The sequence below is a fragment of the Halorussus sp. AFM4 genome, from assembly GCF_051194995.1.
Classification (GTDB): domain Archaea; phylum Halobacteriota; class Halobacteria; order Halobacteriales; family Haladaptataceae; genus Halorussus.
Genome location: NZ_JBNTJT010000003.1, coordinates 217401 through 272956, shown reverse-complemented (window position 1 = coordinate 272956; position 55556 = coordinate 217401). Strand labels below are relative to the sequence as shown.

51 protein-coding genes (2 of these 51 cut by a window edge) are annotated in these 55556 nt (G+C 70.4%); 23 read left to right on the top strand and 28 right to left on the bottom strand.

The window, feature by feature from the left end; genetic code table 11:
* The 3 genes from ACQUQF_RS14445 to ACQUQF_RS14435 all read right to left on the bottom strand — a co-directional run.
* Positions 1-1218: the 5' portion of a chemotaxis protein CheC gene (locus ACQUQF_RS14445; RefSeq protein ID WP_435179802.1), read on the bottom strand. It extends 165 nt beyond the left edge of the window; 1218 of the gene's 1383 nt are visible here — the first part of the coding sequence; the start codon lies at positions 1216-1218; its stop codon lies beyond the left edge, outside the window.
* Entirely contained in the window at positions 1215-4535 is a 3321-nt protein-coding gene (locus tag ACQUQF_RS14440) for an ATP-binding protein (protein ID WP_435179801.1), read from the bottom strand. The genes ACQUQF_RS14445 and ACQUQF_RS14440 overlap by 4 nt, the downstream gene beginning before the upstream one ends.
* Before the next feature lie 63 nt (positions 4536-4598).
* On the bottom strand, positions 4599-4970 hold the full coding sequence (locus ACQUQF_RS14435) for a response regulator (RefSeq protein ID WP_435179800.1): 372 nt from the start codon (positions 4968-4970) through the stop codon (positions 4599-4601).
* Positions 4971-5149: 179 nt separating this feature from the next.
* On the opposite strand from ACQUQF_RS14435, the gene ACQUQF_RS14430 reads away from it, so the two are divergent.
* Positions 5150-5509, top strand: coding sequence for a group I truncated hemoglobin (locus tag ACQUQF_RS14430; protein ID WP_435179799.1), 360 nt, complete (start codon positions 5150-5152; stop codon positions 5507-5509).
* Positions 5510-5512: 3 nt separating this feature from the next.
* Here the strand turns inward: ACQUQF_RS14430 and ACQUQF_RS14425 are convergent, their stop codons facing one another.
* From ACQUQF_RS14425 to ACQUQF_RS14410, 4 genes are all read right to left on the bottom strand, one after another.
* Positions 5513-6691 carry an MFS transporter gene (locus ACQUQF_RS14425; RefSeq protein WP_435179798.1) on the bottom strand — a complete coding sequence of 393 codons (1179 nt, stop codon included), beginning with the start codon at positions 6689-6691 and terminating at the stop codon, positions 5513-5515.
* A 120-nt stretch (positions 6692-6811) separates the two neighbouring features.
* Positions 6812-8050, bottom strand: coding sequence for a mandelate racemase/muconate lactonizing enzyme family protein (locus ACQUQF_RS14420; protein WP_435179797.1), 1239 nt, complete (start codon positions 8048-8050; stop codon positions 6812-6814).
* 9 nt (positions 8051-8059) lie between these two features.
* The gene (locus ACQUQF_RS14415; RefSeq protein ID WP_435179796.1) at positions 8060-8296 is read right to left on the bottom strand and encodes a hypothetical protein; all 237 of its coding nucleotides are present in this window, start codon (positions 8294-8296) and stop codon (positions 8060-8062) included.
* 150 nt (positions 8297-8446) lie between these two features.
* On the bottom strand, positions 8447-9367 hold the full coding sequence (locus tag ACQUQF_RS14410; protein ID WP_435179795.1) for a dihydrodipicolinate synthase family protein: 921 nt from the start codon (positions 9365-9367) through the stop codon (positions 8447-8449).
* Between the two features lie 99 nt (positions 9368-9466).
* Here ACQUQF_RS14410 and ACQUQF_RS14405 point away from each other — a divergent pair, with 99 nt between their 5' ends.
* On the top strand, positions 9467-9739 hold the full coding sequence (locus ACQUQF_RS14405; protein ID WP_435179794.1) for a MoaD/ThiS family protein: 273 nt from the start codon (positions 9467-9469) through the stop codon (positions 9737-9739).
* A 329-nt stretch (positions 9740-10068) separates the two neighbouring features.
* Here the strand turns inward: ACQUQF_RS14405 and ACQUQF_RS14400 are convergent, their stop codons facing one another.
* From ACQUQF_RS14400 to ACQUQF_RS14390, 3 genes are all read right to left on the bottom strand, one after another.
* On the bottom strand, positions 10069-11349 hold the full coding sequence (locus tag ACQUQF_RS14400) for an HAD family hydrolase (protein WP_435179793.1): 1281 nt from the start codon (positions 11347-11349) through the stop codon (positions 10069-10071).
* Positions 11350-11681: 332 nt separating this feature from the next.
* The gene (locus ACQUQF_RS14395) at positions 11682-11822 is read right to left on the bottom strand and encodes a hypothetical protein (RefSeq protein ID WP_435179792.1); all 141 of its coding nucleotides are present in this window, start codon (positions 11820-11822) and stop codon (positions 11682-11684) included.
* Positions 11823-11902: 80 nt separating this feature from the next.
* A complete protein-coding gene (locus ACQUQF_RS14390) occupies positions 11903-12313 on the bottom strand; it encodes a hypothetical protein (protein ID WP_435179791.1) in 411 nt (136 codons plus the stop codon).
* Positions 12314-12454: 141 nt separating this feature from the next.
* Here ACQUQF_RS14390 and ACQUQF_RS14385 point away from each other — a divergent pair, with 141 nt between their 5' ends.
* The 6 genes from ACQUQF_RS14385 (at position 12455) to ACQUQF_RS14360 (ending at position 17582) form a co-directional block, all read left to right on the top strand.
* Positions 12455-13420, top strand: coding sequence for an AIR synthase family protein (locus tag ACQUQF_RS14385; protein ID WP_435179790.1), 966 nt, complete (start codon positions 12455-12457; stop codon positions 13418-13420).
* 70 nt (positions 13421-13490) lie between these two features.
* Complete coding sequence (locus ACQUQF_RS14380) at positions 13491-14558, top strand: glucose 1-dehydrogenase (RefSeq protein ID WP_435179789.1); 1068 nt, start codon at positions 13491-13493, stop codon at positions 14556-14558.
* Positions 14555-15199: a transcriptional regulator GfcR gene (gfcR, locus tag ACQUQF_RS14375; protein WP_435179788.1), complete on the top strand. Its 645-nt coding sequence runs from the start codon at positions 14555-14557 to the stop codon at positions 15197-15199. Before ACQUQF_RS14380 ends, gfcR begins: the two co-directional genes overlap by 4 nt.
* 37 nt (positions 15200-15236) lie before the next feature.
* Positions 15237-15578, top strand: a complete 342-nt coding sequence (locus tag ACQUQF_RS14370; protein WP_435179787.1) for a glutaredoxin family protein — start codon at positions 15237-15239, stop codon at positions 15576-15578.
* A gap of 112 nt (positions 15579-15690) precedes the next feature.
* Positions 15691-16272: a DUF7110 family protein gene (locus ACQUQF_RS14365; protein WP_435179786.1), complete on the top strand. Its 582-nt coding sequence runs from the start codon at positions 15691-15693 to the stop codon at positions 16270-16272.
* 338 nt (positions 16273-16610) lie between these two features.
* Positions 16611-17582: a phosphoadenosine phosphosulfate reductase family protein gene (locus ACQUQF_RS14360; protein WP_435179785.1), complete on the top strand. Its 972-nt coding sequence runs from the start codon at positions 16611-16613 to the stop codon at positions 17580-17582.
* Between the two features lie 295 nt (positions 17583-17877).
* Here ACQUQF_RS14360 and ACQUQF_RS14355 read toward each other — a convergent pair whose 3' ends face one another.
* The 4 genes from ACQUQF_RS14355 to ACQUQF_RS14340 form a co-directional block, all read right to left on the bottom strand.
* Complete coding sequence (locus ACQUQF_RS14355; RefSeq protein ID WP_435179784.1) at positions 17878-18063, bottom strand: DUF7333 family protein; 186 nt, start codon at positions 18061-18063, stop codon at positions 17878-17880.
* A 268-nt stretch (positions 18064-18331) separates the two neighbouring features.
* Complete coding sequence (locus ACQUQF_RS14350; RefSeq protein WP_435179783.1) at positions 18332-19075, bottom strand: hypothetical protein; 744 nt, start codon at positions 19073-19075, stop codon at positions 18332-18334.
* A gap of 136 nt (positions 19076-19211) precedes the next feature.
* The gene (locus ACQUQF_RS14345; protein WP_435179782.1) at positions 19212-19733 is read right to left on the bottom strand and encodes an SHOCT domain-containing protein; all 522 of its coding nucleotides are present in this window, start codon (positions 19731-19733) and stop codon (positions 19212-19214) included.
* A 105-nt stretch (positions 19734-19838) separates the two neighbouring features.
* Positions 19839-20672 (bottom strand): aldo/keto reductase, encoded by an 834-nt coding sequence (locus tag ACQUQF_RS14340; RefSeq protein ID WP_435179781.1) that lies wholly within the window; start codon positions 20670-20672, stop codon positions 19839-19841.
* Between the two features lie 191 nt (positions 20673-20863).
* Here ACQUQF_RS14340 and ACQUQF_RS14335 point away from each other — a divergent pair, with 191 nt between their 5' ends.
* The gene (locus ACQUQF_RS14335) at positions 20864-21565 is read left to right on the top strand and encodes a helix-turn-helix domain-containing protein (RefSeq protein ID WP_435179780.1); all 702 of its coding nucleotides are present in this window, start codon (positions 20864-20866) and stop codon (positions 21563-21565) included.
* A gap of 106 nt (positions 21566-21671) precedes the next feature.
* Here ACQUQF_RS14335 and ACQUQF_RS14330 read toward each other — a convergent pair whose 3' ends face one another.
* Positions 21672-22433, bottom strand: a complete 762-nt coding sequence (locus ACQUQF_RS14330) for a hypothetical protein (RefSeq protein WP_435179779.1) — start codon at positions 22431-22433, stop codon at positions 21672-21674.
* A gap of 70 nt (positions 22434-22503) precedes the next feature.
* Positions 22504-23346 carry an SDR family oxidoreductase gene (locus ACQUQF_RS14325; protein WP_435179778.1) on the bottom strand — a complete coding sequence of 281 codons (843 nt, stop codon included), beginning with the start codon at positions 23344-23346 and terminating at the stop codon, positions 22504-22506.
* 185 nt (positions 23347-23531) lie between these two features.
* Between ACQUQF_RS14325 and ACQUQF_RS14320 the strand changes: the two genes are divergently transcribed.
* From ACQUQF_RS14320 to ACQUQF_RS14290, 7 genes are all read left to right on the top strand, one after another.
* On the top strand, positions 23532-24953 hold the full coding sequence (locus tag ACQUQF_RS14320; RefSeq protein ID WP_435180398.1) for an ABC transporter substrate-binding protein: 1422 nt from the start codon (positions 23532-23534) through the stop codon (positions 24951-24953).
* A 3-nt stretch (positions 24954-24956) separates the two neighbouring features.
* Positions 24957-25778 (top strand): ABC transporter ATP-binding protein, encoded by an 822-nt coding sequence (locus ACQUQF_RS14315; RefSeq protein ID WP_435179777.1) that lies wholly within the window; start codon positions 24957-24959, stop codon positions 25776-25778.
* A gap of 283 nt (positions 25779-26061) precedes the next feature.
* Positions 26062-26760, top strand: a complete 699-nt coding sequence (locus ACQUQF_RS14310) for an ABC transporter ATP-binding protein (RefSeq protein WP_435179776.1) — start codon at positions 26062-26064, stop codon at positions 26758-26760.
* Positions 26761-26779: 19 nt separating this feature from the next.
* The gene (locus tag ACQUQF_RS14305) at positions 26780-27814 is read left to right on the top strand and encodes a branched-chain amino acid ABC transporter permease (RefSeq protein WP_435179775.1); all 1035 of its coding nucleotides are present in this window, start codon (positions 26780-26782) and stop codon (positions 27812-27814) included.
* Between the two features lie 157 nt (positions 27815-27971).
* Positions 27972-29138, top strand: a complete 1167-nt coding sequence (locus ACQUQF_RS14300; RefSeq protein WP_435180397.1) for a branched-chain amino acid ABC transporter permease — start codon at positions 27972-27974, stop codon at positions 29136-29138.
* On the top strand, positions 29135-30199 hold the full coding sequence (locus ACQUQF_RS14295; protein WP_435179774.1) for a 3-oxoacyl-ACP synthase: 1065 nt from the start codon (positions 29135-29137) through the stop codon (positions 30197-30199). The genes ACQUQF_RS14300 and ACQUQF_RS14295 overlap by 4 nt, the downstream gene beginning before the upstream one ends.
* 99 nt (positions 30200-30298) lie before the next feature.
* Positions 30299-31555, top strand: coding sequence for an MFS transporter (locus tag ACQUQF_RS14290; RefSeq protein ID WP_435179773.1), 1257 nt, complete (start codon positions 30299-30301; stop codon positions 31553-31555).
* Positions 31556-31594: 39 nt separating this feature from the next.
* On the opposite strand, the gene ACQUQF_RS14285 is transcribed toward ACQUQF_RS14290, so the two are convergent.
* From ACQUQF_RS14285 to ACQUQF_RS14270, 4 genes are read right to left on the bottom strand one after another with little or no spacing between them, the layout of a single operon-like run.
* Positions 31595-32335, bottom strand: a complete 741-nt coding sequence (locus ACQUQF_RS14285; RefSeq protein WP_435179772.1) for an ABC transporter ATP-binding protein — start codon at positions 32333-32335, stop codon at positions 31595-31597.
* 18 nt (positions 32336-32353) lie between these two features.
* Positions 32354-33235, bottom strand: coding sequence for an ABC transporter permease (locus tag ACQUQF_RS14280; RefSeq protein ID WP_435179771.1), 882 nt, complete (start codon positions 33233-33235; stop codon positions 32354-32356).
* Positions 33232-34227 (bottom strand): ABC transporter permease, encoded by a 996-nt coding sequence (locus tag ACQUQF_RS14275; RefSeq protein WP_435179770.1) that lies wholly within the window; start codon positions 34225-34227, stop codon positions 33232-33234. Before ACQUQF_RS14275 ends, ACQUQF_RS14280 begins: the two co-directional genes overlap by 4 nt.
* A gap of 1 nt (position 34228) precedes the next feature.
* Positions 34229-35371: an extracellular solute-binding protein gene (locus tag ACQUQF_RS14270; protein ID WP_435179769.1), complete on the bottom strand. Its 1143-nt coding sequence runs from the start codon at positions 35369-35371 to the stop codon at positions 34229-34231.
* A gap of 231 nt (positions 35372-35602) precedes the next feature.
* Here ACQUQF_RS14270 and gltB point away from each other — a divergent pair, with 231 nt between their 5' ends.
* Positions 35603-40186, top strand: coding sequence for a glutamate synthase large subunit (gene gltB, locus ACQUQF_RS14265; RefSeq protein WP_435179768.1), 4584 nt, complete (start codon positions 35603-35605; stop codon positions 40184-40186).
* Positions 40187-40336: 150 nt separating this feature from the next.
* Positions 40337-40879 carry a hypothetical protein gene (locus ACQUQF_RS14260; RefSeq protein WP_435179767.1) on the top strand — a complete coding sequence of 181 codons (543 nt, stop codon included), beginning with the start codon at positions 40337-40339 and terminating at the stop codon, positions 40877-40879.
* Positions 40880-40922: 43 nt separating this feature from the next.
* Here ACQUQF_RS14260 and ACQUQF_RS14255 read toward each other — a convergent pair whose 3' ends face one another.
* Positions 40923-41681, bottom strand: a complete 759-nt coding sequence (locus ACQUQF_RS14255) for a GNAT family N-acetyltransferase (RefSeq protein ID WP_435179766.1) — start codon at positions 41679-41681, stop codon at positions 40923-40925.
* A 205-nt stretch (positions 41682-41886) separates the two neighbouring features.
* Between ACQUQF_RS14255 and ACQUQF_RS14250 the strand changes: the two genes are divergently transcribed.
* The 3 genes from ACQUQF_RS14250 (at position 41887) to ACQUQF_RS14240 (ending at position 44941) form a co-directional block, all read left to right on the top strand.
* Positions 41887-42876 carry an NAD-dependent epimerase/dehydratase family protein gene (locus ACQUQF_RS14250; protein WP_435179765.1) on the top strand — a complete coding sequence of 330 codons (990 nt, stop codon included), beginning with the start codon at positions 41887-41889 and terminating at the stop codon, positions 42874-42876.
* A 231-nt stretch (positions 42877-43107) separates the two neighbouring features.
* Positions 43108-43779: a hypothetical protein gene (locus ACQUQF_RS14245; protein ID WP_435179764.1), complete on the top strand. Its 672-nt coding sequence runs from the start codon at positions 43108-43110 to the stop codon at positions 43777-43779.
* A gap of 112 nt (positions 43780-43891) precedes the next feature.
* Positions 43892-44941 (top strand): NAD(P)-dependent glycerol-1-phosphate dehydrogenase, encoded by a 1050-nt coding sequence (locus ACQUQF_RS14240; protein ID WP_435179763.1) that lies wholly within the window; start codon positions 43892-43894, stop codon positions 44939-44941.
* 81 nt (positions 44942-45022) lie between these two features.
* On the opposite strand, the gene ACQUQF_RS14235 is transcribed toward ACQUQF_RS14240, so the two are convergent.
* The 5 genes from ACQUQF_RS14235 to ACQUQF_RS14215 all read right to left on the bottom strand — a co-directional run bounded on the left by ACQUQF_RS14235 (position 45023) and on the right by ACQUQF_RS14215 (position 50169).
* Complete coding sequence (locus ACQUQF_RS14235; RefSeq protein ID WP_435179762.1) at positions 45023-45487, bottom strand: DoxX family protein; 465 nt, start codon at positions 45485-45487, stop codon at positions 45023-45025.
* 85 nt (positions 45488-45572) lie between these two features.
* Complete coding sequence (locus tag ACQUQF_RS14230) at positions 45573-46109, bottom strand: NUDIX hydrolase (protein WP_435179761.1); 537 nt, start codon at positions 46107-46109, stop codon at positions 45573-45575.
* A gap of 38 nt (positions 46110-46147) precedes the next feature.
* Positions 46148-46981, bottom strand: coding sequence for an ABC transporter permease subunit (locus ACQUQF_RS14225; RefSeq protein ID WP_435179760.1), 834 nt, complete (start codon positions 46979-46981; stop codon positions 46148-46150).
* The gene (locus tag ACQUQF_RS14220) at positions 46978-47937 is read right to left on the bottom strand and encodes an ABC transporter ATP-binding protein (RefSeq protein WP_435179759.1); all 960 of its coding nucleotides are present in this window, start codon (positions 47935-47937) and stop codon (positions 46978-46980) included. Before ACQUQF_RS14220 ends, ACQUQF_RS14225 begins: the two co-directional genes overlap by 4 nt.
* 417 nt (positions 47938-48354) lie before the next feature.
* Positions 48355-50169 carry a S9 family peptidase gene (locus ACQUQF_RS14215; RefSeq protein WP_435179758.1) on the bottom strand — a complete coding sequence of 605 codons (1815 nt, stop codon included), beginning with the start codon at positions 50167-50169 and terminating at the stop codon, positions 48355-48357.
* A 624-nt stretch (positions 50170-50793) separates the two neighbouring features.
* On the opposite strand from ACQUQF_RS14215, the gene ACQUQF_RS14210 reads away from it, so the two are divergent.
* On the top strand, positions 50794-51357 hold the full coding sequence (locus tag ACQUQF_RS14210; protein WP_435179757.1) for a DUF7344 domain-containing protein: 564 nt from the start codon (positions 50794-50796) through the stop codon (positions 51355-51357).
* 150 nt (positions 51358-51507) lie between these two features.
* Positions 51508-52644, top strand: coding sequence for a glycosyltransferase family 4 protein (locus tag ACQUQF_RS14205; RefSeq protein WP_435179756.1), 1137 nt, complete (start codon positions 51508-51510; stop codon positions 52642-52644).
* A gap of 18 nt (positions 52645-52662) precedes the next feature.
* On the opposite strand, the gene ACQUQF_RS14200 is transcribed toward ACQUQF_RS14205, so the two are convergent.
* Complete coding sequence (locus ACQUQF_RS14200) at positions 52663-53385, bottom strand: hypothetical protein (protein ID WP_435179755.1); 723 nt, start codon at positions 53383-53385, stop codon at positions 52663-52665.
* A 50-nt stretch (positions 53386-53435) separates the two neighbouring features.
* Positions 53436-55556: the 3' portion of a dihydropteroate synthase gene (gene folP, locus ACQUQF_RS14195; protein ID WP_435179754.1), read on the bottom strand. 345 nt of this gene lie beyond the right edge of the window; 2121 of the gene's 2466 nt are visible here — the last part of the coding sequence; its start codon lies beyond the right edge, outside the window — the gene reads right to left on this strand; the stop codon is at positions 53436-53438.

Genomic DNA, 55556 nt, shown 5'->3' with positions numbered 1-55556 from the left:
CGCCTCGATGCGGGTGTCGAAGACGAACGCGAACTCCTGGGACTCCCCGAGCCCCACGACGAGGGGGTCGACCACCGCCGCGCCCATGTCGTGGGCGTAGGCCGGCGTCGAGTGGTCGATGGTCGTGTCGAGCAGGTTGGCCCACCCGTCGAGCATCCCGCTGGCCATCACGTTCGACAGCTCCTGGATGGCGTCGCGCTCGAACTCGCCGAACTCGCCCGCGGTCCGGCCCTCGACGCTCCGGCTGACCAGCCGCCGGGCCGACGCCTCGTCGAACAGGAACAGGAGGTAGCCGCTTGGCATCCCGGCGAAGCTGAACGCCACCCCGATCATCCGCTCGGTCGACACCTCGCTGGGGATGGCGTCGAGCGAGATGAAGTTGATGCGCCGGATGTCGACGTCCATCTCGATGTCGGTCATCTGGGACAGGTTGGCCGCCACCTGGGTCGCGCCCCGCTGGGCGATGCGGTCGAACCCGACCAGCTTCTCGAACTCGATGGCGCGGTCCTCGGTCCGGGCCCGGAACAGCCGCCGGACCGTCCCGGCGTCCGGGATCAGGTAGTGGCGGAACGTCAGCTCCTCGCCGACCGCTTCCAGGTTGTTCCGGAACAGCACCGCGAGCTCGTCGGTCCCGGGCGTCGCGGCCGGCGCGTCGCCGCCCGCGGAGCCGGCTGCGGCGGCCGGCCCGCCGTCCGACTCCTCGCCGGAGAGCTCCGCTTCGCCGGGCAGTCCGGTCTCGCCGCCCGACCCGGATCCCGCCGGCGCGAGCCCGGCGTCGGCGAGGAACGCGTCGGGGTCGTCGCCCGCCACGTAGGTCGGGGCCGACACGTCGATGTTGGCGTCGAGCACGTTGGCCCACCCGTCGACGAACCCGTTGTTCATGATCTGGGCGATCTCGGTCACGGTGCTCTCCCGGAGGGTGCCCTCCTCGACGGTCGGGACGTCGGCGACCACCGCCGAGGCGATGGTCTCGGCGCTCTCGCGGTCGAACAGCAGCAGCGAGGTCCCGCCGAACGCGTCCGAGAGGCCCACCCGGATGCCGACCCACTCGGCGTCGGCCAGCTCGCGGGCGACCGACTCGTCGCGGGTGAAGTTGAGGTGGGTGACCTCGACCCGCGCCGGGATGTCGGTCATCGAGCTCAGCCGGCTCGCCGCCAGGCCGGCGCCCTCGCGGGCCATCTCGTAGAACGTGCCGAGAGTGTCGACGTCGAGTTTCATAGCGTTGCCACGTCCAGCACGTTCACGGCCCGGCCGTCGCCCAGCGTGGTCGCCCCGCTGACGCCGGGGACGTCCCGGAGCAGGTCGCCGTAGGGCCGGACCACGACCTCCTGGGACGCGACCGTCCGGTCGCACCGGACCGCGAGCCGGCCGGCCTGGGTGCGGAGCCAGACCACCTGGTCGCCGCCGCTCCCGCGGTCCGACTCGGCCCCGCGCTCCCGGTCGATCTCGCGGTCGAATCGGGAATCACGTCCGGTCTCGGACCTGCGTTCCCGCCCGGCCCCATCGTCCAGCCCCAGCGCCGACGCCAGCCGGACGTGGGGGTAGGCGTCGTCGGCCTCGACGCCCTCGGGCAGCCCGCCCACGAGGTCGAGGTCCGACCGCCGGACCACCTCCCGGCCGTCCTCGGTCTCGACCGGCGGCGCGGCGGTGATCTGCTCGACCGCGGTCATGGGGACGCCGAACGTCTGGCCGGCCGCCTCCACGAACAGCACCTCGGTCAGCGCGATGGACACCGGGACGGTCAGCCGGACCGTGGTCCCCACGCCGGGATCGCTCTCGACGGTCACGGTGCCGTTGAGGTCGGCGACCGTCCGGTGGACCACGTCCATGCCGACGCCCCGGCCGCTCACGTCGGTCACCGCGTCGCTGGTCGTGAACCCCGGCTCGAACAGCAGGTCGTAGGTCTCCTCGTCGCTCAGCTCGGCGGCCTCGGCCCGGGTGAGCACGCCGTTCTCGACCGCGCGGTCCCGGACCGCCTCGGGGTCGACGCCCCGGCCGTCGTCCGAGAGCTCGACGACCACCTCGTCGCCGACGCGCTCGGCCGAGATGGCGACGGTGCCCTCGGGCGCCTTGCCGGCCGCCTCGCGCTCCTCGGGCGGCTCGATGCCGTGGTCGACCGCGTTGCGCGCGAGGTGGACCAGCGGGTCCCGGAGCCGGTCGACGATCGAGCGGTCGAGCTCCACCTCGGCGTCGTCGGCGATCAGTTCGACCTCCTTGCCCTGCGAGCGGGCGACGTCACGGACGGTCCGGGGGATCTCGTCGATGGCCCGTTCGAGGGCCATCAGGCGGACGTCGACGACGGTCCGGCGGTACTCGGTGACGATCCGGAGCAGGTTCGACACCTCCTCGCGGACCGCCTCGTCGGTCTCGGGACCGACCGCCTCGTCGAGCCGGAGGTGGGACAGCGACAGCTCCTCGGCGACGTTCAGCAGCCGGTCGGCGGTGTCGACGTCGACGGTCGTCGCCTGCAGCCGGTCGAACTCCCGGGTGTCGCCGGGGCGCTCGCCGCTCCGGTCGGGGAACTCCGCGGCGTCGAGGCTGCTCTCCTCGATGGTCGGCACCGCCGACCGGAAGACCTCGCCCTCGTCGCCGGCGTCGTCGGCCCCCGGCCCGGTGCCGAGCAGGTCGCCGAACCGCGACTCGAACTCGGCCATCTCCTCGTCGACGGCGACGTCCATCCCGGCGCCGTCGTCGATGTCGGAGCCGCCGCCGACGTCGGCGTCGAACTCGCCGGAGAGGTCGACCCCGAGGTCGGTCTCGGGTATCGTGTCCGGGTCTGGCAGCGAGTCAGCGTCGGGCAGCGAATCGGCGTCGGGCGTCCGGTCGGCGTCCGGAAGCCCGTCGTCGTCCGGCATCGCGCTGTCAGTCAGCGAACCGCCGGCCGACAGTGCGTCGTCGTCGGACAGCGAATCGACGTCCGACGGCACCGAACCCGGGTCCGGAAGCGAGTCCGAATCCGGGAGCGAGTCGGCATCGGGGACCGAATCCGCGTCGGGGACCGAGTCGGCGTCCGGAACCGACTCCGCCGCCGGCGTGGTATCGTCGGCCGATGTCTGGCCGGCCTCGGGTCCGTCGTCCGTATCGGTTCCGGAGTCGGCGTCCGACACCTCCTCCGCAGCGGAGGGCGACGCGGGTTCCCCGGACGCGACCGCCTCGCCGTCGGCGTCAGCCTCCGAAGCGTCGTCTGCCGGGTCGGCGCCGAAGACGAACGTCCCCGGCTCGTCGGCCCCGTCACCGGCATCGGCCTCGCCAGTGGAATCGGTCTCTCCGTCGCTGGCGGTCGTGTCGCCGTGTTCACCGGCCGTTTCTGTCGCCGTCTCGTCGCCGTGAGCGAACTCCTCGCCCGCCTCTGCCGACGCCGCAGCCGACTCTGCAGCGTCGACGGGCCGGCCGTCCTCCGGCGACGGGTCGGCGTCGGCCAGGCCCAGCGGGTCGCCGATGTCGTCGGCAGTTGCGCCCGTCGCCGGGTCGGTCGGCGCGCCGGCCGCGGAGTCGGTCGCGGCGTCGGGGTCGACGCCGCCGGTCCCGAGCAGGTCCGGGGGTCGATCCGCGGAGTCGCCGCCCTCGGCCGGGGATTCGTCCGGTGCCGAGTCGGTCGCGGCGACAGTCCCGTCATCTAACGGGCCGTCCGCGGCGTCCTCCTCGGACGGGACGCCCCCGGCGTCCTCGCCCGGCCGCTCGTCGGGTTCGAGCGCCAGCAGCTCCTCGATGGTGTAGGTGTCCTCGTCGTCGAACTCGCCGAACTCGACCGCGTCGATGTCGGCCTGGAGGTCGTCGATGTCCCGGTCGTCGTCGACCCGCCGCTTGGTCTCCTCGAAGAACGCCGACGGCTCGTCGGGGGTCTCGGCGGGGCCGAGCTCCGCCGCGGGGTCGGCGTCGTCGCTCCCGGAGGCACCATCGGACGCGGTGTCGGCCCGCGGACCAGCATCGGTGCCGGCCCCGCCGTCGCCCGCGTCGCCGAGCATGCCCCAGCCGTCGAGCTCCTCGTCGCCGTCCGGGTCGTCCATCCCGTCGAGCAGCGCGTCGATGTCGTCGAACTCGCTGGTCTCCTCGAGCGCCGCGACGACGTCGTCGCTCAGCCCCTCCGCGGCGGGGTCCCAGTCGTCGTCCGGGTCGGCCGCCGGCGCGTCGAGCGTCCCGTCCGCGTCGGTCGGCGTCCGGGCGCGCTCCTCGTCGAGGGTCGCCCGGAGCGACGCGCAGGCCGCGTCGACGTCGCCCTCCACCTCGCCGCCGACCGCGTCGGCCCGGACCGTCGCCTCCAGCAGGTCGACGGTCGCCAGCGCCTCGTCGATCAGGGCCGGCGTCGGCGCGACCTCGCCGCCCCGGAGCGCGTCGAGCGCGTCCTCGACCGCGTGGGCGAGGTCGCCGGCGTCGGCGAGCCCGCGGGTCCGACACGACCCCTTGAGCGAGTGGGCCACCCGGAACAGCTCGGCGACCGCCGCGTCGGCGTCGCGCTCGGCGGCGAGCAGCCCGTCGTTCAGCGCGCGGATCTGGGACTTCGCCTCGCGGTAGAAGGCGTCGTCAGTCGGGGCCATCCCTGCACCTCCGCGAGGGGCCGGGTCGACGGCGCCGGTCGGCGTCGCCGGTCGCCACCCCGTTCACGGGGCGACCACCCCCTGGATGGCGTCGGTGAGCTCCTCGTCCTCGAACGGCTTGGTGATGTAGGCGTCGGCGCCCGCCCGCGCGGCCAGCTGGATCTTCTGGCGCTGGCCGACGCTGGTGCACATGATGACCCGCACGTCCTCGTCGAGCTTCTTGATGGCGGCGGTGGCCTTCAGCCCGTTGGCCTTCCGCATCACGATGTCCATCAGCACGAGGTCGACGTCGTCGGCGTGCTCCTTGTACCGCTGGATGGCCCACGCGCCGTTGGGCGCCTCGGCGACGATGCGGTACTCGTCGTCCGCGAGCGCGCTCTTGACCCGCTGGCGCATGAACTCCGAGTCGTCTACGATGAGAATCCCGGTCGTCATGACGTAGTCCCTGTTATTCGCCCGGACCCGTGCAAAGTATAAAATACTACTCCCCGGAAAGTTACCATGTGACCCGACAGTTCGTCGACGCTGACACTTTTTCGGCCGGCAGTGAGCGGTGAAATTTCCGAAATCGGCCAATACATTTAATCGGCTCGATTATATCCGATTAGTCACACATGTCCGAGACCCTCTACGAGCGGCTCGGCGGTCGCGAGGCCATCGCGGCGGTGGTCGAATCGTTCTACGAGCGCGTCCTCGACGACGAGCGCGTCGCCCACTTCTTCGAGGACACCGACGTGGCGTCGCTGCGGGCCCACCAGACCCGGTTCCTCGCGGCCGCCGCGGGCGGCCCGGTCGAGTACGACGGCGCGGACATGGAGACCGCCCACGCTCACCTCGACATTCGCGAGGAGGACTTCGAGGTCATCGCGGTCCACCTCGACGAGGCGATGGCGTCGTTCGACGTCCCGCCGGCGGAACGCGACGAGGTCCTCACCGCCGTCGGCGAGCTCGAACCGGCCGTCGTCTCCGCGTAGTCCTCACCGCGAGAGCGCGAGCGTCGCCGCGACGCCCGCGGCGCCGACCAAGCCCGCCGCGAGCAGGAGCGGCCGGTAGCCCGTCCTGGCGGCGATGCCGGCGAACGAGACGGGGCCGACCGCGCGGCCGAGGAAGGTGACGCTGTTCCTGACGCTCAGCGCGCCGGCGCGGTACTCCGTCGTCACGAGGTCGCTCAGCAGCGCGTCGACCGAGGGCATCGTCAGCCCGACGCCGGCGCCGAGGACGACCGCCCCGGCGACGACGCCGGCGAGCGACGGGTCGGCCCACACGACCGACGGGCCGACCGCGTAGCACGCGTAGCCGAGCGCGATGATGCGTTGGTCCGAGAGCCGACCGGCCAGCCACCCGTTCGCGGCGGCGACGACCGCCGAGACCGCCTCGGTCGCCGTGAGGACCAGCCCGACGAGCACCGGCGAGAACCCGAAGTCGTCCAGCAGGAACGGGACCGCCGTGATGACGACGCCGAACAGCAGCACCTCGGTCAGGAACGCGGTCGCGTAGGGGACCACCGCGGCGCGCCGTGCGAGCGACTCCAGCGCCCGGCGCAGGTACCCGACCCCGCCGGCCCGGCGCTCGGTCGCGGTCTCCTCGAGCCCGAGCCACGCGAACGCGGTGACCGGCAGCCCCAGGAGGTACGCCAGGAACGGCGCGTTCCACGAGACCGTGGCGAGGTAGCCGCCGAGCAACGGGTAGACCGCCGCGCCCGCGGCGAGGACCGACGTGTTCGCGCCCAGCACCGCGTTGCGACGGACGCCCTCGAAGGCGTCGCCGATGAGCGTCACCGTGGTCACGAAGATGCCGGCCGCGGCGGTCCCCTGGACGAGCCGGACCGCGAGCACCACCCGGAAGCCCGGCGCGAACGCGATCGCGCCGCCGGCGACGCTGAACGCCGCCAGCGACGGGACGAGCACGCGCTTGCGGCCGAACCGGTCGGCCAGCAGCCCGAGGAACGGCGACAGGACGATGCCGGTGAGGAAGTAGACCGAGACCAGCAGGCTGGCGGTCGCGTCGGTCAGCCCGAAGGCGTCGCGGACGACCGGGAGCGCGGGGCTGACCAGCGGGACGCCCAGCGGCGCCAGCGCCGTCGCGGCGAACACGACCCTGACGGTGGGCGAGCGCCACGGGACGGCGGCGAGGTCGGAGTCGGGCGTCGCGGTCATCGGCGGGAATCGACGGAGGTGCGACGCGCTCGGTCCTAAATGTACAGGCCGAGCGCGGTCGGTAGCCTCCTTCTCACCCCGCCGAACGCCGCGGAGCGAAGCTCCGCGAGCCCGACGAAGCTACGCCTCGTCGAACAGCTCCTCGCCCTCGACCATGTGCTCCTCGACGACGTCCATGTCGAGGGTCACGCCGAGGCCGGGCTCCTCCGGGACCGTGATGTGGCCGTCCTCGATGACGTCCTCCTCGACGAGGTCCTCCCACCAGCCAAGCTGGTAGGAGTGGTACTCGACCGCCAGCGCGTTGGGGATGGCCGCGCCGACGTGGGCCGAGGCCATCGTCGCGACCGGCGAGGAGACGTTGTGCATCGCCACCGGGATGTAGTACGTGTCGGCGTGGTCGGCGATCTTGCGGGTCTCGCGCATCCCGCCGGTCTTGGGCATGTCGGGCGCGATGATGTCGACCGCCTGCTCCTCGACGAGCCGGCGCTGGCCGTGCTTGCGGTAGACGTTCTCGCCCGTGGCGATGGGCGTGGTCGTCGAGTGGGTCACGTTGGTCTGGACGTCGAGGTTCTCGGGCGGGACGGGGTCCTCGAGCCACCAGATGTCGTACTCCTCGAGGGCGCTGGCGAGGCGCTTGGCGCTGCCCGCCGAGAAGGTCCAGTGGCAGTCGAACGCGACGTCGGCCCGGTCGCCCACGCGCTCGGTGACGGCCTCCACGATGTCGACCTTGTGCTGGATCTCGGGGTTGCGGAGGTGGCGGTTCGCGCGGTCCTTCTCGTGGCCAGACGGCACGTCGAGGTCGAACTTCAGCGCGTCGTAGCCCAGCTCCTCGACCACGCGCTCGGCCTCCGCGGCGTTGCTCTCGGGGTCGGCCTCCTCGCCGGCGTGGCAGTCGCAGTACACCCGCACCTGGTCGCGGTACTTCCCGCCGAGCAGCTGGTAGGCGGGGACGTCGAGCAGCTTGCCCGCGACGTCGTGGAGCGCGATCTCGATGCCGGAGATGGCCGTGACGGTCACGCCCTGGATCGAGCCCTCGCCCGACATCTTCTGGATCAGGTGCTCGAAGAGCCGGTCGATGTCCAGCGGGTTCTCGCCGACCACGAACGGCTTCATCCGCTCGATGAGCTCCGGTACCCCCGCGCCCCAGTAGGCCTCGCCGGTCCCCACGACCCCGGCGTCGGTGTAGACCCGCACCAGCGTCCACGGGAAGTTCCCGTCGACCATCGTCGTCTGGACGTCGGTGATCTCCACGTCCCGGGCCTCGCCGCGCGCTCCGGTGCACTCCATCGTCTCCGCCGAGAGGTCCCGCATCGTGTACTCGGCGTTCGGGTCGTGGAGCGACTCGTAGTTACGAACCATACCAAGCGATTACTCCGCCTGGAGTAAAAATTTGGAGGATACGGCGCGCCGGCCCGACCCGAGCGTCGGCCAGAGGACCAGGTGGACGCCGACCGCGACCAGTACCGCCGCGAACGGGACGCCGCGGGCGCCGAGCGCGCCGAGCGCGCCGACCGTCCAGAACTGTCCGCCGAGCGCGGTTCGCTTGTTGAGTGGAGGGATGGTGTCGTTCATGGTGATTTCCGTGACGAGCGGCAGGTTCCGCATCGCCGGGTCGAGTCGAGACGGGTCCGACTCGGCGTGTGGTAATAGGTATCACATTTCGGCATTAAACCCACCGACCGTTCAGCCTGAATCCGGTGAAACCAAGCGGAACGAACCGGAAAACAAAAGGGAGAGACGGACTCGCTCGCCGGGTCAGAGCAGGCCCAGGTCCGAGAGGTCGTCCCGGAGCGCCGCGCGGTCCTCGTCGTCCATCGTCCGGAGCGGGCTCCGGAGCGGGCCGACGTCGAAGCCGACGTCCCGGAGGCCGAGCGCGGTCTTGACCCCCGCCATGTAGGGGCCGCGCTTCAGCGCCGACCGCACGTCGTACACCTCGCTCTGGAGTTCGCGGGCGCGCTCCTCGTCGCCCTCGTCGTAGGCCTCGTAGAGGTCCGCGACCAGCTCCGGGAAGGCGTTGGCGACCGCGCTCACGAGCCCGGCGCAGCCGACCTCCAGTCCGGGGAACAGCAGCGAGTCCGACCCCGCGAGGAACGTGAGCTCGGGGTGGGCGTCGATGGCCTGGCCGAGCCACGGCACGTCCTTGCTGGAGTCCTTGAGCCCCACCACGTTCTCGATCCCCGCGAGCGCGTCGAGCGTCTCCAGCGACAGCGAGTTGCCGGTCTTGCTCGGGATGTGGTAGACGTACACCGGGCAGTCGACCGCCTCGGCGACCCGCCGGTAGTGGGTCACCGCCGCGTCGTGGTCGACGGGGTAGTAGTACGGCGTGACGACCACGACGCCGTCGGCGCCGACCCGCTCGGCGTGCTCGGCGTGGGCGACCGTCTGGCGCGTGCTGGGCGCGCCGACGCCCGCGATGACCGGGACGTCGCCGTCGATCTCCGCGACGACCGCCTCGACCACCGCGTCGCGCTCGTCGGGGGCCAGCAGCGGGAACTCGCCGTTGGTTCCCAGCGGGAAGACGCCGTGGGCGCCCCGGTCCGCGACGAAGCGGGCGTGGGCCGCGGTCGCCTCGTAGTCGACCGATTCGTCCGCGTCGAACGCCGTGACGGTCGGCGGCACGACCCCGTGCAGGCCGACGGGGTCGTCGCTGCCGGGCGCCGGTGCGTTGTTCGCCATGTCGAAGAGGTGGCGGGCCGCGTCCTTAAGCGATTCCGTCTCGGCGGACTTTTTCGCGTGTGAGTAAACTTTTAGTCACTGGGGGAACGACGGGTTGGTATGAACGTCACCGTGGAACTCACCGGTACCCTCGTCGCCCGCACCGGCACGCGGAAGGCCCGCGTGGCGGTGCCCGACGACGCGACGGTCGCGGACGTGGTGGACGAACTCGCCGACCAGTACGGCCCGCAGGTCCGCGCGGGCGTCCTCGACGGGCAGCGGCTCCGCTCGGACACCGTGGTCGTCCGCGAGTCGTTCGACTCGACCGAGACGCTCTCGACCGGCAGCCCGCTGGAGAACGGCGACACGGTCCGGTTCCGGCTGAACGTCTGAAACTGGCCTCTCGTCCTTTTCCGGGTTCTCTCCCCGTCCCCTTTCGTTGCTTCTCTGTCGAGCGTCCACGACCGCAAGAGCGACTGGTTCCCCTCGACCTCGGCGCGCGCTGGCGCGACCTCGTGTCGCGTCGAGTCGCGCGAGGGCTGAGCATCGCAGGGAGGAGCGAAGCGACGACCGAGAAGCGCAGGCGGTTGGGGAGTCGTGAGGCTGCTGCGGTGCTGTGCTGTTGCGGTACATGGGTGACGGCAGTAGCTAGCTTCGACTGTACTTCATCGGAGCTGTAATCCCAACCCTCCACAACCCCTAAAAACCGCCACACCAACCCGTCACCCCAGATTCGCCAGCCGGTTCAGCGCGAAGACGGTCCGGAGCACGTCGCCGGCCTTCCCGCGGTCGAACACCAGCTCGTCGGTCCGGATGACGTGGTCGAGCACGTCCCGGGAGGCGTGCTCGGGGGCGGCCGCGATGCCGGCGTCGTTCTCGGCGACCCACTCCATCACCCGGAGGTCGCTCTTGCTGTCGCCCAGCACCGCCGCGAACGGGTCGTCGATGCCCAGCACCTCGAAGGCGGCCTCGACGCCCACGACCTTGTTGAGTTCGAGGCTCCCGATCTCGGCGGCGTCGGCCTCGTAGTAGGCCACGTCGATGCGCTCGAAGGTGTCCCGGATGGGGTCGGGCACCTCCTCGGGGCCGCAGTCGGGCGTCCCGCCCTCGCGTTCCAGGACGCCGCGGATTTCGGGGTCCTGGTCGGCGTAGTAGGCCCGGGCCCAGTCGCCGGCGGGCGCGTCCGCCGCCGATTCATCGTCGCCGGTGCCAGTCTCGTCGTCGCCCACCTCCGCCGCGACCGCGTCGCCGAGCAGGTCGAGCTCGTACACCAGCGCGCGGTCGATGACCTCGCGGGCCTCGTCGCTGCCGGTCTCGAAGTTGGGCTTCATGGTGACGTTGAACTCGTTGCCCTGGAGGTGACAGCCCCGGCGGAGCTCCTCCGGGGCGTCCGAGAGGACCCGCGAGCGCACCGCGTCGAAGATGGCCCGGACGTCGTCGTCGAGGTCGTCGTAGAGCAGCCGCTTGGTGTCGGCGCCGTGGCCCGGCGTGAACACGCCGGTCCCGGCCTCGTAGACCACCGAGAGGTCCCCGGAGTGGACGATCTCGTTGCCCAGCCCCTGGATGAGGAAGCCCTTGACGTTCTCGAGGGTCTGGCCGGTGCAGACCACGATGGGCGTGCCCGCCTCGTGGAGTTCGGTCAGCAGGTGGAGCGTCTCGCGGGGGATCTCGTTGTCGGTGCCGCCGGCCGAGCGCAGGGTCTCGTCGACGTCGAGCACCAGCACGTTCACCCCGCGGTCGTACTTGGCGTGGAGGTCGAGCGCGGTGAACGCCTGCTCGCGGGTGGCCCGCGCGGCGAGTTCGGCGAACGTCTCGCCGGCGTCGGGGAACGCCCCGCGGATCTCGGCCTTCCGGTCGTCGAGCTCGTCGCCGACCTCCTGCCAGTGCTCGAGGGCGACCCGCGAGTCGACCGGCGGGAACAGGTCCACGAAGTCCTGGAGCGCCCGCAGGGTCGCGGCGTCGAACTCGTCGTAGAGTCGATAGAGCTGGTCGTACCGCTCCATGCCGGCAGTGGGTCGCTCTCGGGGATAAAGGGCGGGGGTCGGTGTGAGAACCTGGACGGCAGCTAGCGACTGGTCGCGTCTCGGACTCGGACGCTAACGCAGAATCAGGCTGGACGTCGGCGAGAAGCTAGCTACTGCCGTCACCTGTGTCCCGCATCTGCACAGCACTGCGGGTCTCACTCCTCCCCAGCCTCAGCGGTCGCCTGAATGCGACCGCCTCCCTAGCGCGGTCTGACGCGACACGAAGTCGCGTCAGCACGCGCCGACCGCAGTCTGTGGCGGACGCTACGGAGATGATTCATCCGGCGAAAATCCATCTCCGTTTCTCCGACTCACCGCACCCGGTCGAAGACGGTGCAGTCGCACCGGCCACACGTCCGGCGGTTGAACCGGTACGTCTTCCCGCAGTCGTGACACCGCCACGTCGGCCGGAGCACGTCGAGCTTCGAATCGAGGGCTTTGGGGAGTTCCACGCCAACTCTACGCGCCGAGTGGCTAAGTCCCTGACGCGTCGCGGAATCGCCACGTCGGCGTCCGAGCGCCGGAATCGGACTCAGGACTTCTCCGCCGCAACGGCTGTCTCGGTCTCTTCGAGTCGGTCGACCCTGTCGCGGAGGTCGGCGTAGTAGCCGTCGCGCTGGGTCCACAGGTAGCCCACCGCGAGTCCCACGGCGACGGCGGTCAGCGGTTCGCCCAGCGCGAGCCACGTCAGCCCGGTCAGCGCGACGCCCGCGGTCCACTCGACGGCCCGCCTGACCCGACCGAGTCGGAACCGGAGCAGCCGCACTTCCAAGTCCGGCGGAGCGAGCCCCTGGAGCACGAGGACCAGTCCGGCGAACAGCACGACCGCGAACGGCACCAGGTGGACCGGATTCCCCAGGTCGACGCGGAGCCGCAGCAGCGCGACCAGGTAGGCGACGGCGGCCGCGCCGGCGAGCGCGTCCCACTCCGAGAGCGAGGACATTGGACGTGGACGAAACGACGCCTGAAGTGTTAATTATTCGGTGCTGACGGTTCGATCGCCTCGGAGACCCGTCGGTCCCCGCCGACCCCGCGTCGGCCGCCAGTCGCCGCACCTTAGGTCCCCGACCTCCGAGGGACGGGTATGCTCGGCAAACTCGACCCCGACGACCTCGCTCGGGTCCTCTCTCGCACGGGCGCGCGAGACGATTCCGTGCTGATGGGCCCGAAGTACGGCGAGGACGCTGCGGCGATGCGGCTCGACGACGGCAGCGTGCTGGTGGCCAACTCCGACCCGCTCTCGCTGGCGAAGGAGCGGCTCGGCACGCTCGCGGTCCACGTCGCGTGCAACGACGTGGCGGCCTGCGGGGCCGACCCGCGGTGGCTGACCAACGTGCTGTTCCTGCCCGACGACGACGAGGCCACCCTGGACGCGCTGACGACCCAGATGGACGAGGAAGCCCGCGAGCTTGGCGTCGCCATCGTCGGCGGCCACTCCGAGTACGCCCCCGCCCTCGAACGCCCGATGGTGGCGATGACCGCGCTGGGGCTGGCCGACAAGTACGTCCCGACCGGCGGCGCCGAGCCGGGCGACCGCCTGCTGCTCACCAAGGGCGCGGGCGTCGAGGGGACCGCGGTGCTGGCGACCGACTTCCGCGACGACCTCGACCTCCCCGCCGACGTCCTCGAACGCGCCGAGGGGTTCTTCGGCGACATCAGCGTCGTGCCCGACGCCCGGGTGCTCCGGGAGTGGGCCACCGCGATGCACGACCCGACCGAGGGCGGCCTGGTCACCGGGCTGGTCGAGCTCGCCAGCGCCTCGGGCGTCCGCCTGGCGGTCGACCGGAGCGCGGTCCCCGTCCGCGAGGAGACCGCCGCGATCTGCGAGGCGATGGGCGTCGACCCGCTGCGCGTCTTCGGGTCAGGCGCGCTGTTGGCGGCGGTACCCGACGATGAGGCCGACGACGCCCTCGCGGCGCTCGACGACGAGGGCATCGAGGCGAACGAGATCGGGGTCGTCGAGGAGGAGACCGACGACCCGGGCGTCGAACTCGACGGCGACCTCGTGACCGAGGCGGTCCGCGACGACCTCTACGACCTCTGGGAGTAGGCGACTCCGACCCAAGATGTTTACTCGACATAGAATAAATCTTTAGACCCTCCCGCCCCAACCGACTCCCATGCAAGCAGTTGTCATCGAGCGGGGCGCGACCGAGCCGACGGTCGCCGAGGTGCCGCGTCCGGAGCCCGGACCCGGGGAGGCGCTGGTCCGGACGCTCCGGGTCGGCGTCGACGGCACCGACCACGAGGTCATCCAGGGCAGCCACGGCGGCTACCCCGAGGGCGAGGACTACATGGTGCTGGGCCACGAGGCGGTCGGCGTGGTCGTCGACGGCACCGACACCGTCTTCGAGGCGGGTGACGTGGTGGCGCCGACGGTCAGGCGGCGGCCCGCCTCGGGGACCAACGAGTACTTCGAGCGCGGCCAGCCCGACATGGCGCCGCCCGGCGAGTACGTCGAGCGGGGCATCGACGGCGCCCACGGGTTCATGGCCGAGTACTTCACCAGCCCCGCCGAGTCGCTGGTGCCCGTGCCCGACGACCTCGCCGAGTGGGGGTTCCTGGTCGAGCCCGTCAGCATCACCGAGAAGGCGCTCGACCACGCGTACGCCTCGCGGTCGGCGTTCGACTGGGAGCCCGAGACCGGGCTGGTGCTCGGCAACGGGAGCCTGGGCCTGCTCACGCTCGCGATGCTCGAATCCCGGGGGTACGACCGCACCTACTGCCTGGGGCGGCGCGACCGGCCGGATCCGACCGTCGACGTCATCGAGCGGCTCGGGGCGACCTACGTCGACTCGCGGGAGACGCCGGTGCCCGAGATTCCCGACGTCCACGAGCCGATGGACCTCGTCTACGAGGCCACGGGCTACGCGAAGCACGCCTTCGAGTGCGTCGAGGCGCTCGCGCCCGGCGGGGTGGCGGCGCTGCTCGGCGTGCCCGAGCCCTGGGAGTTCGAGGTCGACGGCGGGCGGCTCCACAAGGAGCTGGTGATGGGGAACAAGGCGCTGGTCGGCAGCGTCAACTCCGACGTCGCGCACTTCGAGGCCGCGGTCCGGACCCTCGGCGACCTCCCGGCGTGGCTGCTCGACGACCTGGTCACGGGCGTCCACGGTCTCGACGACTACCGGGCGGCGTTTGCGGATGACGAAACGACAATAAAGACAGCGGTCCAATTCGACCAGATATGAAGAACGTCGACGACCTCATCGAGAGCGCGGCCGAACTCGCCGACCAGGGGCTGTCGAAGGGCGAGATCGCCGACGAGCTCAACGTCTCGCGGGAGACCGCGAGCTGGCTGGTCGAGCGCAGCGGGACCGGGACCGAGACGACCGCGACCCCGCGACCCGAACCCACCGGCGGCCCCCACGACATCCACGTCGACTGGTCGGCGCTCGGCCGGGACAGCAACCGGCTCTACCACGCCGGGGCCGCGATGGCCGACCTGATGGCCAAGCAGGGCGAGGAGGTCGACCTCACCATCGGCATCGAGAAGGCCGGCGCCCCGCTGGCGACCGCGGTCGCCCGCGAGCTCGACACCGACCTCGGCACCTACGCCCCGAGCAAGCACCAGTGGGAGGAGGGCGACATCGAGGACCTGGGCGGGACGTTCTCGCGGAACTTCGCCCAGATCCGGGACCGCGAGTGCTACGTGGTCGACGACACCATCACCAGCGGGACCACCATGACCGAGACCGTCGAGGCCATCCGCGAGGAGGGCGGCACGCCGGTCGGCTGCGTCGTCCTGGTGGACAAGCAGGGCGTCGAGGAGGTCGAGGGCGTCCCGGTCCACTCGCTCATCAACGTCGTGCGGGTCGGCAACGACGAGTAGCACAACTTCTTTGCGCTCGGGGGTCGTACCGGACTCCATGACCTTCCAACCCGAGAGCGACCTGAGCGAGGAGGAGGTCCGCGAGCGCGTCGACTCGGCCATCGCGGACAACGACGTCGTGCTGTTCATGAAGGGCAACGAGCTGATGCCCCAGTGCGGCTACTCCCAGAAGGCGCTGGAACTGATCCAGCGGTACCGCGACGACTACGAGACGGTCGACGTGCTCGACGCGCTGCCCGAGTTCCGGACCGCGCTCGCGGACCACAGCGGGTGGGAGACCATCCCCCAGACGTTCGTCGACGGCGAGTTCGTCGGCGGGAGCGACGTGCTGGCCGAACTCGACGAGCGCGGCGAGCTCGACGAGACGCTCTCGGCGTAATCTGACCCTGAACTGACATAACCGGGGACTGAAAGAGCAGGTCATATATGTTCGGACCACCTACGCTCCCGTGTACCGTGTCGTCAGCCGGGAACCTGCGTGTAATTCACAAATGACGGGGCAAGTATATCGACTTCACTCGACGCTCGAACTGCCGCTGGAAACCGTGTACGACCACTTCGAGGACGACCCCGACCTGCCGCCGGAGATCGCCAGCGTCGACATCACCCGGCGCAAGAACACGCTCATCATCAGCGCGGTGGCCGACGACGACAGCATCAGCAAGTACACGCCGACCGCCCAGCTCAAGGCCAGCATCTCCGAGACCCGCGTCTACACCGAGGAGGAGCAGAAGCGACGCGAGGGCCCCCGCTGGGGGGACGACGTCGAGGAAGAGGAGGAGGACGACGAGCCGATGGGCGAGCTCATCGAGGTCGCGGCGTTCAAGGGCGACCGCGAGACCGTCCTCCAGAACACCGCGCTCCAGTACCCGATGTTCCTCGTGCTCTGCGACATCGCCCGGCTGGCCGAGAAGGGGACGCTGACGGCCATCACCGAGCAGGACGGCGAGCTCCAGGCCACCCGCATCGTCGACGGGGAGGACCGACCCGCCTCCATCGAAGTGGTCGAGGGACCGACCTCGTCGAACTCCGGCTCCAGCGGCGTCGACTGGCGGGACAACGAGTTCATCTAAGACGACCTTTTTCTTCGTCGGGTGTCCTCGGGCGCTCCCTTCGGTCGCGCCCTGCGGACACCGCTCCTCGAAAAACGTCGATGAAAAAGTCTGCTCGCTCACTCGCTGCGCTCGTTCGCTCACAGTACAATTTCTCGTGCGCGAGCCTCCGGCTCGCTGCAAAAGGATGAAGTAATCCGGGTTCACGCTGATTCCTGTGCGTCGGTCGCGCGTCGCCGTGTGGCACCTTATAGCGCACGAAATCGCAGTAAACGACGCCTGCGAGGTAGTTTACGCGCCCTGAAAGGATGGAGAGCCGAAAAGCACTTTAGGCCGGTAATTATATCTAATTACGAACGATGGCAGCAGACTTCCCCGACTACGTGGACGTCGACTACACCGACGGCGAAGGCGAGGACCCCGAGGACTACCCCTCGATGGAGCACAAGATCGAGAAGGCCATCGAGGTGACCCGGCAGGGCCTCGAGGAGTACGAAAACCCGGCCGTGATGTGGACCGGCGGCAAGGACTCGACGCTCACCCTCTACTTCATCAAGGAGGTCGCCGACAAGTACGACCTCGAGACCCCGCCCGCGGTGTTCATCGACCACTACCAGCACTTCGACGAGATCCACGACTTCGTCGACAGGTGGGCCGACGAGTGGGACCTGGAGGTCATCTACGCCCGCAACGAGGACGTCGGCGAGTACGCCGAGGAGAACGACCTCGACCCGGGCGACGACATCCCGATCGACGCGCTGAACGACCACAACCAGCACCACGTCCGCGAGATCCTCGAGTACGAGGAGGACGAGTTCCCGTTCCTGCTCGACACCTACGTGGGCAACCACCTGCTGAAGACGGTCGCGCTCAACGACGCCATCGAGGAGCACGACATCGACGGCATCATCTCGGGCGTGCGCTGGGACGAGCAGGAGGCCCGGGCCGACGAGACGTTCTTCAGCCCGCGCCACGACCCCGACATCTACCCGCCCCACGACCGCGTCCAGCCCATCCTCCAGTTCGACGAGCGGGCGGTCTGGGACACCTTCTGGCACTACGTCGTGCCCGACACCGTCTCCGAGTACCCCGACGAGGGCTACGTGCCCCAGGACCACGACGACCTGCCGAACGACCTCACCCAGGACGACATCCCGGTCAGCCCCAAGTACTTCGCCGGGTTCCGGTCGCTGGGCAGCGAGGTCAGCACCGAGAAGACCACCGAGGACCCCGCGTGGCTCCAAGATCTGGACGACACCACCGAGCGCGCCGGCCGCGCCCAGGACAAGGAGGACCTGATGGAGCGCCTCCGCGACCTGGGCTACATGTGAAACTTTTGCTGCGGTCGAGAGCGTCGTAGACGCTCTCTCCCTTGCAAAACTTCCATGAAAAACACCGGGAGAGCTTCGCTCTCCCGAGCCTGCGTTCAGTCCGTTCACGCAGACACGTCGTCACCCCTTCACTCACGCGCCTCCGGCGCGTGAGTTCGAGGGATTCCTCGGTCCGCTCGCTCGCGGTCGTTCGTTCGCGGTCGAACGCCGGTGTGCAACTGCACCGCATCCGCGAACCCAGGTGTGGCCCCCGGGCCGCCACCATTCTGCTGGATCCGGTGATCCTGGTCGGCTCCTATCGCGTCGCCCGGTACTCGCCGTGTTTGACGCCGAGGAACAGCGTGAGCAGGCCGAACACCGCCAGTCCGCCGAGGACCATCATCACGGTACTGGTCGTCATCGGACTCATCAGCGTCCCTACTGCGAGGACGCCAAATAGGACAAGGAACGCGACGGCCGTGGTGGTCGTGTCGAACTCCATACGCGGACATGCGGACGAAGCGACGAAAAGGATTACTCCCCGTTCCGGTACCTGGACGGTCAGCACACTCGTGGCTCTACCGCCAACGCGGCAGCTATGGTCGCAGTGTAGTCGCGAGGCGGTTGCGGTCCATCTCCGCTATTGTCCCGCGAGCGAACGGAGTGAGCGAGCGGCCGTTTTTTGGTCCAGATTCTTTCGAGGAGCGGTGTCCGCGGCGAGCGACTGCACGGAGCGAGCGAGGACACCCGACGAAGAAAAAGGTGGTGGGTTACTCGCCCTTCGGCCGGACGATGTCCGCGAGCGTCACCAGCAGGCCGAGGAACCACCCCGTCGGCACCGAGAGGCCGAACCACATGGCGACGTAGTTGGCGCCCTCCAGGGTGAACTGCTCGCGGAGGAACGTGTTGACGCCCCAGAGGTCCAGCGGGTTGTCGAGCAGCCAGACCGCGAGGGTGTAGCTCTTCGGGAAGATGATCTCCGAGAGGGTCGGCGAGTACAGCGCCGCGACGACCGGCGGCAGGAAGATGGCCGTCATCGCGAACGGGTAGGCGAGCAACACGGTGCTGAGCCGGCCGCCCCGGGTCCCCGAGGCGTACGCCAGCACCGCCGCGACCGTGGCCACCCCGCCCGCGGCCGCGACCGCCAGGAACCCGTCGGTCGAGAAGCGCACGCGGGCCAGGGCGGTCAGGCCGCCCCACACCAGCAGCGACAGGACGACCACGCCGACGACGCCGAGCCGGGTGGCGGTCCCGTCGATCTTCCGGGTGTAGTAGCGGGCCGCGAAGCCGAACAGCGTCAGGGGGTACAGCAGCGCCACGACCGCCGTGCCGACCGCGCTCCACGACCGGTAGGCCACCTTCCCCGACGTCGAGGTCGGCTCCCACTTGCCGAGGACGCCGCTCTGGTTCCCGCGCTGCCGGGGGAAGAACAGCGCCATCCAACTCTCGTGCAGCCGCCGCAGGTCGTATCGGATCGCTCCGACGAGGCCGGTACTGCTTGTTCCGCCGTGCATCTGCGTTTTAATACGTTACGGCCGTTATGAAGTTTCGGGGTTCTCCCGGCGTTTCTGGAGGCGACTGCGGGGTCGTCGTCCGCCGATGACCTCTGTGAGAAGCAGCGTCGCTCCTGGCTTCCTCGCGGCCGGCCGACTACCGGTTCCGGGAGCGCTCGGGCTCCGGCTCGCGTCCGCGGCGCTGGCGCGGTTCGTTCGACCGGGACCGCTCGCCTCCCCGTGAACCGTCCGCGCGTCCGCCTGCCCCCAGCACCGAGTCGAGCCGGCGCTCGAACTCCTCCCGGTTCAGCTCGCCCGCGGCGTACCGGCGCTTGAGGATATCCTCGGGGGTCTCGCCGTGCTCCGCGGGCCGGGCGGCGCCGTCGGGGTACGCCCCCGCGGACTCGACGTTGCCGATGAGCGAGAGGTACACCGGCCAGAGCGACACCAGTCCGACGACCAGCGTCGGGACGCTGAGAACGAGCACGACCAGGGCCGTCACGAAGGCGGCGAAGCTCCCGCCACTGCCGAGGACGGCCAGCCCGCCGAGGAACATGAACGGTGCGAGCAGCAGCGCCGGGACGCCGAGCAGGCTCCGGCCGAGCGCGCCGTCGGGCGTGTAGTGCTCGACCAGCCGGTGGAGTGCCCGAAAGGTGGAATCGTCGGACGCGTCGTTCATCGTCCGCAGCGACGCAGACCTATCAGTAAAACATTTTGTTCTACCGCCGGGAACGGAACGCCGACGACCGAGAGGGCTCTCCGGTCAGTTCGCGGCGCTCCCCGGTCAGTTCCACGGCGCGAAGCCGGGGTCGACCTGGCGGCCGCGCTCGTCGATGTTCTCTATCTTCTCGACGTCCTCGTCGTCGAGATCGAGGTCGAGCGCGCCGAAGTTGTCCCGGATGTGGTCCTCGCTGGAGGCCTTCGGGATGACGGCCACGCCGTCGCGCTGGAGCAGCCACGCCAGGCTGACCTGGGCCGGCGAGGCGTCGTGCTTCTCGGCGACCTCCCTGATCTCGGGGACGTCGAACACCTTCCCGCGGGCCAGCGGCGAGTACGCCACGAGGTTGACGTCGTGCTCGCGGCCGTACTCGACGAGCTCGTCCTGCGGGAGCAGCGGATGCATCTCGACCTGGTTGGCGAAGACCGGGGCGTCGAGGATCTCTCGGGCCTCGTCGAGGTGGCGGGGCTCGAAGTTCGAGACGCCGACGCGCTCGACGAGCCCCTCGTCGTGGAGCTCGTCGAACGCCGCCAGCGTCTCCTCGGCGTCGTACTCCCGGGCCGGCCAGTGGACGTACAGCAGGTCGAGGGAGTCGACGCCGAGCCGGTCGAGGCTCGCCTTCGCGGTCTCGATGACGTCGTCGTGGGCCAGGTTGTCGATCCAGACCTTGGTCGCGAGGAAGACGTCGTCGCGGTCCACGTCGGCCTCGGCGATGCCCTCGCCGACGTACTCCTCGTTGTCGTAGGCCTGCGCGGTGTCGACGTGGCGGTATCCCATCTCGAGGGCCCGCCGCACGCTGTCGACGCACGCCTGCGGGTCGGTGTTCTGCCACGTCCCGAGTCCGAGTCGCGGCATGCCGTCGAGCGTAGACGCGTCTCCGTGTTCCTCGCGTTGAGCCATAGCAACCGAGCCTAGGGGCAGGTCGTGGAAAGCCGTTACGGCGTCGGAAGTCTGTGCGTCCGGACCGACGCCGTGCGCCGGTCGAAGCGGCCCCTCGGCGCGTCGCTCCCGTCTCGGCGATGATTGCCGGAAGCGAAGAAAAAGTCTTTTTACCCATCTCTCGTATGGGACCGGATAGCAAGGGCAGGCCCATGATAGACATCACGATGGACGTGGAGCAGTACGACTGCCCGTTTATCGACACGACCGACGACCACGCGGTGGGGTTCTCGGCCATCCAGTGGGACTTCGACCGGATGGAGCGTCGGCTCGAGACCCGGCTGATGGTCGAGGGCGAGGACCGGGACGAGCTCACCGCGGGGCTGGGCGCCCTGCGGGACCACGACAACATGCACGACTACGACCTGCTCACCCGCCGGGGCAACGTCGCCCACATCCGGACGGTCATCGGCGAGACCGATGCGATGGCCGCCGTCCGCGAGAACGACGGCTACATCACCGGCCCGTTCCACATCGAGGACGGCAGCGAGATCTGGCACGTCGGCTTCGACGACGTCGAGCGCGAGGACACCACGCTGGCCGAGCTCGAGCGCGACAACGAGTTCGACGTGCTCGAACGCAACAACACCGAGATTCCCGACCTCCAGGGGTTCGTCCAGAACGCGGGCGCCGCGATGACCCTCATCGAGGGGTGCCGGGACCTCTCGGACGTCGAGCGCGAGACCCTGGAGACCGCGGTCAGCGACGGGTACTTCGAGAGCCCCCGGGGCGCGACGCTGGGCCACCTCGCCGACGAGTTCGACGTCTCGAAGCCGGCGGTGTCGAAGAACCTGCGGCGGGGCCAGCAGAAGATGATCGAGCGCGTCGTCGAGGCGCTCGACGAGCTGGAGTAGGCGGGTCGCGGCCGCGACGGCCTGCGAAACGGTCCTGCCGTGGGGCGTGCGCCGGAAGACCGTCGAGTGACTGGCTCCCGTCGGCCGTCCGATAGAATCCCGTTGATTACGCGCCCGGACACCCGAACTCGTGTTGGTCGGTCCGCGCCGATTCCGGGACCGTGACGTTCACGGTGTCGCCGTAGCCCGAGAACGTTGTCGTCACGCGCGCGGTCGCCGTCGCACCGTTCTTCTTCAGTTCGATGTCGAGGAGCGACCTGACGGGGAGTCCCGTCTCGGCGTCGCTCCAGAGCTTCACCGTGGCGTTCTTCAGGTTCGCGTCTCGGAGGTCCGGTGCGCCGGCGCGGTCCCGGCGCTGGAGGTCGACGAGCGCCTCCTTCGAGGGGTAGGCGACGACCACGTTCGTCAGATTTCCGTCCACGGTCTCGTTCCCCCGCCAGTAGACGTTCGTGCGGTCGAGGAGTGCCAGCTGTCGACCGGCGGGCGCGAACGCGGCCCACGACGTCGACTCGCTGAGGTTCTTCACGCTCCAGCCGCTCCACGGTGACCCGCACTCCGTGTATCTCTCGTACCCATCCACGTACACGTCGCGGGTCCGGCCTTCGACTTCCGTGGCGACGTGCAGTCGACGGTTCCGAAGGTCCACGGCGCCGTCGGTGGTCGCCGAGACGGTCCGCGAGCGGTCGCCCTTCGAGGCGGAGACGCGCATCTCGGACGAGAAGCGATACGTCGAAACCGAGTCGAGAGCCGCTTCGGTCCGGTTCAGGGCGTCGAGCGCCCGGTCGTCGCTCGGCGGGTGGCTGGCGCCGCCGTCGCACCCCGCGAGGACGAGGAGGACGGCGAGCGCGACGGAGGGCAGCAGTCGCATAGTCGAACACGATAGCCGACTAACAAAACCGTTGCGTTCCCCGGGAGGTCGCGGCGGACCGTCCGCGGGGCTACTCGTAGGTCAGCGTCATCCCGTCGTCGAACCGCAGGTCGCCGCCGTTGAGGTGGGCGGCGTGCTTCGAGAAGCCGAACGCGAAGAGGTTGGCCACCTCCGCGGGCGTCATCATCTCGTCGGTGCGCGACTGGCCGAGCATCACGTCCTCGACGACCTCCCGGTTCGAGATGCCCCGCTGCTCGGCGGTGTCGGGAATCTGGTCGGTCACGAGCGGCGTCTTGACGTAGCCCGTGCTGACAGAGAAGGCGCGGACGTCCCCTTCGCCCTCCGCGGCGATGGACTGAGTGAGCCCCCGGAGGCCGAACTTCGCGACGTTGTAGGCCACCTTGTCGCTAGTGACGTAGTGGCCGTGGACCGAGGCCATGTTGCCGACGCAGCCGAAGCCGGTCTCGCGCATGTGCGGGAGGCACTCCTTGGCGAGCTGGACCGGCGCGCGCAGCATCACCTCCTGGAGCCGGTCGTACGCCTCCATGGGGAACTCCTCGATGGGGTCGATGTGCTGCATCCCGGCGATGTTGGCCAGGAACGCGATGTCGCCGTGCTCGGCCGCTTGCTCGACGATGTCGGGGACGTCCTCTCGGAGGTCGCCCGCGACGATCTCGACGGTCCCCTCGACCCCGAGGTCGGCGGCGCGCTCGCGGGTGCCGGCCAGCCCCTCCCCGTCGACGTCGGTGCCGACCACCGTCAGGCCGTTCTCCGCCAGCACCAGCGCGGTCGCCCGGCCGATGCCGGAGGCCGCGCCCGTGACGAGCGCGACGTGCTCGGGGGCGAACCGGCCGTCGTCGAGGACGAGCGCGTCGTCGGTCGCGAGCTCCGGTGCGGTGACGTCGTCGGACATACCGGAAGGTACACGCCCTGGGAGTGAAAAACCGGAGGGTAACCGATGAACGCGCAGGTCGCTCGCCCCGGGTCGACGTGGCCGCGAACGCTCCCTCGTCGCGTCGCGCCGGCGCTTCGCCCGGTCGTTCACATGTTAACCCCGCAGTATTTGCCGAACGGGGCGATCTATACCAATCTGTTATGGTGGACGACAGCGTCTCACGACGGCGATGGCTCGCGGCGCTCGGTGCGACGGGCGCGGCGGGGCTCGCCGGCTGCACGGGCGGCGACGGTGGACAGAACGCGACGACCGAATCGACGGGCGACACGACGGAGGGCGGCATGAACGACACCACGGCAAAGACGACCACGCGGGCGAACGTCTCCGGAACCGTCAAGATCGGCGTCCTCCAGCCGACGTCGGGGGACCTGAAGTACTACGGCCAGCAGGCGCTCTGGGGCTTCTACTCCGGACTGGCGTACAAGAACGGCGGTGAGCCGATCGAGGAGGCGACGACCGGCAAGCACACCGCGTCGGTCGGCGACGTGGACTACGAGCTGTTCGTGCGGGACACGAAGTTCAGCGCCGACACGGCCCAGTCGCTGGCGACCGACCTCGTGAAGAACGAGGGCGTGGACATGCTCTTCGGCTGCACCTCCTCGGGGTCGGCCAACCGCGTCATCAAGACGGTCGTCAAGCAGGCCCAGGTCCCGTTCATGGCGGGGCCGGCCGCCTCCGCCACCATCACGTCGAGCGCCGAGACCTGCGGGAACAACGTGTTCCGGGCGAGCGAGAACACCGCGATGGACGCCCGGTCGGGCGGGAAGTACGTCGCCGAGCAGACCGACGTGAGCAAGGTGTTCCTGTTCGGCGCCGACTACTCGTTCGGCAAGGCGGTCGTCAACAACTACGAGGAGGTGCTGAAGGCCGAGGGCGTCGAGATCGTCGGCAAGAAGTTCGTGCCCCAGGGCCACTCCGAGTGGAAGGGACTGCTCGACAACGCCCAGAGCAAGGGGGCGGAGGGCATCGTCGGCGGCTTCACGGTCGCCACCCTCCCGAAGCTGTTCACCGCGTTCCTCAACGGGAACTACGACTACCGGGTGTTCGGCGGGTTCGCCACCCGCATCACCAACGCGGTGGTGGGCCAGACCCTCCAGAAGGCGCTGGGCAAGCCCCTGACCAAGGAGAAGATCCGGGGCGCGAACCTCGGCCCGTTCACGACCCGGTACCACTGGAACCAGTACGACAACGACATCAACAGCGCGTTCGTCGACAGCTACACCAGCGCCTACGGCGTCGTGCCCGACCTGTTCAGCTCCGGGACGTTCACGGCCGCCTCGGCCATCGTCCAGGCGGTCAACGAGAGCGGCTCCACGAAGGGCGCCGACATCGCCGAGGCGCTCCGCGGGATGACGGTCGAAGATACTCCCAAGGGCGAGGGCGGCTACACCTTCCAGACGTACGACAACCAGGCCCGGTCGGCGATGACCGTGGCCGACGTCGTCCCGACGACCGACGAGTGGGCCGACTCCTGGAAGGCGGCGGTCATGCCCAGCGAACCGCTGGCCACCATCGACGCCTCGGAGACGACCGTCCCGAAGAGCGGCGTCGACTGCTCGCTGTAGGCCATGCTGCGAACCTCGGGCCTGACGAAGGAGTTCGGCGGCCTCACCGCCGTCAGCGACGTGGACTTCGCGCTCGACGACGGCGAGCTCTGCTCGCTCATCGGGCCGAACGGCGCGGGCAAGACGACGTTCTTCAACCTGCTGACCGGGGTGCTGACCCCGACCCGCGGCACCATCGAGGTCCGCGACGGCGGCGACTGGAGGGACGTCACCGACGCCACGCCGTACGAGACGGCGAGCCTCGGGCTCCACCGGTCGTACCAGATCACGAACGTCTTCCCGACCAGCACGGTGCTGGAGAACGTCCGCGTCGCGGCCCAGGCCGCCAGCGACGACTCGTTCAAGCTCTGGCGCAACGCCGGCGCCTTCGAGGAGCACATCGAGGAGGCGTACGCCATCCTCGACCGGGTCGGCCTCGCCGACGAGGCCGAGACCCCCGCCGAGAGCCTGAGCCACGGCGCCAAGCGCCAGCTGGAGGTCGCGGTGGCGCTGGCGGGCGACCCCGACGTGCTGCTGCTGGACGAGCCCAACGCGGGCGTCTCCTCCGAGAGCGTCGGCGAGATCATCGACCTCATCGAGGACGTCGCGACCGACCACGCCGTGCTGCTGGTCGAACACAACATGGACATCGTGATGAACGTCTCGGACCGCGTCGTGGTGCTGAACCAGGGCGCGGTCATCGCCGAGGGCGACCCCGCCGAAGTACGGAACGACCCCACGGTCCAGGAGGCGTACCTCGGCGGGTACGAGGCCGGCAGCCTCGACCGCGACCGCGAGACGCCCACCGAGGAGACCGGGGCCGACCCGGAGGAGGGCGCGGCGTGAGTACGGCATCCCGATTTTTCGTACGCCGGTGCACAGCGACGCAGTCCACCAGCGAACGCTCGGTGCGGAACCACGCGTTTGGGTGGACGAAAGGGGCCGCGGGCTCGCGGGCCTCCGGCCCGTGGTCGTCTCAGCGACCCCTATCCGAGGCGAGCGAAGCGAGCCGAGGATATGTCGCTGAGCGACCGCGAGCCCGCGGGGGCTTTCTGGGACGTCACAGTTCCGATCTCGGAGTTGGCGGCGAATCCGTCACCGACCACAACTTGACAAGGAGGACGAACCCATGACACTACTCGAAGTAGAGAACGCCCACACCTACTACGGCGAGAGCCACATCCTCGAGGGCGTCTCGCTCGAAGTCGCGGAGGGCGAAGTCGTCGCGCTGGTGGGCCGCAACGGGGTCGGCAAGACCACCACGCTCAGGACCATCCTGCAGTTGACCCCGCCCCGCGAGGGGACGGTCCGGTATCGCGGCGAGGACGTCACCGGCCGCGAGACCCACGAGGTCGCCGACCGGGGCGTCGGCTGGATCCCCGAGGGCCGCCGGATGTTCACCCAGCTCTCGGTCGAGGAGAACGTCCGCGTCGCGGTGCCCAGAGACGACGACGGCGACGCGGCGCTCGACCTCGCGTTCGAGACCTTCCCGGACCTGCGGGACCACCGCGACCGGGAGGCCGGGACGCTGTCGGGCGGCCAGCAGCAGATGCTGGCGCTGGCTCGCGGGCTGGTCGGCGACAACGACCTGCTGCTGGTCGACGAGCCCAGCGAGGGCCTCGCCCCGCTCATCGTCGAGCGCGTGGCCGAGGCGCTGGCCGACGCCGCGACCGACACCACGCTGCTGCTGGTCGAGCAGAACCTGCCGCTGGCGCTCGACCTCGCCGACCGGTTCTACGTGCTCGACAACGGGCAGGTGGTCGACGAGGGCGACGCCGACGAGACCTCGGCCGACGACGAGCGGCTCAGGAGGTATCTCAGCGCATGATCCGGAGGGGTCGCACCGCATGACTGCACTCGCCTCCGCGCTGGCGAACCAGATAGTGCTCGCGGGGTTCGTCGACGCGCTCGGCCAGTTCCTCCGACCGGAGAACCTCGCCTCCGTGCTGGTGGACGGCCTGGCGAAGGCCGCCATCTACGTGATGATCGCCGGCGGGCTCACCCTCATCTTCGGCCTGATGGGCGTGCTCAACTTCGCCCACGGGTCGATGACGATGATCGGCGCCTACCTCGGCGGCCTGCTGATGGTGTTCGCGGTCGGCGGGGCGACCGGCGCGGGGACGCGCCTGCTGACGTTCTTCCTCGCGCTGGCGGCGACGTTCGCGGTGCTGGCGGCGCTGGGCGGCGCGGTCGAGGTGGGGCTCATCCGCCGGCTCTACGACCGCCCGCCGGTCTACCAGATCCTGCTGACGTTCGGGCTTACGCTCGTCCTCGACGAGCTGGTCCGCATCGCGGTGCTGTTCTACGGCATGCAGCCCACCAGCGACTGGCAGGCCGCGCTGGGCACCAAGCCGGCGTTCCTCGCCGCGTCGGTCGACCTCGGGCTCATCTCGGTCAGCGGCCTCTCGCTGTTCGAGATCGCGGTCGGCGCCGCCACGGTGGCGGGCCTCTGGGCGTTCCTCACCCGGACGCGCTACGGCCTCGTCATTCGGGCCGGCAGCGAGGACGCCGAGATGACCGAGGCGCTCGGCATCGACGTCCGCCGGGTGTTCACCGTCGTGTTCGCGCTGGGCGCCGGCGTGGCGGGCGCGGCCGGGACGCTGCTGATGTGGGACCCCGCGTGGGGCGCCAGCGTCCCCCTGGCGGCCGACACCCTGCTCCCGGCGTTCGTGGTCGTCATCATCGGCGGCCTCGGCACCTTCCGGGGCACCGTCGCGGCGGCGGTCATCGTCGGGATGGCCGACGCCACCACGACCTGGTGGTTCAACAACCACGTCGACTTCGCCAGCCTGCCCGAGATGACGGTGTTCCTCATCCTCGTGGCGATGCTCGTCCTGCGCCCGCAGGGCCTGTTCGGCGTCGAGGAGGTGGGTGGCCATTAGCACCGAAACCGCCGACCCCGACGCCGACGCAGAGGCGACCGTCGGCGAGACCGACGGCGAGGAGGGGGCGACCTCCGCGACTTCGTGGCCGGTGCGGTACGCCCGCGAGCAGGCGGTCCACCTCGCGGTCGTCGCGTTCTTCGCGGTCTACCCGGCGCTGTACTCGGCGCTCGTCAACTCGTCGGTGGGCGCCGAGATGGTGACCGTCCTGCCCGACGTCGAGACGATGATCGCGGTCATGTACTTCGGGCTGTTCGCGATGTCGTTCGACTTCGTCAGCGGCTACACCGGCTACCTCTCGTTCGGCCACGCCGCCTTCTACGGCACCGGGGCGTACTTCGTCGTCCTGGCGGCCAACGGCAAGGTGCCGCTGCTCGGGACGGGCACCCCGTTCGTCTACCTGCTGGTGCTTGGCGGGCTGGCGGCCGTCGCGCTCGCCGTGCTCATCGGCGCGGTGTCGTTCCGGCTGTCCGGCGTCTACTTCGCGATGATCACGCTGGGCTTCTCGCAGGTGCTGTACGTGTTCGTCCGCGACTGGGACTACGTGGGGTCGAACCCCCGCGACGGTCCCGCGGTGCTGGAGCGGACCGAACCGTTCAGCGTCGGAGTGCCGGGCGTCGACTCGCTCGACCTCGCCATCGGCCAGCTTGCCGGCGATAGCATCGACGGGCTACTCGGGTTCCTCTCGTTCGGGACGACCGAGGTCTCGTACTACATGATCGGCCTCGTGGTGCTGGTCTGCTACTTCGCGATGCAGCGCATCGTCCACTCGCCGTTCGGGCGGGTGCTGGTCGCCATCCGCGAGAACGAGGAGCGCGCCGAGGCGGTCGGCTACAACACCTTCCGGTACAAGCTGGGCGCGTTCGCGGTCAGCGCGTTCTTCGCGGCGGTCGCCGGCGGGCTGTTCGCGGGCTTCCGGCGGTCGGTCGCGCCCGAGAGCAGCTTCTACTTCCTGGTGACCGGCGACGCGCTGCTGGCCTCGATCATCGGCGGGTTCGCCACGCTGGCCGGCCCGCTGTACGGCTGGCTGTTCGACGAGACCATCACCGAGTTCCTCTCGAAGACCGGCGAGGGCGGCGGGCTGCTCCCGTACCTCCGGGACCACCTCGGCGAGGCCACGATGGCGACCGAGATCTACAACGGGCTCACGGTCGGCCAGGCAATCGACACGTTCCTGAACGGCCACGCCGAGCTGTACATCGGCGTCGTCTTCGTGCTGTTCGTGCTGTTCGTGCCCAACGGCCTGCTCGGGACGGTCCGGGACCGCCTCGGCGGCCCGGTCGGCGAGCGGGTCGCCGACAGCGTCTGGGGTGACGAGCGATGACCGACGTGGAGTCGGCGACCGGCGACGAGTCGCCCGCCGACCGAGACGCGTCGGCGGTCGGCCTCACCGGCTACGGCACCTACGTCCCCGACGAGGTCATCGCGGGCGAGGAGATCGCGGCCCGGAGCGGGATCCCCGAGGCGGTCGTGGTCGAGAAGATGGGCGTCCGCGAGAAGCGGGTCTGCCCGCCGGACGCCGACCACGTCACCGACATGTGCGTGAAGGCGGCCGAGGACGCGCTCGCCGACGCCGATGTCGCGCCCGAGGACGTCGATACGGTCCTCTATCACGGCTCGGAGTTCAAGGACTTCGTGGTGTGGAGCGCGGCCGCGAACGTCGCCGAGCGCCTCGGCGCCGAGAACGCCTTCGCGGTCGAGAGCTACGCGCTCTGCGCCGGCGCGCCCCTCGCGATTCGGCAGGCCAAGTCGCAACTCCTCGCCGACGCACCGGAGACGGCGCTGCTAGTCGCTGCGAGCCGCGAGGAGGACCTGGTCGACTACGGCAACGGGGACTCGTCGTTCATGTTCAACTTCGGCAGCGGCGCGTGTGCGATGGTCCTGGAGCGGAATCCGGACGCCGACCGCACTCGGGCAACGGTTCGGGAGAGCGCGGCGGTCACCGACGGCAGCTTCTCGGAGGACGTGGTGATGCCCGCCGGCGGCTCGCGCAACCCGCCGAGCCAGGCCACCGTCGAGGCGGGCCTCCACGCCCTCGACGTGCCCGACCCCGAGGGGATGAAGGAGCGACTGGCCGACGTCAGCCTGCCGAACTTCGAGACGGTGGCCGACGAGTCGCTGGCGCGGTCGGGCTACGACCGCGCGGACCTCGACTTCGCGGCGCTGACCCACATGAAGCGGTCGTTCCACGACTACCTGACCGACCGGCTCGACGCCGAGCACTACTACCTCGACGAGTACGGTCACGTCCAGAGCGTCGACCAGGTCCTGGCGCTCGACGAGGGGCTGAAGCGCGGGCTGGTCGACGCCGGCGACGTGGTCTGTTTTCTCGCTGCGGGCACGGGCTACACGTGGGCCGCGACCGTGCTGGAGTGGCAGGGCTGAGTCGGGACGCGGCCTCCGGTCGCTTCGGTCGGCGCGACCGACCGGAGCTCGTCCGTTTCGTTCCGAAACTGCTTTTCCGTCGCCGGGAGCGTCTCCGGTGTGAACGGGGACAGGCTGCAGTTCTACGCGCTCTACCTCGCCCGGTTCGCGTCCGGGTTCGGGTTCGTCACGCTGTTGACGCTCCTGCCGAAGTACGTCACGCTGTTCCAGGCCTCCGGCCTGGTCGTCGGCCTGTTCACGACGGCGTTCACCGGCGCCCAGACGCTCGCCACCGTCCCGCTGGCGTGGGCGGGCGACCGGGGGGACAAGCGATTCGTGCTCGCCGGCGTCCTCGGTCTGGGAGTCCTGAGCTACGTCGCGTTCGCGTTCGTCTCGACGCCCGGGGCCGGGTCGTGGCAGTTCGTCGTCGTCCGGGCGCTCCAGGGCGTCGCGGTCACCGGGTCGGGGCTGATGTCGCTGGCGCTGATCGGCGAGCTCGCGCCCCCGGACCGCCGGGCCAACGCCATCGGCAAGGCCAACTCGTGGCGGCTCGCGGCGGGCCTCGTCGGGGGACTGGCGGCCGGCGCGCTCTACGGCTGGGGCGGCTTCGACGCGGTGTACGCCGTGCTCGTCGCGCTCCTCCTCCCCGCGGTGGCCGGCGTCTGGTACCTGGTCGACGCCGACGAGACCCGCGTCCGGGGCAACCCCTTCGCGGGACTGGCGTTCAACCGCCGGCTCCTGACGCTGACCAGCTTCCGCGCCCAGTACGCGGTGGCGGTGACCCTCGTCCGGACGTGGGTGCCCATCTACGCGGGCGTCACCGCGGCCCAGGGCGGCCTCGGCTACACCGCGCCGCTCGCGGTCGGCGCGGTGCTCACCGCCGAGAAGCTGACGAACATGCTGCTCCAGCCGTTCACCGGTCGGCTCTCCGACCGGGTCGGCCGATCGCTGTTCGTCTTCGTCGGGGGCGGCCTGTACGGGCTCGTCGCGCTGGCGGTCCCCTTCACGCCAGCGATCGGCGCGGCGCTCGGTCTCCCAGCCAGCTTCCCCGTCTTCGGCCACCTCTCGCCCGCGTTCCTCCCCCTGCTCGCCTGCAACGGGCTGCTGGGCGTCGCCGACAGCGTCCGCGAGCCGGCGAGCATGGCGCTGTTCGCCGACGAGGGCACCGACGACGGCAGCGTCGCGTCGAGCTTCGGCATCCGCGAACTGGTCTGGCGACCGGGGAGCGTGCTCGCGCCGATGCTCGGCGGTGCGCTGATGACGATGGAGATTGACTGGGTGTTCTTCGTGGGCGGGGCCGCCGCCTTCTCCGGCGTCCTCACCTTCCTCGCCGTGCTCTCGTGGAACTACGGCGCGCGGGCGCTGACCGAGTGGTGACGTCGCACCGGAGTCGGAGCTCCGGTTCGGCGACCCGACTCACCGCGTCACGAACGGCAGGTCGACCGGTTCGAGCGAGACGAAGTCGGCGACGAACTCGGTGGCCGGCGACTCGTAGATCTCGCGCGGGGTCCCGACCTGTTCGACGCTGCCGCCGTTCATCACGGCCACGCGGTCGCACATCACCATCGCCTCCTCCTGGTCGTGGGTGACGTAGAGCGCGGTCACGCCCAGGTCGTCGAGCAGCTCGCCCAGCTCGTCGCGGAGCCGGCGCTTGAGCCGGGCGTCGAGCCCGGTCATCGGCTCGTCGAGCAGCAGGACCCGCGGCCGGATGGCGAGCGCGCGGGCCACGCCGACCCGCTGCTGCTGGCCGCCCGAGAGGGTCTGCGGATCGCGGTCGGCCAGGTCGGCGATGCCCAGGAGGTCGAGGAGCCCGGTCGCCCGCTCGCGGCGCTCGTCGGCGGGCACGCCCTGCATCTTCGGGCCGAACTCCACGTTCTCACGGACGGTCATGTTGTCGAACAGGGCGTACGACTGGAAGACCAGGCCGGCGTGCCGGCGCTCGGGCGGGACGTGGGTCACGTCCTCCTCGCCGAACAGCACCCTGCCCTCGTCGGGCGTCTCGAACCCCGCGACGGTCCGGAGCGTGGTGGTCTTGCCGCAGCCCGAGGGGCCGACCACCCCCAGCACCTCGCCGTCGTCGATGGTCAGCGTGACCGCGTCGACCGCCGTCGTGTCTCCGAATCGTTTCGTCACCGCGTCGAGCGTGATGTCAGCCATGGTTGTCGAGTGAGAGGGTCAGGTCCGCACCGAGAACCCGCGGCTGCCGACCGCCTGCAGCAGGGCGGTGATGGCCGCCACCAGCAGGAAGAACGTCGACACCGCGGCCGCGGTCGTCAGGAACGAGCTGTTCGAGATGTTCGCCTTGAGGAACAGCGACAGGGGCCGGTTGCCGCCCGAGACGACGACGTACGAGAAGTTGAACTCGGCCGCCGCCAGCGTCCAGCAGACGATCGAGCCCGAGACGATGCCCGTCCGGGCGTTCGGGACGATGACCGTCAGGAACGTCCGGGGCCACGACGCGCCGAGCGACCGGGCCGACTCCTCTATCCGCCGGAGGTCCATCGACTCGAAGCTGCTCTGGACCGCCATCACCATGTAGGGCGCCTTCAGCAGCGAGTAGCCAACGACGAGCCCGAGGTTGGTCGCCGCCAGGTCGGGGTACGCCCGGAGGAACGCCACGCCGAGGACGATGCCCGGCGCCAGCGGGAGCACCGCGAACGCGTTGATCCACTCCCGGCCGGGGAACTCGTAGCGCGTGACCGCGTAGGCGATCGGCACGCCGGCGACCAGGTTGACCGCGACGCCGCCGAGCGCGAGCACCAGGCTGGCGAACAGCGGGCTCGCCCGGACCATCGCCCCGACGTGGGGGAACGCCCGGAACACGGCGTCGAGGTTGAGCGAGTAGTTGGCCGCGTCGGCGACCTGCCGGAGCCCCAGCACGTACCGCCAGTGGTCGAGCGTGACGAACCCCGAGGGGAGCGCGCCGGTCCACGACCGGGCGAACGACGCGACGAACGTCACCGCGACCGGCGCGAGCAGGAACAGCAGCGTCAGGACGAGCACGCCCGTGACGAGCGCCCGGCCGTACCGTGCCGAGAAGCTCGCAGCCCTGCTCATATCCCGACCTCCGCGCTCGTGTAGCGCAGGCCCAGCACGGTGAACCCCAGGACGAACGCGAACCAGACCACCGCCATCGCCGACGCCAGTTGAATGTCGAACTCGGGGCTGAGCACGTCGTTTATCTGGTAGGTCCAGGGCTGCTCGACCAGCGCCTGGCTGAGTATCACCAGCGTCCCGAAGACGGCCAGCGACGTCCGGAACGTCAGGATGGCCGCGCCGACCAGCCCGGGCTTGATCTGCGGGAGGGTGACGTGCCGGAACGTCCGGGCGGGCGAGGCGCCCAGCGAGCGGGCGGCCTCCTCGGCGGCGACGTTGACCTCGGCGTAGGCGCCCCGCAACAGCAGCAGCGACCGGGGGATCATCGAGTAGAGGTACGCAAGGAACAGGCCGGCGGTGCTCGTCGAGAGCGCCAGCGACGTGGTCGACCGGCCGGTGACGACCGCGCCGAACTTGGTCAACAGGCCGCTGTTACCGAACAGCACGATGATCATGAACGCCGCGACGATGCCCGGGAGGCTGATGGGGAACGACAGCGCCGTCAGGGCGTGGCGCTCGCCGGGCAGGTCGTACTTCTCCAGGGCGTGGGCCACCGGGACCGCGACGCCGAGGCTCGCCAGCGTGGTCGCGGCGCCGAACCAGAGGGTGTTGAACGCCGCCTCGTGGAACGAACCGCCGGTCCCGCCGTCCAGCAGGAGCCCGTAGGCTCGCAGCGAGACGCCCGTCAGGACGGGTCGGCCCTGCGCGAGGCTGGCGGCGACGATCCCCGCGGGGTCGAACGTCGTCACGTACTTCGAGGTCGAGAGGCTGATGCGCAGCATCTCCCAGAGCGGGTAGAGCCCCGCGACCGCCGCCAGCGTCAGGAACGGCAGGCAGAGCCCGACGATGCGGCGGCGCTCGCGGTCGCGCTCGGTCCGGGGGCGTGCGGCCGTCCGGATCGCCCGGACCGTCGCGGCCGCCCGGTCCCGGACGCTCGCGTCGCTGGTCGCCATCTCAGAGGCCCGCTTTGCTCTCGATCTCGTCGATGATGGCCGACTGCTTGTCCACCAGCTTCTGGTAGTCGACCTGGAACTCGGTGTTCGAGTAGACCTGCTGGGACGGGAACTCGTCTGGCATCTCGAGTTCCGGCGCGCGGATGGGCCGGACGTAGGCGTCGAGGAACTTCTTCTGGCCCTCCTTCGAGAGCACGTAGTCCATGAACAGCTTGCAGGCGCCGGGGTTGGGCGCGCCCTTCAGCATGCCGAAGCCGTAGGGCTGGTTGAACGCGCCCTTGTTGCCGTTCTTCCCCTTCAGGAGCGCGACCCCGACATTCTCCTCGGCGATGTCGTCGTTGTTGTACTTGAGGTTGAGCCCGGAGTAGTCGTACCGGACGAAGGTGGCGTACTCGCCCTTGGTGAACTGCGCGAGGAAGTTGTCGGTGAACTCCGCGCCGCCCTCCTTGATCTGCTTGTAGTAGTCGACGACCGGCTGGACGTCGTCCATGGACCCGCCGCGGGCGTTGTTGACCGAGAGCGCGCTGGCCAGTCCGACCGCCGCGGTGGGCGTCTGGAGCGCGAGGTCCTTCGTGACGTCGGGGTGGAGCAGGTCGTCCCAGGTCTCGGGCTCGTCGAGGCCGCGCTCCTCGTAGATGTCCTTGCGGTAGGTGACCGCGGTGGTCATCCGCCGGGTCGCGGTCATGTGGCCGTTGTCGGACTTGAGCTTGTCCGGTACCTTGTCCCAGTTGGCCGGCTTGTACGCCTGGGTCAGGTCGTCCTGCATCGCCAGGATGCCGTAGGTGTACCCGCCGTTGTACGCCGAGTGGGTCGGGTTCTGGGCGTGGGCCCGGAGGTCCTTGAGCGCCTCGCCCGACGACCGGTCGTCGTCGTTCAGCGCCACGCCGTACTTCTCCTCGAACGCCGTCATGATGGCGGGCCAGTTCGACCACCCCGACTGGACCGCGTAGACGTAGAGCTTGTCCGGGAAGTTCGACGCCTGCACCGTCGTCCGGAAGTCCCCGTAGCCGACCTTGTAGGTCCCGCCGCCGGAACCGGTGGTCGTGCCGCCGCCGCTCTGGAGCGCCCCGGTACATCCGGCGAGGCCGGCCGCCCCCGCCGCGGTCGCCGCCCGTACGAACTGCCGTCGAGTCGTTTCGCGCATCTCGGTCGGAGGCGGGACCACCAAGAGTTAATCCGTTTATAATTTCCGTACGGCGACCTCGGTGGCGGTCGTTCCCTCTATATAGCGCTCCCGTCGCGAGAACACCGCGGACCGATGCCGAACACCGGACGGCGCGAACGTAGTTAAGTTGTATTAACACCCTTATTTGGCATTAACATACCCTTAGCCATTCAGGGTTAGCCTCTTTAGTGGGTTCGCGAATGTTCACCCATGGCCGAGTACCCACGCTCCGATTCGGGGGACCGACACCGCGACCCCGACGACCACCGACTTCTTGCCGACCCGGACGACTACCGCGCGAACTGCGGCGTCGGCGTCGTGATGGACCTCGAAACCGGCGGCGGACACGACGTCCTGGCGGACGGTCTCGATCTCCTCTCGAATCTCGAACACCGCGGCACGACCGGCGCCGAGGAGAACACGGGCGACGGCGCCGGCGTCCTGCTGCAGAAGCCCCACGCCTTCTTCGCCGACGAGGTGGGCCCCGACGTCGCCGGCGAGTTCCCGGAGCCAGACGCGTACGCGGTCGGGACGGTGTTCCTCCCGAAGGACGAGGAGGACGCCGCCGACCGACTGCGGGCGCTGGCCGAGGACGTCCTGGCCGACGAGGGGCTCGACCTGTTCCACTGGCGCGAGGTGCCGACCGACAACGCCGACCTCGGGAGGACCGCGCTCGACTCCGAACCCGCCGTCTGGCAGTGCTTCGTCCGGCCCGAGGCCGACCTCTCGCCCGAGGCGTTCGACGACCGGCTCTACGTCGCCCGGCGTGCGCTGGAGCGGCGCGTCGCGGCCGACGAGCCCCCGGGCGCCGACCGGTTCTACGTCTGCTCGCTCGACCGCCGGACCGTCGTCTACAAGGGGCTGCTGAAGGGCGACCAGCTGGCGGCCTACTACCCCGACCTCACCGACGACCGTCTCGAAACCACGTTCGCGATGGTCCACGCCCGGTTCTCGACCAACACGCTGGGGGCGTGGCACCTCGCTCACCCGTACCGCAACGTCATCCACAACGGCGAGTTCAACACCATCCGGGGCAACATCAACTGGATGCGGGCCCGCGAGAACGACCTCGAGGCCGAGTCGTTCGACACCGACCGGGTGACGCCGGTCGTCGCCGACCCCGAGGGCAGCGACACCGCGGCGGTCGACAACGCGCTGGAACTGCTGCTCCGGGGCGGCCGCGAGCTCCCCCACGCGCTCCGGCTGATGGTCCCGGAGGCCTGGCGCAAGGACGACGCGATGAGCGACGACCGCCGTGCGTTCTACGACTACCACGCCTCGCTGCTCGAGCCCTGGGACGGCCCCGCGCTCGTGGCGGCGACCGACGGCGAGCGGGTCGGCGCGGTGCTCGACCGCAACGGGCTCCGGCCCTGCCGGTACGACGTCACCACCGACGGCCGGCTCGTGATGGCCAGCGAGGCCGGCGCGCTCGACACGCCCGAGAGCGAGATCCGCGAGCGCGGCCGGCTCGAGCCCGGCCAGCTGTTCCTCGCCGACCCCGAGGAGGGCCGCGTGGTCCCCGACGACGAGGTGTTCGACGAGCTGACCGACGAGAAGTACGGCGAGTGGGTCGACGACCAGCAGGTCGAGCTCGGCGACGTCTCGGGGCCGGTCGCGGCCGATCCGGGCGAGGACCTCCGGGCGCGCCAGACCGCCTTCGGCTACACCCACGACGAGCTCGACGAACTGCTCGAACCGATGGCCGAGTCGGGCAAGGACCCCGTGGGGTCGATGGGCGACGACACGCCGCTGTCGGTGCTCTCTGAGTTCAACCGGCCGCTGTTCTCGTACTTCCGCCAGCTGTTCGCCCAGGTGTCGAACCCGCCCATCGACTACATCCGCGAGGACGTCGTGACCAGCCTCGAATCGCGGCTGGGCCGCCAGCGCAACCTGCTCGACGAGACGCCGGCCCACGCCCGCCAGCTGGTGCTCGACTCGCCGGTGCTGACCGACGCCGAGCTGGCGGGCGTCCGCGACCAGGACCGCATCCCCACCGCGACCGTGGACATCACCTACGACGCCGACACCGACCTCGAGTCCGCGGTCGAGCGCGTCCGGGACGAGGTCCGGGAAGCCATCGAGTCGGGCGCCGAGATCGTGGTGCTCTCGGACCGCGCGGTCGGCCCCGACCGGCTCGCGATCCCGAGCCTGCTGGCGACCGGCGCGGTCCACCACCACCTGGTCCGGAACGGCCTGCGCAACCACGCCGGCCTGGTCGTGGAGTCGGGCGACCCCCGGACGGTCCACCACCTCGCGTGCCTGGTGGGCTACGGCGCGGGCGCGGTCAACCCGACGCTCGCGTTCGAGTCGGTCGCCGACCTCGTCGCGGGCCCCGACGGGATGGACCGCGAGACCGCCATCGACGCCTACGTCACCGCGCTGGAGGACGGCCTCCAGAAGACGATGGCCAAGATGGGCATCTCGACGGTCGAGAGCTACCGTGGCGCCCAGATATTCGAGGCGGTCGGCCTCGACTCGGACTTCGTGGCCGAGTACTTCGAGGGCACCGCGGCCCGCACCGAGGGCGTCGGCATCGGGGGCGTCGAGGCCGACCTCCGCGAGCGCCACCGCGAGGCCTACGGCGGCGGCGACGGCGCCGACGTCGACCCCGAGCCCGAGCGCCAGGGCGAGTTCGAGCACCGCTCGGCCGGGCGCCACCACCAGTGGAACCCCCAGACGGTCGGCACGCTCCAGCGGGCGGTCCGTCAGGACGACCCCGACGCCTACGCCGAGTTCGCCGAGGCCGTCAACGACCAGAACGGCAACCTCCAGACGCTCCGGGGGCTGCTGGAGTTCGACGCCGAGGACCGCGAGTCGATCCCGGTCGAGGAGGTCGAGCCCGTCTCGGACATCGTCGAGCGGTTCTCGACCGCCGCGATGAGCCTCGGGTCGCTGTCGCCGGAGGCCCACGAGAACAACGCCGTCGCGATGAACCGGCTGGGCGCCAAGTCCAACACCGGCGAGGGCGGCGAGCCGCCCGAGCGGTTCGGCACCGAGAAGGAGTGCAACGTCAAGCAGGTCGCCTCCGGCCGGTTCGGCGTGACCAGTTCGTACCTCGCCAACGCCGAGGAGCTCCAGATCAAGATGGCCCAGGGGTCCAAGCCCGGCGAGGGCGGCCACCTCCCCGGCGGCAAGGTCAACGAGATGATCGCCCACGTCCGGTACGCCACGCCCGGGGTCGGGCTCATCTCGCCGCCGCCCCAGCACGACATCTACTCCATCGAGGACCTCAAGCAGCTGGTCCACGACCTGAAGGCCGCCAACCCCGAGGCGGACATCAACGTCAAGCTGGTCTCGGAGGACGGCATCGGCACCATCGCCGCGGGCGTCGCGAAGGCCAACGCCGACGTGGTCCACATCTCGGGCCACTCGGGCGGCACCGGCGCGAGCCCGAAGACCTCGATCAAGCACGCCGGCCTGCCGTGGGAGCTCGGCCTCGCGGAGGCCAACCAGATGCTGCGGGCGACCGGGCTGCGGTCGCGCATCCGGGTGAGCGTCGACGGCGGGCTCAAGACCGGCCGGGACGTCGCGGTCGCGGCGCTGCTGGGCGCCGAGGAGTACGTCTTCGGCACCGCCAGCCTGGTCACCTCGGGCTGCGTGATGGCCCGCCAGTGCCACCAGAACACCTGCCCGGTGGGCGTCGCCACCCAGGACGAGGACCTCCGGAAGCGGTTCCCCGGCCAGCCCGACCACGTCGTCAACTACATGACGTACATCGCCCAGGAACTGCGCGAGATCATGGCCGACCTGGGCTTCCGGACCGTCGAGGAGATGGTCGGCCGGGTCGACTGCCTCGACCAGCGCGAGACCGACCACCCGCGGGCCCGCGGGCTCGACCTCTCGTCGGTCCTGGCCGAACCGTCCGTCAGCGAGAGCTACGACGACGCCCGGACCAAGGTCCGCGAGCAGACCCACGAGATCGACGACCACCTCGACCGCGAGCTGCTCGCGGTCGCCGAGGAGGCCATCGCGGACGAGACGCCGGTGGAGATCGAGACGACCATCGGCAACGAGGACCGCGCGGTCGGCGCGATGCTGTCGGGCCGCATCTCGAAGGAGCGGGGCACGGCCGGCCTGCCGGACGGCACGGTCTCGTGCTCGTTCCGGGGCACCGCGGGCCAGAGCTTCGGCGCGTTCCTCCAGTCGGGCGTCGACTTCCACCTCACCGGCGCGGCCAACGACTACCTCGGCAAGGGGCTGTCGGGCGGCCGGCTCGCGGTCGAGACGCCCGAGTCGGCGGCCTACGACCCGACCGAGAACAGCGTGGTCGGCAACGTCGCGCTCTACGGCGCGACCGGCGGGGAGGCCTACGTCAACGGCGTCGCCGGCGAGCGGTTCGGCGTGCGCAACTCCGGCGTGAAGGCGGTCGTCGAGGGCGTCGGCGACCACGGCTGCGAGTACATGACCGGGGGCGTCGTCGCGGTGCTGGGCGAGACCGGCAAGAACTTCGCCGCGGGGATGTCCGGCGGCGTGGCGTACGTCTGGGACCGCCACGGCGACTTCCGCGACAAGGTCAACCCCGGCATGGTGAGCCTCGAGTCGTCGCTCTCCGAGCGCGACGAGCGCGTCCTGCGCCGCCTGGTGGAGAACCACGCGGCCTACACCGACAGCGAGCGCGCCCGGGCGCTGCTCGACGACTGGGAGGCCGCGCTCTCGCAGTTCGTGAAGGTGATGCCCGACGCCTACCGGCGCGCGGTCACCGAGGAGGGCCGCGACGACGTGCGCAACTCCCCGCCGCCGGCGGCGCGGAGCCGCGAGGACTCCGGCCCGCTCCTGCAGAGCGGCGCGGACTGAAGCGGCCGGAGCAGCGTCGACCGCGTCGGACGGGATCGACAGAGCCGAACGGGGCGGTGGCGACCGGGCTCCACGGCGGTTTCGCCGGCCCACTCGATTCGGGACCGGCCGGGCTGATCTTTATAACCGATGGCGGGACGAGTCCCCGCCGTGAGACGTCGCCGATTCCTCGCGCTCGCCGGAAGCACCGCCAGCGCTACTGCCACGGCCGCCGCGACCGCCGGCTGCCTATCGGCGCTGCCTGGCGCCGGGCCGCCGATAGACGTCGGCTGCCCCTCGTTCTCCGCGGACGCCGAGTCGGTGTGCGCCCACACCGCGTCGAGTCCGCCGGTCGTCCTGCGCCCGTCGTCGTGGACGCTGTCGGCGGGGTCGGGCGTCGCGCTGGAGGTCACGTTCTCGAACGAGAGCGACCGCGACGCCCACACCGGCCAGTTCCCCTCGCTCAAGCGGCGCGAGGACGGCGAGTGGACCCACGTCTGGCCGATGGTGAAGTCGGGGTCCGGTCCGACCGTCGCACCCGGCGGGTCGTACTCCTGGGAGTTCCGCTTCGAGAAGGAGCGGCCGGCCCACGAGTCCGACGAGAACGTCGACCTGTACGCGCTCGATCCGGGCACCTGCGCGCTCGTCCTCGGCGCGGGGGTCGGCGACCGCAGCTACCACTGCGTCGCGCCGTTCGAGGTCGGCGGCGAGTGAGTCCGTCGGACTCTCCTGCGGAAAAGCCGCCGGCGGCGACTGCCTACAGGTACGACGCGTCCCAGCGGACCGGCTTCTTCTGGTTGCCGCAGTCGTTGCACTCCAGGCGCTCCATCGAGTCCATCGCGGTGTCGAAGCTCCCGCAGTTCGAGCAGAACCAGCCGTAGAGGTCCTCGCCCTCGTCGTCGCTGTAGGCCGCGTAGAACGGGGCGTCCGAGCCGCGCTCGCTCTCGGCCCAGTTGACGTAGAGGGTCTGGCCGTCGAACTCGCGGGCCTCGAACTTCGCCCGGCCCTCGTGGACGTAGACGTTCTCGACGAAGGTCTCGTCGCCGATCTCGCGCTCGCGCTCGCTGGCCTTCTCGAAGCCGTTGGCCTCGTAGAAGGTGCACCCGGCCTCGTTCTCCGCGAGCACCTCGGCCGCGATGCGGTCGACGCCGCGCTCCGAGAGGGTCGCCAGCGTGTGGTTGAGCAGGGTCGTCCCGACGTTCTTGTCGCGGTTATCGGGGTCGACGTGGAGCCAGAGGATGGTCCCGTCGCCCTCGGCCACGAGGTTCTGGGAGAAGCCGACGACCTCGTCGCCGGCCACCGCGACGAGGTAGAGCATCCCCTCCTCGGCGAGTTCGGCGTCCATCGACTCCTCGCCGTACCAGTTCTCGACCGCGGTCTCGACGACCTCCTCGTCGAGGATGTCGGCGTACGACGCGCGGAGCGACTCCAGCGCGACGTTCCTGATTCCCTCGACGTCTCCCGATTCGGCCTCGCGGATCTCGATCCCGTCGGACTCGGCCTCTCTCTGTCCCATGCGGGCTTTATTCGACGTTCTCACTGATAAACGTTCCACCCGATTCGCGCAAATCGGCCGAAAACGCGCCGGAACCGTTCTTTTCCCCGGTCGATAACGACGAACGTCCTGTATTTGCTGACACACTACACGTTCGTCAGATTCTCCGGCCCACGGATATTTCCGACTCCAGTAGCCCTTTGGGCCGCGGCGGCCTTGCACCGGCATGGACACCGCACTCGTCGTCGGCGGCACCCGGTTCATCGGCCGCCACCTCGTCTCGGAACTCCGCGATCACGGCTACGACGTCACCATCTTCAACCGCGGCAACCACGACAACCCCTTCGCGGACGCCGAGGGGGTCACCCACTACGAGGGCGACCGGACCAACGAGTCGGCGCTCGAACGCGCGGCCCGGGAGGTCGACCCGGACGCCGTCTTCGACTGCGTGGCCTACGAGCCCCGGGAGGTCCGGGCCGCGACCGAGATCTTCGCGGACGTCGACGCCTACGTCTACGTCTCCAGCGGCGACGCCTACGGCAGCGAGGAGATCCCCAAGCGCGAGGGCGAGACCGACCTCCGGCCCTGCTCGCGCGACCAGGCGACCGACGACTCGGGCGACACCTACGGCAACCGGAAGGCCGAGGGCGACCGGGCGGTGTTCGCGGCCGCCGACCGGGGCGTGAACGCCTACAGCGTCCGTCCGTGCATCGTCTACGGCCCCCACGACTACACCGAGCGCCTCGACTACTGGATCGACCGCGTGGCGAACTACGACCGCGTCGTCGTGCCGGGCGACGGGGACAACGTCTGGCACCGCGCCTACGTCGAGGACGTCGCCAGCGCCCTCCGCGTAGTCGCCGAGGAGGGGACGCCCGGCGAGGCCTACAACGTCGGCGACCGCCGGCTGGTCACCATCGACGAGATGCTGGCGCTGATCGCCGACGCGCTCGACACTGACGTCGAGGTCGTCCACGCCGGCGAGCGCGAACTCGCGGCCGCCGACCTCGCGCCCGACGACTTCGTCCTCTACCGGGACTACCCCCACGTGCTCGCCACCGACAAGCTCGCGGCGCTCGGCTGGGAGTCGACGCCGCTCGACGAGGCGATGGCCCGCACTGTCGACGAGCACCGCGACAGCGACCGCGACGGGAGCGAGTACGACCCCGGCCGCGAGGCCGAGGAGCGCGTGCTCGGCGTGCTGGACACGCTCTGAGTTCCGCGGCTCCGCGTCCGACCGCTGTTCGCTGTCGTTCCTGACAGACTGCAGTTACCTCTCCCGTGTTCGGCTATCGAAACCGCGGCTAACGCCGTTAACCCCGTTTTGAGACCGTTCGCAGGGCCGCGCTATCGGTTTCAGGAGGCTGATAACAAACACCCCCGGAACCCATTGTGAACGTATGGCACTGTATCGTCCTCGACCGCCTCGCGGCCCGTCCCGCCGACGATGATCCGCGAGGCGATCCGGACGACCGTCAGGGGCGTGGGGGTGGTCCTGCTGACGGCCGTCGAGGTCACCGCGCTGTCGGTGTGGCTCGGGCTGGTCGCGGGCGCCGACCCGATCTCGACGTCCGCGCTGGTGGGCGTGGCCGGGCTGTCGGCCGGGATGCTCGTGGAGTCGCTGCTCGCCCACGTCACCGTCAACGGGTGGAGCCGGCCGGTGCCGGCCCGGGCGGTCGCGGGCCTGGCGCTGGCCGAGACCGCGCTGTGGGTCGGCTGGTTCGGGGCGGTCCGGTGGGCCGACGGACTCGCCGGGGTGGTGGTTGCCGGCGTGGCGTTCGCGGTCGCGCTGGTCCCGCGCCACACCGCCGCGGACAACGCCGTCCGCGGTCGCCGGCCGCTGGCCTCGCTGGTGCAGCGCGCGACCGCCGGGCTGGCCGTGCTCCAGGCCGCGGGCGCGACGGTCTGGCTGCTCGTCGTCACCGGGGCGGTGTACCTGCCCCACTGGGTCGTCATCCCCACCGTCGCCGGGTTCTCGACCGGCGCGGTGGTCGGCGCCGCCGCGCTGGCGCTGGCGGCGTTCGCGCGCCACCTGCTGGCGGTCCGCCACGCGCTCCGGCCCGCGCGGCGGTCGCGGCGGGCGGGCTGGCGGTCCTCGCGCACGACACTGTGGGAGTAGTCGGGTCGCCGCGGCTCGGTCGCGCCGGCCGCGAGTCGGGCGGGCACGGCCGGGGACGGCGGGCCGACCGGAGAGGTAAACTGTTTTCCCCGCCCGCGAGAGAGTAGCGACCATGTTCGACAAAACCACGTGGATCCGGCTGCCGCGCAACGTCGTGGTGGGCCACGGGGTCCTCGACCGGACGGTCGAGGCCGTCTCCGAACTCCACCTCCACGGCCGGCCGCTGGTGGTCACCAGCCCCACGCCGCGGGAGGTCGCGGCCGACCGGGTGGCCGCAGACTTCGAGGACGCGGGCGAGGACCCCGCGGTGGTCGAGATCGACGAGGCCAGCTTCGAGTCGGTCCAGCGGGTCATCGAGGTGGCCCGGGAGGTCGACGCGGGCTACCTGGTCGGCGTCGGCGGCGGGAAGGCCATCGACATCGCGAAGATGGCCAGCGACGACATCGGCCGGGGGTTCGTCTCGGTGCCCACCGCGGCCAGCCACGACGGCATCGTCTCGGGCCGCGGGTCGGTGCCCGAGGGCGACACCCGCCACAGCGTCGCGGCGGAACCGCCGCTGGCGGTCGTGGCCGACACCGAGATCCTCGCGGACGCGCCGTGGCGGCTGACGACCGCGGGCTGCGCGGACATCATCAGCAACTACACAGCGGTCAAGGACTGGCGGCTGGCCAACCGGCTCCAGAACGTCGAGTACTCCCACTACTCGGCCGCACTCGCCGAGATGACCGCCGAGATGCTGGTCGACAACGCCGACTCCATCAAGCAGGGCTTAGAGGAGTCGGCCTGGGTCGTGGTGAAGGCGCTGCTGTCGTCGGGGGTCGCGATGTCGATCGCCACCTCCTCGCGGCCGGCTTCGGGCGCCGAGCACCTGTTCAGCCACCAGCTCGACCGGATGGTCCCGGACGCCGCGCTCCACGGCCACCAGGTCGGCGTCGGCACCATCATCGCCGAGTACCTCCACGGCGGCGACTGGCGCGGCGTCCGGGACGCGCTGGCCACCATCGGCGCGCCCACCACGGCGGAGGAGCTCGGCGTCGACGACGAGACGGTCGTCGCGGCGCTGACCGCGGCCCACGAGATCAGGGACCGCTACACCATCCTGGGCAACGGGATGAGCGAGGCGGCCGCGGTCGAGGCGGCCGAGACGACGGGCGTGATCTGAAACGCCGCTCTACTGACCCGGTCTGAACCGACGGAAAAAGGGAACGGCGTGCGTTTCCGCCCGGAGTGTCGCGAACTGTCCTCAGTCGTCCTGGCCGACCCGCAGGAACGCCAGCGCGGCGCCGAGCAGCGCGGCGTTTTTCAGGAAGTGGATCTGCTGCTGTTGCTTCTGCTCCTCGTCGTCGATGCTCCAGAAGTCGTGCATCACCGGCGTGATGCTCGCGAAGAAGGTGACGACCGCCCCGGCCGCCAGCCGCGGCAGCTTCCACGCCGCGATGCCGAGGCCGCCGAACAGCAGGCTCCCGCTGACGAACGGGACCGTCGTCTCGGGCTTCGGCGCCCCCTGACTCTCGGCGTACCCGACCATCTGGTCGAGGTTCCGGAAGTTGTCGGCCGCCATGAACGCCAGCACGCCGCCGAACAGCGCGCGGGCGAGTTTGAACGACGTGGAGTGGGTCTTCGGCGGGGCCTCCTCGCGGCGGCCCTGGTCTGCGTGTCGGTCGGTTCTCGCGTCGCTCTCGGACGACTCGCTGCCGAGTAGTGACATACCGGGAGGTTGTAGAGCGACGGCCTTGTGTCTGTTCGCCGCGCGCGGAACTGCCGGAAACTCGCACCGACCGGTCGGGACCCTCCTACTCCGCCGCCGGAATGGGGAACTCGCTCAGCTCGGGGTACAGCAGCTCGTCCGGTCGCTCGCGCCACCAGCGGACCTCGGCGATCTCGCCCTCCCGCGGGCGGGACTCGCCCGCGACGGGCTCGGCGTCGAAGACGACGATGAGCCGGTGGACCGGCGGTCGCTCGCCAGCGGCGTCCCGGACCTCGATGCGGTGGGCCTGGCGGACGCCGTCGAGTTCGACGTCGACGCCGGTCTCTTCGCGGGCCTCTCGCCGTGCGGTGGCCTCCAGCGACTCGCCGGGCTCCTGCTTGCCGCCCGGGTCGCTCCACGCCGATTCGCCGTCGTGGCGCACGAGCAGCACCCGACCCGCCTCGTCGGTGGTCCAGACGCCGGCCCCGCCGAGGGTGCCGGCCGCGAACCGCTCGCGGTCGCGCTCGTAGATCGCCGGCGGATGTTCGCGGGTCTTCTCGACCACCTCGACGGAGTCGTACTCCTCACGGAGGCGGTCGAGTTCGGAGTCGACCCGGCGGCGAGAGCGCTCGGTGACTGTCACGGTCGGGGCTTGGGAGCGGCGCGAGAAGGTGTTTTCGCCTACCCGAGGTCGGCCCGCTCGAACCGCCAGTAGCCCACCAGCAGCGGGACGACGACCCAGGCCGCGAGGATGACCAGCATGAACTCGGGTTCGAGGTAGAACGGCGTCGAGGGGTCGGCCGGCGGGAGGTCCCGGTAGCCCGCGGGGTACGCCAGCCGGAGCGACTGGAGGTAGGCGGTCGCCGGGCTCAGGCTCTGGACGAACAGCTCGGTGTTCTCCGCGAGCGAGACGCCGAGCGTGTCCTCGAAGACGAACCGGAGCGCCCCGACGACCGAGAACGCCGAGCCCTGGATCCAGAGCACGTTGAACACGAAGAAGTAGCCGATGGCGCCGGCCATCGCCCGCGACCGGGAGGCGGTCAGCGCCGAGATGCCGACCGCGACCGAGACGTACGCCAGCGCGAAGAGGAGGGTCAGGCCGGTCACGCGGGCGAACGTGCCGAAGTCGACCTCGGGGTACCAGACCACGGACAGCGCCGCGGCGACCCCGAACGCCAGCAGGATGGCGCCGCTGACCAGGCCGGCCCGCGAGACGTACTTGCCGAACACGACGTCGGCGCGGCCGTTCGGGATCGACAGCAGGAACTTGATGCTGCCGGACTCGCGCTCGCCCGCGACGGAGAGGTAGGCCGCGACCAGCGCGACCAGCGGGATGAACAGCACCGCCAGCCCCGACATGTTCCAGAGCTGGCGCAGCACCTCGGGGTTCTCGCCCGTGCTGCCGGTGTAGAAGAACAGCACGGCGAACAGGGTGTAGATGCCGCCCACGAACCACAGCAGCTTCGCCCGCCGGACGTCGGTGAAGTCCTTGCGGACGACGGCGGTGAAGCTCACGCGGTCACCTCCGGGGACTGCTCGGCGCCGGAAACACCCTCGCCGTCCCCGCCGGTGGTGTAGCGGTTGAACAGCTCCTCCAGCGACGCCTCCTCGGAACTGACGTCCAGCACCGGCGTGACCTCGTCGATTCGCTTCAGCACGTCGATCTTCGCGGCGGGGTCCGAGCAGACCGCGGTTATCTCGCGGTCGTCGGCCGTCGCGGCGTCGACGCCCGACAGCGACTCCAGTTCCCCGACGAGCCCCTCGGGCACCCGGTCGACCGTCGCGGTGACGCGGCCCCGGCCGCCGGCCGACCGCCGGAGCCCCTCGATGGTGTCCTCGGCGACGAGGCGGCCGTCGCTCATGATGCCCACCCGGTCGCAGACCGCCTCGACCTGGGGAAGGATGTGGCTCGAGAAGAAGACGGTCGTGCCGCGCTCGGCCTCCTCGCGGAGCAGGTCGCGCATCGCCTGGATGCCGTTGGGGTCGAGCCCCGAGGAGGGCTCGTCGAGGACGAGCAGGTCGGGGTCGCCGACCAGCGCCATCCCGAGCGCGAGGCGCTGGGCCATCCCCTTCGAGTAGCCGCCGGCGCCGCGCTCGCGGGCCGCGGGGTCGAGCCCCACCCGGTCGAGGATCGCGTCGGGGTCGGCGTCCGCGCCCTTGGTCTCGGCGACCCACTCGACGTGCTCGCGGCCGGTCAGCCGGTCGTAGAGGGCCGCGCCCTCCGGGAGGACGCCGACCCGCCGCCGGATGGCCCGGGTCTCGGTCTGGGCGTCGTGGCCCAGCACCTCGGCCGACCCCTCGGTGGGACGGATGAAGTCCAGGAGCACGTTGATGGTGGTGGACTTGCCCGCGCCGTTCGGGCCGAGGAAGCCGAATATCTCCCCGGCGTCGACGGTGAGGTTGAGCGAGTCGACGGCGACCACGTCGTCGCCGAACCGCTTCGTCAGGTCGTGAGTTTCGATTGCTGCCATGGATTAGCTGTCGTGTCGGTGGCTGTGTTCGGACTGCGCTCGGTTCTCGGAGGCGGTGCGTCGCGGCGGGGACGAGAGCCGGTGTCGGCCCGTCCGCGCACGGACAGACGTTGGGTCGCTGACGGGATAAATGCCGGCGCACCTCGGCTCCGCTGGCGGGCTCGCGCCCGGCGGGGAGCACGGCCTCGCCGCCCCGTTAAGATTATCCTGTGGCGGATAAAGCGACGCCTGACTGCGACGTACGACCCCGAGCTCACGGGATTCGGGCGATTCGGCCCCGGTCGGTCCTGTAATATCTCCAATCGGATAGTTCGGATTCGAACCGCCGGAAAGCTCCGATTTCGAGGCGCTACCGGCCGGTGTCGAGATGAAGGGGATGAGATATCAAGTAGTCGGCGGCCGGGGCCTCCGCGGCGCTCAGACGTGCTCGTCGAGGAAGTCCGCGACCGTGGTGTAGGCCTCGATGCGGTTCTCCAGCTTCGAGAAGCCGTGGCCCTCGTCCTCGAAGATGAGCTTCTCGACCGGGACGCCCTGCTCGGCGACCACGTCGGCGATGCGCTCGGCCTCGCCGACCGGGACCCGCGGGTCGTTCGCGCCGTGGAGCACGAGCAGCGGCGCCTCGATGCGGTCGGCGTTGGTCGTCGGGCTGATGGACTCGAGGAACTCCCGGTCCTCCTCCAGCGAGCCGTACTCGGCCTCGCGGTGCTCGCGGCGCCAGTCGCCGGTGTTCTCCAGGAAGGTGACGAAGTTGGCGATGCCGACGATGTCGACGCCCGCGGCCCAGAGGTCGGGGTACTCGGTCAGCGCCGCCAGCACCATGAACCCGCCGTACGACCCGCCCATCGCGACGATCCGGTCGGGGTCGACCTCGGACCGGTCGCGGAGCCACTCGACCGCGGCCTCGATGTCCTTGACCGAGTCCATCCGCTTCCTGACGTCGTCGAGGTGGGTGTAGGCCTTGCCGTAGCTCGACGACCCCCGGACGTTCGGCTCGAAGTAGGCGTACCCCCGGTTGCAGAAGTACTGCTTGACCGGGCTGAACGAGGGCCGGCGCTGGGACTCGGGGCCGCCGTGGATGTCGACGATGACCGGCGCGCCCCCGTCCGCGCCACCGCCGGCGTCCGCGGGCAGCGAGAAGAACGCCGGGATCTCCCGGCCGTCGAACGTCTCGTAGCGGATCAGCTCGGGCTTGACGAACGAGGACCGCGGGATGCCGGCGGTCGCGGCGTCGGTCCAGCGCTGGGTCTCGCCCGACTCGACGTCGACGACGTAGACGTTGGTGTTGTCCGTGCTCCGGGTGACGGTGAGCGCGAACCGCTCGGCCTCGTCGTCGAAGGCTGGGCCGCCGGTGACGCCCCGGGGCAGGTCCGGGGTCGGGAACTCCTCGTAGTCGGTCTCGCCGGTGAGTTCGCCGACCGTGAGCTCTGTGTAGCCGTCGACGTTCCGACCGAAGACGAACCGGCCGGTGTCCTCGTCGACGCCGACGCTCTCGACGTTCCAGTCGCCGCCGTCGTCGACCGTCTCGATCTCGTACGTCTCGACGTCGAGCCGGGCGAAGTAGGTGGTGTCGGCCCCCTCGTCGGTCGCGAGGTAGAGCGCGTCGCCGTCGGGGCTCCAGTTGATCGAGGTGAACCGGACGTCGCCCTCGTGGGGCGTGACGTGGTCGAGCTCGCCGGTCTCGACGTCGAGCACGTAGACGTCCTGGTCGAAGCTGGAGTGGGACTTCACGATCGCCAGCGACTCGTCGTCGGGGCTCCACCCCACGGGCGAGAGCAGGCCGTCGCCCTCGTACACCAGCTCGGCGTCGTCGCCCCGCTCGTCGCGGCCCTGGACGTACACGTCGAACACCGCCTCCTCCCGGCGGTTCGACGCGAACGCGAACGTCGACCCGTCGGAGTTCCACCCGCCCCAGTAGTGGATGGCCTCGGGCATGTCGGTCAGCGGGGTGACCGTCTCGCCGTCCCCGTCCAGTCGGAACAGCTGGGTCCGCTCGTCGCCGCCCCGGTCCATGCCGAACACGAGCTCGTCGCGCTCGGGCGACCACGAGGCGAAGCTGACCGCCTCCTCCTCGAAGGTGAGCTGGCGGGGCCACTCGCCGGGCGCGTCGAGCCGCCACACCTGCGGGACGCCGGTCGTGTCCATCAGGAACGAGAGCCGGTCGCCGTCGGGACCGAACGACGGCGCGCTGGCCGACCGGACGTTGAGGTAGCGCTCGAAGTCGTAGGCTGGCATGCGTCCCCGTTGCAAGCCGACGGACAAATCGCTTTGGACTCCGGCGGGCCGCGACCCACCGTCCGCCGGCGTCCCGGCCGAGCGTCGGCGCGTCGCCGGAGCCGGTCGGGGTCCTCGCGGCAGTCGAGCAGGGGTCCGCCGAAACAGCAAATTGCGCCGGGTCACCGGCCGATTACCGCGCGACGCCCGACGAACGCCGGACGGCGTGACGTCCGGCTCGGCGGCGGGTCGGGTCGGCGAGTCCGGCAGCCGGGTCGGCCGCCGGGACCGGCACCGCGGTCTGCGGTCGCGTCCGACGTCGACGTGCGGGCGAGGTCGCATCGGAGGGAATCGACGTCCGAACCGGCGGGTGCAGCCGGGCCGGGCGCGCGGAGCCGACTCGTCGCCGCGAGCCGGTCGAAACCCGGAATGGAACCCGGGTAACGGACTGTTCCGTCACCGCGAGGTCGGGCGGACGTCTCCACCGCCGAAACGGGCGCGTCGGTCGCCCTCTCCGTCGGAACGGTGCGTTTCCTTTTTTGCCGACCGGGCAAGTTTGGATTGAGCACGTGAACAGTTCGGCGAGCTGTCTGAACGTTCAAACCGGTTTATGAGTCATTCTATCCTCGGCTTTCCCCAGTTAGCATGGCTACTGAAAGCACACATGCCTCGCGAGAGGAAGTCTTCGACGCGGTGAAGAACCTCCGCCGCCGCTACGTTCTCTACTACCTACAGCGGTACGGCGGCCCGGTCGAGCTCGGCGAGCTCGCCGAGCAGATCGCCGCGTGGGAGAACGACGCGACGGTGTCGGAGGTCTCGCCCGGCCAGCGCAAGTCGGTGTACAGCGCGCTCCACCAGACCCACCTGCCGAAGCTCGAGGCGGCGGGCGTGCTCCGGTACGACCCCGATCGGAGCCTGGTGAAGTCGACCGAGGAGGCCGCGAAGCTCGACCTCCAGCTGGCCAGCGACCCCCAGACGTCGGTCCAGTGGCACCGGCTCTACCTCGGCCTCGCGGTGGTGAGCCTGCTGGTCCTGGCGTCGGTCTGGGCCGGGCTCTACCCCTTCTCGGCGCTGACCGGCGTCCAGTACGCCCTGCTGGTCATCTCGGTGTTCGGCGTGACCGCGCTGCTGCACACCCACGACCTGCGGCGGTGGCGGCGCCGGGCGAACGACGCCGCGCCGGACTTCATCCTCGAAGTGAACGACTGACCCCGACCGCCGCCGCAGTCCTCTTCGATTCCCTGTCCCGCTCGATTCGCTCACTCTCCCGCTCGATTCGCTGTTTGTCCTCCGCGTGACACTGCCCGACGCGAGACCGGAAGGGTTGGGTTTTTAGTGGGGCCCTTCGTGGCGCTTCGTATGCGCGTCGCGTTCGTCTCGGAGACCGTGGCCCAACACCGCGAGACGGGGGCAACGCGACGGCTCCGGCGCACCGCCGAGGGGCTCGCCGACCGGGGGCACGACGCGGTCGTCTGCTGCGCGCGGTGGTGGGACGGCGACCACGACACGTTCGAGCAGGACGGCGTGACCTACCGGGCGGTCACCGACGGGCCGCCCGGCGAGGGCCGGTTCGCCGTCTCGCTCCCGGCGGCGCTCCGGGCCGTCGACCCGGACGTCGTCCAGGCCACCGTCGAAGACCCGACCCACGTCATCGCAGCCAAGGCCGCCAGCCTCTTCCTCCGGGTCCCGCTCGTCGTCGACTGGTACGAGTCGCCCGGCGCTGGCGACGCCGACGACCCCCGGTGGCGGCTCGCCGCCGGCCTCCCCGAGCTGGTGCTGGCGCCCTCCGAGACCGTCCGGACCCGCGTCCGGGAACTGGGCGCCGACGGCGACGCGGTCCGGGTCGTCCCCAACGGCATCGACGTCGACGCCGTCCGGGCGGCACAGCCGCGGGAGGTCGCCGACATCGTCTACTCCCGGCGGCTCGACGCCGACGCCAACCTCGAGAGCCTGCTGCTCGCGCTGGCGGAGCTGCGGGACCGCGACTGGTCGGCGGTCGTCATCGGCGACGGCCCCGAGCGCGACGTCTACGAGCGACAGGTCCGGGACCTCCGCATCGAGGACCGGGTCTCGTTCGCCGGCGACCAGCCCCTGGAGCACCGGCTCGCGGCGTTCAAGGGCGCGCACGTCTACGCCCAGACCGCCCGCCGGGAGGCGTTCCCGACCGACCTGCTCCGGGCGCTGGCCTGCGGCTGCGCCGGCGTGGTCGAGTACCACGTCGAGTCGAGCGCCCACGAACTGGTCGAGCAGGAGGACCGGGCGTTCCGGACCACCAGCGAGCAGGAGCTGACCGACGCGCTCGTCGCGGCCAGCGAGATGGAGCCGATGGAGCGCAACGAGAACTTCGCCGAGTACGACGACGCGGCGGTGCTCGACAGGTACCTCGCGGCCTACGACGAGGCCGGCGACCGGATGAGCTGGCTCGAACCCGCGGCGGTCGCGGGCGCGGCGGTGCTGGTCGTGGCGGTCGTGGTGCTGCTGATTGTGCTGCTGTGAGTCGAGTTGTTGCGACCGTCAATGGCGGATTCGCTCCCATCCCCGGAACGTCAGCACGAGTCCGACGACCCGGGAGAGCAGCGTCACGCCGGTGTCCGTGCGCCGCTTCCAGTCGGCGTCGCTACAGAAGTTACCGCCGGAGTAGACGCAACCGGCACTCGTACCGCCGTACTCCTTGCGCGCGGTCTGCTGGACGAAGTAGTAGCCCCCGTCGAACTGCAGCAGCTGATTTGCTCGGGGTAGCCGCCGGTACGTCACGACGCGTCCCGACTCAACGACCCGCCGCTCGCGAGCCGTGAGGTCGGTCGACGCCACCTGCCGGAGCGGGTCGGAGTCGTTCACGGGGGTGAGCGCCAGGTGGGCCGCCTCACCGCGGTCGACGGTCGTCGTCCGGTAGAGCCGGTCACCGAGGTAAACCAGTCTCGGTCCCCCGTCGAAGTCGAAGCCTGCGCCGGCGTAACTGGGGACGGTTCCGTTCTGCCTGACGAAGTACGCCGCGCCACACGTCCACCGGTCGTCGCGGTCCTCGCAGACGATCTCGTCGTCCACCGCGAGCGGTTCCTTCTCCCGGCCGTCCTCCACACCCCGGAGCTCCAGCCCGGTTCCGTTCGCGTACTCGACGGAGACAGCGCTGTACTCGTAGACGGTCCCCGACCCGAGGTGGACGCCGGGGACCAGTGGATTTACGAGGAGCCCGACTCCGACGACGAGGAGCCCTAACGACGCCCATCTGGATTCCATGCGTCTCTATTCGGCGGACCACGTCTCCCGATAAGAAAGTGTATGTCCGTTTACTCCTCGAACCGCTCCGGACTGTCGGCCGCCTTCACCGCCCGGACCGCGGCGACGTTCTCCTCGACGTCGTGGACCCGGACGATGTCGGCGCCGCGCTCGGCCGCGAGCGTAGTGCCCGCCACCGTCGCCGCGGTCCGGTCCTCGCCGGCGTCGATCAGGTCGAACATCGACTTGTGCGAGTGGCCGATGAGCACCGGACACTCCAGCGCGTGGAACTCGTCGGTCCGGGCCAGCAGCTCGAAGTTCTCCGCGGCCGACTTGCCGAACCCCAGCCCGGGGTCGACGACGACCTGCTCGCGGTCGAGGCCGGCCTTCTCGGCCAGCAGCACCAGTTCCTCGAGTTCGTCGATGACGTCCTCGACCACGTCGTCGTAGCGGACGTCGCGGTCGGGGACCACGGGCGCGTCGATGCTGTGCATCACGACCAGCGGCGCGTCGTGCTCGGCCGCGACGAACCGCATCTCGGGGTCCTCCAGCCCGGAGACGTCGTTGAGGATGTCGGCGCCCGCCTCCAGCGCCGCCCGGCCGACCGCCGCCTTCCGGGTGTCGATGGAGACCAGCGCGTCGAGGTCGGCGATGCGCTCGACGACCGGGACCACGCGGTCGATCTCCTCCTCGACCGGGATCTCGTCGGCGCCGGGCCGGGTGCTCTCGCCCCCGACGTCGATGACGTCGACGCCCGCTTCGACCATCTCCTCGGCCCGGGCCACCGCGTCCTCGACGGCCTCGTACCGGCCGCCGTCGTGGAACGAGTCGGGCGTGACGTTCAGGACGCCCATCACCGCGGTGCCGTCCTCCCAGGGGTAGCCCCGGTGCTCGGGCTCGACCCGGATGTCCAGCGCCTCCCGGAGCTCGTCGGCGAACACCGACAGGCCGTAGGGTTGGTCGTCGAGCTTGGCGGCGAGCCGCTTGAACTGGGCGAGGGTGCCCATCAGCACCGCGTCGACGTTCTCCTCGTCCTGCTCGTTGACCCCCGAGAGCGCGCACTCCCCGCCCAGGCTCAGCATCTCCTCCTTGAGGTAGCGGGCCTGCCGGACCTGCACCCGGGTCTTGAGCACCCGGTGGACCGCCTTGCCCCGCATCCGCCAGACGCCGGGGTCGGTCACGTCGGCGCCCTCCAGCGCCTCGCGGGCGTCGTCGATGTTCCGGACCCGTTTGGGGATCTCGGCCCGGGTCCACCGCGTCCGGGCCTCCGCGACCGCGAACAGCGACCCCGCGACCAGCACGAGGTCGTCCTCGCCGGCAGCGTTCAGCGCGTTCTCCAAGGCGCCCTCGACCGAGTTGCGGGTCAGCACCTCGCCGGCGCCGGCCTCCTCGAACGCCCGGGCGACGACCGCCTCGTCCTCGGCCCGGTCGAGGTTGGGCCGGCAGGCGACCGCCCGGTCGGGCGTCGGCAGCGCCTCGGCCATCCCCCGGAGGTCCTTGTCGTGCATCGCGCCGAACACCAGGTGGAACTCGTCGGTCTCGTCGAACTCCGCGAGCGTCTCGGCCAGCGCCTCGCACGCGCCGGGGTTGTGCGCCCCGTCGAGCACGACGACCGGGTCCCGGCCCATCACCTCGAACCGGCCGGGCCAGTCGGCCTTCCGGAGCCCGCGGGCCAGCGTCGCCTCGTCGACGGTCGCGCCGGCCAGGTCGCCGTGCGCGACGACCTGCCGGGCCAGCGCGGCCGCCACCCCGGCGTTGCGGGCCTGGTACTCGCCGAGCAGCGGGATCGCGGTCTCGACGGTCCAGTCGGGGCCGGCCAGCGAGACCGCCGCCTCGGTGTGGTTGGTCCGGCCGTCGTACGCGACCCGGACGTCCGCCCCGTCGTCTTCCCCGACCCGCACCACGTCGCCGGCGTGGGCACGGACCGCGTCGAGTGCCTCGCCGCTCGTGGCGGTCACGAGCGGCGCGTCGGCGGGCGCGACGTGGGCCTTATCGGTGGCGATCTCCGCGATGGTCTCGCCGATGATGCCGGTGTGTTCGAGGGTGACGCTGGTGACCGCGCTGGCCACCGGGTCGACCACGCTGGTGGCGTCGTACTTCCCGCCGATGCCGACCTCCAGCACCGCAACGTCGACGTCCTCGCGGCCGAAGTGCCAGAGCGCCAGCCCGGTCATCACCTCGAAGAAGGTGGG

Excerpts from the sequence above, each read along its gene's own strand:
- ACQUQF_RS14410 (WP_435179795.1), bottom strand. The coding sequence starts at position 9,367 with ATGGCGAACAACGCACCGGCGCCCGGCAGCGACGACCCCGTCGGCCTG.
- ACQUQF_RS14370 (WP_435179787.1), top strand. The coding sequence starts at position 15,237 with ATGACCTTCCAACCCGAGAGCGACCTGAGCGAGGAGGAGGTCCGCGAG.
- ACQUQF_RS14405 (WP_435179794.1), top strand. The coding sequence starts at position 9,467 with ATGAACGTCACCGTGGAACTCACCGGTACCCTCGTCGCCCGCACCGGC.
- ACQUQF_RS14390 (WP_435179791.1), bottom strand. The coding sequence starts at position 12,313 with ATGTCCTCGCTCTCGGAGTGGGACGCGCTCGCCGGCGCGGCCGCCGTC.
- ACQUQF_RS14270 (WP_435179769.1), bottom strand. The coding sequence starts at position 35,371 with ATGCGCGAAACGACTCGACGGCAGTTCGTACGGGCGGCGACCGCGGCG.
- ACQUQF_RS14285 (WP_435179772.1), bottom strand. The coding sequence starts at position 32,335 with ATGGCTGACATCACGCTCGACGCGGTGACGAAACGATTCGGAGACACG.
- ACQUQF_RS14440 (WP_435179801.1), bottom strand. The coding sequence starts at position 4,535 with ATGGCCCCGACTGACGACGCCTTCTACCGCGAGGCGAAGTCCCAGATC.
- ACQUQF_RS14295 (WP_435179774.1), top strand. The coding sequence starts at position 29,135 with ATGACCGACGTGGAGTCGGCGACCGGCGACGAGTCGCCCGCCGACCGA.
- ACQUQF_RS14350 (WP_435179783.1), bottom strand. The coding sequence starts at position 19,075 with ATGCACGGCGGAACAAGCAGTACCGGCCTCGTCGGAGCGATCCGATAC.
- ACQUQF_RS14415 (WP_435179796.1), bottom strand. The coding sequence starts at position 8,296 with ATGCGGAACCTGCCGCTCGTCACGGAAATCACCATGAACGACACCATC.
- ACQUQF_RS14205 (WP_435179756.1), top strand. The coding sequence starts at position 51,508 with ATGCGCGTCGCGTTCGTCTCGGAGACCGTGGCCCAACACCGCGAGACG.
- ACQUQF_RS14400 (WP_435179793.1), bottom strand. The coding sequence starts at position 11,349 with ATGGAGCGGTACGACCAGCTCTATCGACTCTACGACGAGTTCGACGCC.
- ACQUQF_RS14330 (WP_435179779.1), bottom strand. The coding sequence starts at position 22,433 with ATGCGACTGCTGCCCTCCGTCGCGCTCGCCGTCCTCCTCGTCCTCGCG.
- ACQUQF_RS14360 (WP_435179785.1), top strand. The coding sequence starts at position 16,611 with ATGGCAGCAGACTTCCCCGACTACGTGGACGTCGACTACACCGACGGC.
- ACQUQF_RS14380 (WP_435179789.1), top strand. The coding sequence starts at position 13,491 with ATGCAAGCAGTTGTCATCGAGCGGGGCGCGACCGAGCCGACGGTCGCC.
- ACQUQF_RS14430 (WP_435179799.1), top strand. The coding sequence starts at position 5,150 with ATGTCCGAGACCCTCTACGAGCGGCTCGGCGGTCGCGAGGCCATCGCG.
- ACQUQF_RS14305 (WP_435179775.1), top strand. The coding sequence starts at position 26,780 with ATGACTGCACTCGCCTCCGCGCTGGCGAACCAGATAGTGCTCGCGGGG.
- ACQUQF_RS14365 (WP_435179786.1), top strand. The coding sequence starts at position 15,691 with ATGACGGGGCAAGTATATCGACTTCACTCGACGCTCGAACTGCCGCTG.
- gfcR (WP_435179788.1), top strand. The coding sequence starts at position 14,555 with ATGAAGAACGTCGACGACCTCATCGAGAGCGCGGCCGAACTCGCCGAC.
- ACQUQF_RS14275 (WP_435179770.1), bottom strand. The coding sequence starts at position 34,227 with ATGGCGACCAGCGACGCGAGCGTCCGGGACCGGGCGGCCGCGACGGTC.
- ACQUQF_RS14325 (WP_435179778.1), bottom strand. The coding sequence starts at position 23,346 with ATGTCCGACGACGTCACCGCACCGGAGCTCGCGACCGACGACGCGCTC.
- ACQUQF_RS14215 (WP_435179758.1), bottom strand. The coding sequence starts at position 50,169 with ATGCCAGCCTACGACTTCGAGCGCTACCTCAACGTCCGGTCGGCCAGC.
- ACQUQF_RS14280 (WP_435179771.1), bottom strand. The coding sequence starts at position 33,235 with ATGAGCAGGGCTGCGAGCTTCTCGGCACGGTACGGCCGGGCGCTCGTC.
- ACQUQF_RS14315 (WP_435179777.1), top strand. The coding sequence starts at position 24,957 with ATGCTGCGAACCTCGGGCCTGACGAAGGAGTTCGGCGGCCTCACCGCC.
- ACQUQF_RS14355 (WP_435179784.1), bottom strand. The coding sequence starts at position 18,063 with ATGGAGTTCGACACGACCACCACGGCCGTCGCGTTCCTTGTCCTATTT.
- ACQUQF_RS14310 (WP_435179776.1), top strand. The coding sequence starts at position 26,062 with ATGACACTACTCGAAGTAGAGAACGCCCACACCTACTACGGCGAGAGC.
- ACQUQF_RS14385 (WP_435179790.1), top strand. The coding sequence starts at position 12,455 with ATGCTCGGCAAACTCGACCCCGACGACCTCGCTCGGGTCCTCTCTCGC.
- ACQUQF_RS14240 (WP_435179763.1), top strand. The coding sequence starts at position 43,892 with ATGTTCGACAAAACCACGTGGATCCGGCTGCCGCGCAACGTCGTGGTG.
- ACQUQF_RS14425 (WP_435179798.1), bottom strand. The coding sequence starts at position 6,691 with ATGACCGCGACGCCCGACTCCGACCTCGCCGCCGTCCCGTGGCGCTCG.
- ACQUQF_RS14420 (WP_435179797.1), bottom strand. The coding sequence starts at position 8,050 with ATGGTTCGTAACTACGAGTCGCTCCACGACCCGAACGCCGAGTACACG.
- ACQUQF_RS14345 (WP_435179782.1), bottom strand. The coding sequence starts at position 19,733 with ATGAACGACGCGTCCGACGATTCCACCTTTCGGGCACTCCACCGGCTG.
- ACQUQF_RS14220 (WP_435179759.1), bottom strand. The coding sequence starts at position 47,937 with ATGGCAGCAATCGAAACTCACGACCTGACGAAGCGGTTCGGCGACGAC.
- ACQUQF_RS14245 (WP_435179764.1), top strand. The coding sequence starts at position 43,108 with ATGATCCGCGAGGCGATCCGGACGACCGTCAGGGGCGTGGGGGTGGTC.
- ACQUQF_RS14340 (WP_435179781.1), bottom strand. The coding sequence starts at position 20,672 with ATGGCTCAACGCGAGGAACACGGAGACGCGTCTACGCTCGACGGCATG.
- ACQUQF_RS14255 (WP_435179766.1), bottom strand. The coding sequence starts at position 41,681 with ATGGGACAGAGAGAGGCCGAGTCCGACGGGATCGAGATCCGCGAGGCC.
- ACQUQF_RS14200 (WP_435179755.1), bottom strand. The coding sequence starts at position 53,385 with ATGGAATCCAGATGGGCGTCGTTAGGGCTCCTCGTCGTCGGAGTCGGG.
- ACQUQF_RS14210 (WP_435179757.1), top strand. The coding sequence starts at position 50,794 with ATGGCTACTGAAAGCACACATGCCTCGCGAGAGGAAGTCTTCGACGCG.
- gltB (WP_435179768.1), top strand. The coding sequence starts at position 35,603 with ATGGCCGAGTACCCACGCTCCGATTCGGGGGACCGACACCGCGACCCC.
- ACQUQF_RS14235 (WP_435179762.1), bottom strand. The coding sequence starts at position 45,487 with ATGTCACTACTCGGCAGCGAGTCGTCCGAGAGCGACGCGAGAACCGAC.
- ACQUQF_RS14435 (WP_435179800.1), bottom strand. The coding sequence starts at position 4,970 with ATGACGACCGGGATTCTCATCGTAGACGACTCGGAGTTCATGCGCCAG.
- ACQUQF_RS14335 (WP_435179780.1), top strand. The coding sequence starts at position 20,864 with ATGATAGACATCACGATGGACGTGGAGCAGTACGACTGCCCGTTTATC.
- ACQUQF_RS14250 (WP_435179765.1), top strand. The coding sequence starts at position 41,887 with ATGGACACCGCACTCGTCGTCGGCGGCACCCGGTTCATCGGCCGCCAC.